47 protein-coding genes and 1 CRISPR repeat array (1 of these 48 running past the window's edge) are annotated in these 57,671 nt (G+C 40.5%); of the genes, 22 read left to right on the top strand and 25 right to left on the bottom strand.

Annotated elements, in window-relative coordinates; genetic code table 11:
* Positions 1 to 74: a CRISPR direct-repeat array (repeat unit 30 nt); it reaches 1,550 nt to the left of the window's first position.
* Between the two features lie 239 nt (positions 75 to 313).
* Complete coding sequence (locus M23134_RS29255; protein ID WP_157558706.1) at positions 314 to 760, bottom strand: hypothetical protein; 447 nt, start codon at positions 758 to 760, stop codon at positions 314 to 316.
* A 368-nt stretch (positions 761 to 1,128) separates the two neighbouring features.
* Here M23134_RS29255 and M23134_RS29245 point away from each other — a divergent pair, with 368 nt between their 5' ends.
* Complete coding sequence (locus M23134_RS29245) at positions 1,129 to 2,559, top strand: WS/DGAT/MGAT family O-acyltransferase (protein WP_002702600.1); 1,431 nt, start codon at positions 1,129 to 1,131, stop codon at positions 2,557 to 2,559.
* An 87-nt stretch (positions 2,560 to 2,646) separates the two neighbouring features.
* On the opposite strand, the gene M23134_RS29240 is transcribed toward M23134_RS29245, so the two are convergent.
* From M23134_RS29240 to M23134_RS29220, 5 genes are all read right to left on the bottom strand, one after another.
* Positions 2,647 to 4,347, bottom strand: coding sequence for a hypothetical protein (locus M23134_RS29240; protein ID WP_002702598.1), 1,701 nt, complete (start codon positions 4,345 to 4,347; stop codon positions 2,647 to 2,649).
* A gap of 715 nt (positions 4,348 to 5,062) precedes the next feature.
* Entirely contained in the window at positions 5,063 to 6,199 is a 1,137-nt protein-coding gene (locus M23134_RS29235; protein ID WP_002702596.1) for an efflux RND transporter periplasmic adaptor subunit, read from the bottom strand.
* 153 nt (positions 6,200 to 6,352) lie between these two features.
* Positions 6,353 to 7,591 (bottom strand): ABC transporter permease, encoded by a 1,239-nt coding sequence (locus tag M23134_RS29230; protein ID WP_002702595.1) that lies wholly within the window; start codon positions 7,589 to 7,591, stop codon positions 6,353 to 6,355.
* 625 nt (positions 7,592 to 8,216) lie between these two features.
* Positions 8,217 to 9,470, bottom strand: coding sequence for an ABC transporter permease (locus tag M23134_RS29225; RefSeq protein WP_002702594.1), 1,254 nt, complete (start codon positions 9,468 to 9,470; stop codon positions 8,217 to 8,219).
* A 100-nt stretch (positions 9,471 to 9,570) separates the two neighbouring features.
* Complete coding sequence (locus tag M23134_RS29220; protein ID WP_002702593.1) at positions 9,571 to 10,281, bottom strand: ABC transporter ATP-binding protein; 711 nt, start codon at positions 10,279 to 10,281, stop codon at positions 9,571 to 9,573.
* A gap of 352 nt (positions 10,282 to 10,633) precedes the next feature.
* On the opposite strand from M23134_RS29220, the gene M23134_RS29215 reads away from it, so the two are divergent.
* Entirely contained in the window at positions 10,634 to 10,957 is a 324-nt protein-coding gene (locus M23134_RS29215; protein WP_045114576.1) for a hypothetical protein, read from the top strand.
* Positions 10,958 to 11,162: 205 nt separating this feature from the next.
* Here the strand turns inward: M23134_RS29215 and lysA are convergent, their stop codons facing one another.
* Positions 11,163 to 12,419, bottom strand: a complete 1,257-nt coding sequence (lysA, locus tag M23134_RS29210; protein ID WP_002702591.1) for a diaminopimelate decarboxylase — start codon at positions 12,417 to 12,419, stop codon at positions 11,163 to 11,165.
* A 154-nt stretch (positions 12,420 to 12,573) separates the two neighbouring features.
* On the opposite strand from lysA, the gene M23134_RS29205 reads away from it, so the two are divergent.
* The 3 genes from M23134_RS29205 to M23134_RS29195 all read left to right on the top strand — a co-directional run bounded on the left by M23134_RS29205 (position 12,574) and on the right by M23134_RS29195 (position 17,087).
* Positions 12,574 to 13,314: a 1-(5-phosphoribosyl)-5-[(5-phosphoribosylamino)methylideneamino]imidazole-4-carboxamide isomerase gene (locus M23134_RS29205; protein ID WP_002702590.1), complete on the top strand. Its 741-nt coding sequence runs from the start codon at positions 12,574 to 12,576 to the stop codon at positions 13,312 to 13,314.
* A 501-nt stretch (positions 13,315 to 13,815) separates the two neighbouring features.
* Complete coding sequence (locus tag M23134_RS39095; protein ID WP_002702589.1) at positions 13,816 to 16,140, top strand: adenylate/guanylate cyclase domain-containing protein; 2,325 nt, start codon at positions 13,816 to 13,818, stop codon at positions 16,138 to 16,140.
* A gap of 620 nt (positions 16,141 to 16,760) precedes the next feature.
* A complete protein-coding gene (locus M23134_RS29195; protein ID WP_002702588.1) occupies positions 16,761 to 17,087 on the top strand; it encodes a hypothetical protein in 327 nt (108 codons plus the stop codon).
* 178 nt (positions 17,088 to 17,265) lie between these two features.
* Here the strand turns inward: M23134_RS29195 and mog are convergent, their stop codons facing one another.
* The 3 genes from mog to M23134_RS29180 form a co-directional block, all read right to left on the bottom strand.
* Positions 17,266 to 17,802, bottom strand: coding sequence for a molybdopterin adenylyltransferase (gene mog / locus M23134_RS29190; protein ID WP_002702587.1), 537 nt, complete (start codon positions 17,800 to 17,802; stop codon positions 17,266 to 17,268).
* A 22-nt stretch (positions 17,803 to 17,824) separates the two neighbouring features.
* Positions 17,825 to 18,361, bottom strand: a complete 537-nt coding sequence (gene dcd, locus M23134_RS29185; RefSeq protein ID WP_002702586.1) for a dCTP deaminase — start codon at positions 18,359 to 18,361, stop codon at positions 17,825 to 17,827.
* A gap of 292 nt (positions 18,362 to 18,653) precedes the next feature.
* Positions 18,654 to 19,412, bottom strand: coding sequence for a hypothetical protein (locus M23134_RS29180; RefSeq protein ID WP_002702585.1), 759 nt, complete (start codon positions 19,410 to 19,412; stop codon positions 18,654 to 18,656).
* A gap of 307 nt (positions 19,413 to 19,719) precedes the next feature.
* Here M23134_RS29180 and carB point away from each other — a divergent pair, with 307 nt between their 5' ends.
* The 5 genes from carB (at position 19,720) to M23134_RS29160 (ending at position 24,879) form a co-directional block, all read left to right on the top strand.
* Entirely contained in the window at positions 19,720 to 22,611 is a 2,892-nt protein-coding gene (gene carB, locus M23134_RS29175; protein WP_002702584.1) for a carbamoyl-phosphate synthase large subunit, read from the top strand.
* A gap of 169 nt (positions 22,612 to 22,780) precedes the next feature.
* Positions 22,781 to 23,425 carry a hypothetical protein gene (locus M23134_RS29170; RefSeq protein ID WP_002702583.1) on the top strand — a complete coding sequence of 215 codons (645 nt, stop codon included), beginning with the start codon at positions 22,781 to 22,783 and terminating at the stop codon, positions 23,423 to 23,425.
* 132 nt (positions 23,426 to 23,557) lie between these two features.
* Complete coding sequence (locus tag M23134_RS29165; RefSeq protein ID WP_002702582.1) at positions 23,558 to 24,304, top strand: DUF5995 family protein; 747 nt, start codon at positions 23,558 to 23,560, stop codon at positions 24,302 to 24,304.
* A 49-nt stretch (positions 24,305 to 24,353) separates the two neighbouring features.
* Complete coding sequence (locus M23134_RS41465; RefSeq protein WP_002702581.1) at positions 24,354 to 24,605, top strand: hypothetical protein; 252 nt, start codon at positions 24,354 to 24,356, stop codon at positions 24,603 to 24,605.
* The gene (locus M23134_RS29160; protein ID WP_198145108.1) at positions 24,550 to 24,879 is read left to right on the top strand and encodes a hypothetical protein; all 330 of its coding nucleotides are present in this window, start codon (positions 24,550 to 24,552) and stop codon (positions 24,877 to 24,879) included. Before M23134_RS41465 ends, M23134_RS29160 begins: the two co-directional genes overlap by 56 nt.
* Before the next feature lie 9 nt (positions 24,880 to 24,888).
* On the opposite strand, the gene M23134_RS29155 is transcribed toward M23134_RS29160, so the two are convergent.
* Complete coding sequence (locus tag M23134_RS29155) at positions 24,889 to 25,092, bottom strand: hypothetical protein (RefSeq protein ID WP_002702577.1); 204 nt, start codon at positions 25,090 to 25,092, stop codon at positions 24,889 to 24,891.
* A 196-nt stretch (positions 25,093 to 25,288) separates the two neighbouring features.
* Between M23134_RS29155 and M23134_RS29150 the strand changes: the two genes are divergently transcribed.
* On the top strand, positions 25,289 to 26,641 hold the full coding sequence (locus M23134_RS29150) for a hypothetical protein (RefSeq protein ID WP_002702575.1): 1,353 nt from the start codon (positions 25,289 to 25,291) through the stop codon (positions 26,639 to 26,641).
* Between the two features lie 64 nt (positions 26,642 to 26,705).
* Here M23134_RS29150 and M23134_RS29145 read toward each other — a convergent pair whose 3' ends face one another.
* The 4 genes from M23134_RS29145 to M23134_RS29130 form a co-directional block, all read right to left on the bottom strand.
* A complete protein-coding gene (locus tag M23134_RS29145; protein ID WP_045114574.1) occupies positions 26,706 to 28,004 on the bottom strand; it encodes a hypothetical protein in 1,299 nt (432 codons plus the stop codon).
* A 145-nt stretch (positions 28,005 to 28,149) separates the two neighbouring features.
* Positions 28,150 to 28,977: a helix-turn-helix transcriptional regulator gene (locus M23134_RS42640; RefSeq protein WP_316928813.1), complete on the bottom strand. Its 828-nt coding sequence runs from the start codon at positions 28,975 to 28,977 to the stop codon at positions 28,150 to 28,152.
* Between the two features lie 120 nt (positions 28,978 to 29,097).
* Positions 29,098 to 30,153, bottom strand: a complete 1,056-nt coding sequence (gene phaC / locus M23134_RS29135; RefSeq protein ID WP_002702565.1) for a class III poly(R)-hydroxyalkanoic acid synthase subunit PhaC — start codon at positions 30,151 to 30,153, stop codon at positions 29,098 to 29,100.
* Between the two features lie 302 nt (positions 30,154 to 30,455).
* On the bottom strand, positions 30,456 to 31,826 hold the full coding sequence (locus M23134_RS29130; RefSeq protein WP_002702563.1) for a poly(R)-hydroxyalkanoic acid synthase subunit PhaE: 1,371 nt from the start codon (positions 31,824 to 31,826) through the stop codon (positions 30,456 to 30,458).
* A 217-nt stretch (positions 31,827 to 32,043) separates the two neighbouring features.
* Here M23134_RS29130 and M23134_RS29125 point away from each other — a divergent pair, with 217 nt between their 5' ends.
* Positions 32,044 to 32,448: a MaoC family dehydratase gene (locus tag M23134_RS29125; protein WP_002702561.1), complete on the top strand. Its 405-nt coding sequence runs from the start codon at positions 32,044 to 32,046 to the stop codon at positions 32,446 to 32,448.
* Positions 32,449 to 32,506: 58 nt separating this feature from the next.
* Here the strand turns inward: M23134_RS29125 and M23134_RS29120 are convergent, their stop codons facing one another.
* From M23134_RS29120 to M23134_RS29110, 3 genes are read right to left on the bottom strand one after another with little or no spacing between them, the layout of a single operon-like run.
* Entirely contained in the window at positions 32,507 to 32,893 is a 387-nt protein-coding gene (locus M23134_RS29120) for a hypothetical protein (protein ID WP_002702559.1), read from the bottom strand.
* Positions 32,894 to 32,937: 44 nt separating this feature from the next.
* Positions 32,938 to 33,390, bottom strand: coding sequence for a hypothetical protein (locus M23134_RS29115; protein ID WP_002702557.1), 453 nt, complete (start codon positions 33,388 to 33,390; stop codon positions 32,938 to 32,940).
* Positions 33,391 to 33,425: 35 nt separating this feature from the next.
* Positions 33,426 to 34,610: a cytochrome-c peroxidase gene (locus tag M23134_RS29110; RefSeq protein ID WP_002702555.1), complete on the bottom strand. Its 1,185-nt coding sequence runs from the start codon at positions 34,608 to 34,610 to the stop codon at positions 33,426 to 33,428.
* 507 nt (positions 34,611 to 35,117) lie between these two features.
* Between M23134_RS29110 and M23134_RS29105 the strand changes: the two genes are divergently transcribed.
* The 4 genes from M23134_RS29105 (at position 35,118) to M23134_RS29090 (ending at position 38,151) form a co-directional block, all read left to right on the top strand.
* Positions 35,118 to 35,822, top strand: a complete 705-nt coding sequence (locus M23134_RS29105) for a 2-C-methyl-D-erythritol 4-phosphate cytidylyltransferase (protein WP_002702551.1) — start codon at positions 35,118 to 35,120, stop codon at positions 35,820 to 35,822.
* Complete coding sequence (locus tag M23134_RS29100) at positions 35,806 to 36,000, top strand: hypothetical protein (RefSeq protein ID WP_002702548.1); 195 nt, start codon at positions 35,806 to 35,808, stop codon at positions 35,998 to 36,000. The genes M23134_RS29105 and M23134_RS29100 overlap by 17 nt, the downstream gene beginning before the upstream one ends.
* A gap of 381 nt (positions 36,001 to 36,381) precedes the next feature.
* The gene (locus M23134_RS29095) at positions 36,382 to 37,581 is read left to right on the top strand and encodes a vWA domain-containing protein (RefSeq protein WP_002702546.1); all 1,200 of its coding nucleotides are present in this window, start codon (positions 36,382 to 36,384) and stop codon (positions 37,579 to 37,581) included.
* A gap of 144 nt (positions 37,582 to 37,725) precedes the next feature.
* The gene (locus M23134_RS29090) at positions 37,726 to 38,151 is read left to right on the top strand and encodes a hypothetical protein (protein ID WP_002702544.1); all 426 of its coding nucleotides are present in this window, start codon (positions 37,726 to 37,728) and stop codon (positions 38,149 to 38,151) included.
* A 249-nt stretch (positions 38,152 to 38,400) separates the two neighbouring features.
* Here the strand turns inward: M23134_RS29090 and M23134_RS29085 are convergent, their stop codons facing one another.
* Positions 38,401 to 38,925, bottom strand: coding sequence for a hypothetical protein (locus M23134_RS29085; protein WP_045114572.1), 525 nt, complete (start codon positions 38,923 to 38,925; stop codon positions 38,401 to 38,403).
* Positions 38,926 to 39,177: 252 nt separating this feature from the next.
* Between M23134_RS29085 and M23134_RS29080 the strand changes: the two genes are divergently transcribed.
* On the top strand, positions 39,178 to 41,931 hold the full coding sequence (locus M23134_RS29080; RefSeq protein WP_002702541.1) for an AAA domain-containing protein: 2,754 nt from the start codon (positions 39,178 to 39,180) through the stop codon (positions 41,929 to 41,931).
* A gap of 125 nt (positions 41,932 to 42,056) precedes the next feature.
* On the opposite strand, the gene M23134_RS29075 is transcribed toward M23134_RS29080, so the two are convergent.
* The 4 genes from M23134_RS29075 to porU all read right to left on the bottom strand — a co-directional run bounded on the left by M23134_RS29075 (position 42,057) and on the right by porU (position 49,059).
* Complete coding sequence (locus M23134_RS29075) at positions 42,057 to 42,275, bottom strand: hypothetical protein (protein WP_002702537.1); 219 nt, start codon at positions 42,273 to 42,275, stop codon at positions 42,057 to 42,059.
* A gap of 202 nt (positions 42,276 to 42,477) precedes the next feature.
* Positions 42,478 to 43,758 carry a M16 family metallopeptidase gene (locus M23134_RS29070; RefSeq protein ID WP_045114571.1) on the bottom strand — a complete coding sequence of 427 codons (1,281 nt, stop codon included), beginning with the start codon at positions 43,756 to 43,758 and terminating at the stop codon, positions 42,478 to 42,480.
* A gap of 486 nt (positions 43,759 to 44,244) precedes the next feature.
* Positions 44,245 to 45,429 (bottom strand): type IX secretion system outer membrane channel protein PorV, encoded by a 1,185-nt coding sequence (gene porV, locus M23134_RS29065; protein ID WP_045114578.1) that lies wholly within the window; start codon positions 45,427 to 45,429, stop codon positions 44,245 to 44,247.
* A gap of 216 nt (positions 45,430 to 45,645) precedes the next feature.
* Complete coding sequence (gene porU / locus M23134_RS29060; RefSeq protein ID WP_002702531.1) at positions 45,646 to 49,059, bottom strand: type IX secretion system sortase PorU; 3,414 nt, start codon at positions 49,057 to 49,059, stop codon at positions 45,646 to 45,648.
* A gap of 306 nt (positions 49,060 to 49,365) precedes the next feature.
* Here porU and M23134_RS29055 point away from each other — a divergent pair, with 306 nt between their 5' ends.
* The 5 genes from M23134_RS29055 (at position 49,366) to M23134_RS29035 (ending at position 54,148) form a co-directional block, all read left to right on the top strand.
* Positions 49,366 to 49,800, top strand: a complete 435-nt coding sequence (locus M23134_RS29055; protein ID WP_002702528.1) for a BlaI/MecI/CopY family transcriptional regulator — start codon at positions 49,366 to 49,368, stop codon at positions 49,798 to 49,800.
* Positions 49,778 to 50,368, top strand: a complete 591-nt coding sequence (locus M23134_RS29050) for a hypothetical protein (protein WP_157558705.1) — start codon at positions 49,778 to 49,780, stop codon at positions 50,366 to 50,368. The genes M23134_RS29055 and M23134_RS29050 overlap by 23 nt, the downstream gene beginning before the upstream one ends.
* 157 nt (positions 50,369 to 50,525) lie before the next feature.
* The gene (locus tag M23134_RS29045; RefSeq protein WP_045114570.1) at positions 50,526 to 52,253 is read left to right on the top strand and encodes a M56 family metallopeptidase; all 1,728 of its coding nucleotides are present in this window, start codon (positions 50,526 to 50,528) and stop codon (positions 52,251 to 52,253) included.
* Positions 52,254 to 52,439: 186 nt separating this feature from the next.
* On the top strand, positions 52,440 to 52,985 hold the full coding sequence (locus M23134_RS39090; protein ID WP_002702525.1) for a YceI family protein: 546 nt from the start codon (positions 52,440 to 52,442) through the stop codon (positions 52,983 to 52,985).
* 212 nt (positions 52,986 to 53,197) lie between these two features.
* Positions 53,198 to 54,148 carry a hypothetical protein gene (locus tag M23134_RS29035; protein WP_045114569.1) on the top strand — a complete coding sequence of 317 codons (951 nt, stop codon included), beginning with the start codon at positions 53,198 to 53,200 and terminating at the stop codon, positions 54,146 to 54,148.
* A gap of 33 nt (positions 54,149 to 54,181) precedes the next feature.
* Here the strand turns inward: M23134_RS29035 and M23134_RS29030 are convergent, their stop codons facing one another.
* On the bottom strand, positions 54,182 to 56,611 hold the full coding sequence (locus M23134_RS29030; protein WP_198145107.1) for a TonB-dependent receptor plug domain-containing protein: 2,430 nt from the start codon (positions 56,609 to 56,611) through the stop codon (positions 54,182 to 54,184).
* Positions 56,612 to 56,990: 379 nt separating this feature from the next.
* Entirely contained in the window at positions 56,991 to 57,371 is a 381-nt protein-coding gene (locus M23134_RS29025; RefSeq protein ID WP_002702511.1) for a DUF1987 domain-containing protein, read from the bottom strand.
* Between the last annotated feature and the right edge of the window lie 300 nt (positions 57,372 to 57,671).

The raw sequence follows: 57,671 nt of genomic DNA, 5'->3' as shown, positions 1-57,671 counted from the left end.
TTTGAAACAGGTCTACCAAATCCTCAAACAGAAGCACAACCTTTACCTTAATAGCACCATACAAGATGCGAAAACAGGTTCAATTTCTGTACATCCGTCAATAATCTGGCTCCACAAAAATGTGGGTGTTATTGACTGGGCGATTGTCAGGTAGTACAGACTAAACCACTGCTAAAGCACAAACCCCCTTGATGTTTATGTATCAAGAGGGTTTATTGTAAATATAAAATAAAGATTGAGTAAAATTTAAAAACAAAATAGCAAGTGATGATCGTTGTATTATTTAATATAAAAGTCAAATAATTACATTTAGTTATACAATACTCACATCTCCTACCGTCATTTGCTGAAGACAAAGCCACTCCCAGGCTTGAGGGTGATCATCGAAGTAAGCTACATTGAACGACTTTTTAATCTGTTTTTTTATTTCGTCCATCGTTTGTTGAGTAGACAATTGCGCCACATAAGAAGGGGGATTAGTCAGCGCAAAGTACGAAGTACCATACTCGAACTGATGAGGAGCTATTTCGGTACTTATCCAGCACTGTAGCTCTGGCCGGATAATGAAATCGCGTTGGGTATTGTCTTCTAAAAAACCTGTGGGTCTGTACTCTGCCGAAATCTCAGGTATTCGTAGCATTTCTTGTTTAAACGCTTGATCAGGCATTGTTGCTGATGCACTGAGCCATTGGTATGTCAAGATATTTTCTTCTGAAGCATAAAATATTTTGACGTAATCTGATTGATGTAATGTTCGCATATGAATTTTGGTGATTTAATAGTGAGTTGGCATAACCCACTTGTTTTTCAACTATGACCTATAATAAAATGAATGGATATTACTATAGGTATACTCAAGGCCTGATGAGTAAGTTTTTGCAAAAATCGCCAAAATGGTACACAAACAATTTAAATCATTAAATAACAAAGGTAAAATAGATGTTTTCGTAAAAACCATCGTTTCAGTTTTTTCCCCTTATTTTATACTTGTATGTAGCATTGCTTCAGACAAACCTCTACACTTACCCTCGCTTCTTTTGGCAAATCCACTTGAGTTTCAAATAAATTTTACATTTATTTGAAATAGCTTGACAAATATTTGTCTGGCAAGTAACCAAGCCGATTATTATGCAACAACTTTCGGGCTTAGATGCCACTTTTTTATATATAGAGTCAAACCGTGCCCCTATGCACGTAGGAGGGGTGTACATATTTGAACCTTCCAAAGACAATGAGCGCTTTAATTACTATCAATTCCGCGATTTCATCGAATCTCGTTTACACATTTCAAGGGTTTTCAGGCAACGCTTAGTAGAAGCACCTTTAGACATGAGTCACCCTTATTGGATAGAAGACCCAGATTTTGACCTGGAATACCACCTACACCATGTGGCCATTCCTCAACCAGGTGGCTCACAAGAATTGCTCGACCTTGCCGCCCGTATTTTTAGTCGTACAATGGATCGCAAACGCCCTTTGTGGGAAATTACCATAGCCGAAGGACTCAATATTGAAGGAATTCCACCCAACTCGTTTGCCCTTATTACCAAAGTACACCACGCGGCTATAGATGGAGGCTCCGGCGCCGAAATGATGGGAGCTTTGCTGAATCCGTCACCCGCAAAACGCCCCAAAGACAATGAAGAACACCATTATTGGGAGTCTGAGCGTATTCCTACTGGTATAGAGATCATTGCCCGTAACTATATCAAATCGGTGGGCACCCCGGTAAAGCTTGCCAAGTTTTTGTATGAGGCAGTAGGCAATACTATAGATGTGGCAAAAGAGGCCATTACCAAATGGATAGAGCCCCCCCCAATGCCATTTACTGCCCCCACTACTTTGTTTAATGCTCCGGTAACTGCGCATCGTATTTTTGGTGGAGCCAATATTCCGCTGGAACGCATCAAAAAAATGAAAAATATTGCCAAGACCACTGTCAACAATGTAGTATTGGCAGTATGTGCAGGTGCTTTGCGGCGTTACCTAAAAGACAAAAATAACTTGCCCAAAAAGCCTTTGGTGGCAATGGCTCCTATATCGGTACGCAGCGAAGAAGACAAGGGGACGATGGGCAATAAGGTATCGGCTATGTTGGTATCGCTTGCTACCAACGAAGAAGACCCTTTTAAGCGTTTGATGCTTATTCATGAAAGTGCTACCAGCTCTAAGGTATATAGCAAGGCTATAGGTGCCGACAAGATTATGGATTTGGTGCCTTCGGAACTGGCAGCCCTGGCGGCGCGCTTGTATACCAAGTCGAAAGTAGTAGAGTATATACGCCCTATATATAACCTGGTCATCACCAATGTACCTGGTCCTCCGATTCCCTTGTACATGGGAGGAGCTAAACTGTTGAACCACTATGGTACTGCGCCACTCATAGACGGGGCCGGGCTATTGATGGTAGTCTTTAGTTATGCTGGGGCTATTACTATTAGTGCTACTTCGTGCCGTGAACTAATGCCCGACCTGGACAAATTTATTGAAAATATTTATGAGTCACTAGATGAACTGGAGCAAGCAATACAAGTGATCGCTCCTGCCAGTCAAAAATAGCCAATGGTCACTTCACCATATGACCCAACAAGCCCACCAATGGCATTATTGGTGGGCTTGTTGATATACTATCGTACTTGTATTTACTTAGTCGTTTGTCAAGCCTTGTTTTTCTCTTTCCAGTCTGGCTTTTTCTCTTTCAGTTTTGCGTAGTTTACTTCCTATATTTCTATTCACAAAAAACAGTATCAGGTAAAGTACCAAACTAAATACGGCAATGCCTATGCCCCAGTTAATCAACTGTGGGTTGTATTGAAGCAATAATGCCCATTTGTACATGGCATACAAAAACAAGAGAAAACTTACTAAAATAAAGAATCCATCTTTGTAATAGGTAGGGTTGTTTTTGAATAATAAGGCAAACTGAAATTTTTTGATATAGCTCCAGTTCCCTCTGCCACTGGTAATCTCATCACCAAATATATTTGACCTTACCAGGTCTTCGCCTCCCAGATGTTCTTTAATGCATTTTTCTACTTCGGTAGTACGTATCTCCAGGCTACTTCGCTTGAGGTTAACCATTTGCAAAAACAGTAACAGCCCGGCATACATCAAGGGCAAAACCAGCAAAACCTGTTTGATGGGCAGTGGTATCTTGGTAGACGAAATTTCGGCAGTAGGCGCGGCCATTTTTTCTTGCTTACTTTTGGCGGTAATCATGTACTTTTTTACCTCCTGTTGGTTAAAAGTAAATAAGCTATCGGGCTTAATTATTTTTCGGGTAATTTTGTTACGGTCTTTTTCGGTCAACACCTTAAATATTGCCTGCCATTGAGAGATAATTTTGATGGTATCGGCCTTAAGTGCTCCTTTTGGCAACTGTGGTACTTCCTTCAGCTTTTTGGTATCCTTTACACTGGTTCTCATCAACGCTGGGTCAGGTGTTGGTTTTTCTTTCTTTTTGGCCACCCTTTTTTTGCTAAAAGTATTGAGTATTTTCCAGGTTTTATACTTCCACTTCCACGAAGGAGACTCTTTATCTATGGCTAACCAAGGCGTAATTTCATCGCTGTGTTTAAGCTTGGTAAATTTACTCTGAACGCTATCTATTTGCACACCTACTGGCATTTTTTCATCTACCCATATCTGAATAGCCCGATACTGTCTCTTGAGGCGGACAAGCCCTGCTTTGCTTGCCGAGTCTTTGACTCTCATGTTATAGTATAACCCTTCTGCCTGGGTATTTAGTAATTGTTTGATAGCTTTGGTTGCCTTCAATAACTGTTTAGCTTTGCTTTCGGGTACAGTATCATTTGCTGCTACTGTTTCCAGTTGTTTGATAGTACTGTCAAGTTTGGGCAACGAATCGGACAGGGCAAGTTTTGATAGTTCGGCCGAATCTTCATCTATTTGATTTTGATTGGCTACAAGGTCTTCCAGTTGTTTTTGAATAGAGGGCAGACTATCGAGGTGAAACCCTTTTTTGGTTTGATTATAATAGGTAAGCATGGGGGAGTCGTCAGACGCTGTACTATCTATTAGCTGCATGATGTTAAGGCGCTTTACTCTTGTAATAGAGTCCTGGCTGTTCAGAAACTCGCGATACGTTACCTTATCCAGGTACCCTTTGCCATACACGTGCTCCCACTGAGTAAGCATGTCGTTTGCTTTTTGCCAGGCAGAAGGTTTAAAATCCCGGTTAAAAATCAAGGCAAGAAACACCACTAAAAACAAAATAGCCCTTGTGTAAGTTTGCTTGATTTGCAGCGATTTTTTATCAATTCTGCCCATCAACACCTCGCGGCTGCGGTAGAGCCCATCCAGTAACTGTTCTTTATAGTCCGCCATAGTATCGTTTTGGTAGCAATGAAGAAATTAAAGTGTAATATTTTAAAAAAAACACATAAATAAAAACGATTGCCCTAAAATTTACCCCACGTTTGTTATATACAACAAAACCCTGTAAACAATTCTGTTTATCAGGGTTTTAACTCATACCTGGTGGTCTAAACCAGCATCTATTAATGCTTGAGCTGTTTACTCACCCACCCTCACAAATGCTCCCCAGTAGTAAGGTGCCACATAAATCTTTTTACCTGCTTTTTTGTAGTTCCGTAAATACTCCTGTGCCGCCCTAAAAGCGGCTCATCAACACTTGAGTAGCCGTTCCAAAGGGTCCTTAGATGCATATCGGTGCCATTAGCCTTTAGGCTGGTTTGCAAGCCTATTGCCTGGTTTATAATACCTTGACTTTTAAATACTTATAAAATCGGCAGATAGAAGACCGTAGTCGCTTCGCAGAGCTCCCTACAGTCGAATCGTAATTTACCTACTCATAATTAAAACAAAAAAAGCTGCTTAGTCACATCATCACAATGCGTCTAAACAGCCTACTTTAAAAATTAAAACCGTTTTTCTTTATTTTTTTTTCTCCTTACTCCCTCCAATACAACACCTTGACTTTCTAACTCAGTGGCTATTTACTTCCTTTATAAACCGCTAAAAATCAAGAAGCTATAAATCGGTGACATGCCTGCAAGCCAGCTTCAAGCCAGAGGCTATATTACTTCTTAGGTTTTTTCTGGGGTGGTACTTTTATCTTGTCGGTTTTCTTTACCCCTTTTACTACCTCTATGTTTATCCCATCCGAAATACCCGTTTTGAGGTCAACTCTTTTAAACTTTTGCTTGCTTACTTCTACCTCTACATAAGGTTTGTCTTTGCCTCCTTTAGTTTTTGACTTTTCAAACTGCAGCAGTTTTTCTTTAATCGCCAACACATTCACTTTTTTGGCAAGCACAATATCGGCATTGGCACTATAGCCCGCCCTTAATTTATCCTTTTCGTTGAGCAACAGCTTGGCGCGAATGTCAAATTTAATCGCTCCCTCTTCGGTTTTGCCTTTCGGCGAAATGTATTCCAGTTTTGCCTTGAACACCTTGTTTTCGATGGCGCCTATTGTCAGGCCAAGGTCCATTCCTTCTTTTATTTTGCCCACTTCCGACTCATCTATCTTTCCTTCAAACACCAAGTTGTTCATATCGGCCACCACCGCAATGGTAGTACCTTCGTTAAAATTGTTTCGCTCAATCACCGAGCTACCCACTCGCACTGGCACATCTAGCAAAATACCGTCTACCGTAGAGTACACACTGTTGGCAATGTTACCCGCCCGTTGCAAAGCTCCTTGTTGGGTGAGCTTTAGGTTATCTTTGGCAGCATCTACGGCTTGTTGGCGCACATTCAAATCCAGCTTAAAGCGGTTAAACTCTTGCTGTGAAATCACCTTTTGCTCGTATAAACGTTTGTTTCTGTCATACTCTATTTTGGCGTTGTTATAATTGATTTGGGAATTTTGCAAATTGCTTTGGGCACTATTTAACCCCAGCAAATCACGGTTTTTACCGTCCAGGTTTTGTACCACCCTTACCCTTGCAATCATTTGTCCTTTGGTCACCTTCTCCCCTGCTTCTACATATAGCTCTTCTATAATGCCCGATACCTGTGGTTTTACTTGTACCTCACGGCGTGGCACTATCGATCCGGTAGCTACCGATTTTTTGATAATGGTTTTGGTAAATGGTTTTTCTGTTTTGTAAACAATCGGGTCTTTCTTCGATTTCTTATAGAAATAACCGCCCAACCAGACAGATAAAGCTATAAAAATCGCTCCTGTGATTCCAAAAAATACTTTTTTCATGGCAATACTTGGTTTTAATTCTTTTTCTCTATTATAACAGATGTAAATTTATGGTCTTTAGAATATAGTAAGCAAGTGCTTATACTTTGCTCACAGTATTTGGTCAAATGCAATATGTTACCAAACAGTTGAACAATCTTTGATTATACACCACTATTCATCACTCAATGCTTCTACCGGGTTTACTTTTGCCGCCTTGCGTGCTGGTATAAATCCTGCAAAGGTTCCAGTCACTACCAGGGTTACCAGGGCACTAATGGCAATGGTCATATCTACTTCCGGATTTTTAAAAAATGCGCCCTCTGCCCCCATAGAGTTAATAAACTCCATCAATGCAGTGCCCGCCAACAGACCAAAGTACCCCGAAAGTGCCGTAATTACGATAGACTCTTGCAATATAAGACTAATGATAGACCAAGGGGTGGCACCCAGTGCTTTTCTTACCCCAATTTCTTTGGTGCGTTCCCGCACAATCACCAACATAATATTACTTACGCCTACTGCTCCGGCAATGATGGTTCCTATACTTACAAACCAGCTAAATGCCCCTATGATAAAAAACAACCCCTGCACCCGGCGATACTCTTTTTCTACATTTGCCGACCCTAATGCTTTTTTATCTTTGGGGGCTATAGAATGTCGCTCTGAAAGCAAAGCCTTGATCTTTTTTTCTATGACTACTGCGGGTACTCCGTTTTTGGGCGTAAAAGCAAAAAAGCCTACCTTATTTACCTGGTTAAAGGCTTGCTGCAAGGCAGTATTAGAAATAATTACCCGTTCAGCTGCTTCTTTAATATCGTTGGCATCTCCTTTTCCTTTGATGGTACCCACCACCTTAAACGGAATGCCCTTAATGTCTATATATTTACCCAAAGGGTTCACCCCCTCTTCGAAAAGCAACTCTTGCACTCTGGTGCCTATCACTGCCACTTTACGCTTTTTTTCAATGTCTCTTTCATTCACAAAACGTCCGGTGAGCATTTCGGCAGGGCGCACCTTCAAATAATCAGGGTATTCGCCCCTTACCTCAAACGAAGCATTTTTTGTTTTATAATTTACCGTAAAGTCACCTCTCAACTGGTTGCGGGGAGCAATTACATCTATCTCAGGTATGGTATGACGAATGGCCTCTGCGTCGTCGTTGGTAAACTGAATACGACGCCCTGCCTGAAACCCTTTGAATGGTTCGCTGGTACGACGCCCCCAAACAAATACGGCATTTTTTGCCACATCAAAGCTTCCTTCTACCCCGTTCTGAAAGCCTCGCCCTGCTCCCAAAAGTACAATGAGCATAAAAATACCCCAAAATACCCCAAAAGCAGTCAAAGCCGTGCGGAGCTTGTGCTTTTTGATGGTGGCATATATTTCATTCCATTTGTCTAAATCAAACATTTTCTTTTAGTTATATAGTCAATAGTTGAGAGTCTATAGTCCATAGTCGGGAGTTTTTACTTTAGTCGATAGCTTTTCTCATAATTGAGAAATCGCTTTGCGCAACCATAAAACCATTTTTAAATCGCTTCACCCCATTTACCATCACCAAAGTAGCGTAGCTTTGGGAGTCTATAGTCCGTAGTCGGGAGTTTTTACTTTAGTCGATAGCTTTTCTCATAATTAATAAATCGCTTTGCGCAACCATAAAACAATAGAACCATAAAACCATTTTTAAATCGCTTCACCCCATTTACCATCACCAAAGTAGCGTAGCTTTGGGAGTCTATAGTCCGTAGTCGGGAGTTTTTACTTTAGTCGATAGCTTTTCTCATAATTAATAAATCGCTTTGCGCAACAATAAAACCATAAAACCATTTTTAAATCGCTTCACCCCATTTACCATCACCAAAGTAGCGTAGCTTTGGGAGTTTATAGTCCGTAGTCGGGAGTTTTTACTTTAGTCGATAGCTTTTCTCATAATTAATAAATCGCTTTGCGCAACCATAAAACAATAAAACCATAAAACCATTTTTAAATCGCTTCACCCCATTTACCATCACCAAAGTAGCGTAGCTAAAGTTGTCTACTCTGCCCGCAACGCCTCAATTGGTTTTACCCTTGCCGCCTTCAGTGCAGGCATCAACCCGGCAAACGCGCCTGATATTACCAAAATGACAGTGGCTGCAATGGCTACCCTTAAGTCTACCTCTGGACGGGTAAAATAAGGAGCTTGCCCCCCTGATTTTTCTATTTGTTGAATTCCCAAATTCATGAGCTCTAGCAAGCCCGAACCTAACAAGAGCCCCAAATATCCAGAGAAAGCCGTAATTACTACCGATTCTTGTAGTATAAGGCTAATAATAGACCAGGGAGTTGCTCCAATGGCTTTTCTTACCCCAATCTCTTTGGTGCGTTCTTTTACAATAATCAACATAATATTGCTCACCCCCACAATGCCTGCAATGAGGGTTCCTATGCCCACAAACCAAACAAAAGCCTCGATGCCACCAAACAAACTGTTGAATCGCTGAAAACCTTCTTCATTATTATTAATACCTACTGCCTGTTTGTCTTCTTCAGAAAAACGGTGTCGTGCAGCCAATACCCTACGTATATCTGTTTCTATAGAAGCCGCTGACACGTGGTCTTCGGCAAGGGCACCAATCAAGTGAATACGCGGGCGGGTGTCAAAAATGCTTTGGTAAGTGCTAAAAGGGATATAAGACCTTTCTTCGCGTCGTCCTCCTCCTCCATCCAACGTATAAGTGCCAATCACTTTAAAGTGTACCCCTTTTACATTTACATATTTGCCAATGGCATTGGTAGAGTCACCAAAAAGCACTTTTTTGGCGCGTTCTCCCAAAATCATTACTTTTCTTTTTTCGTTGAGATCGTTAGGGTTAAAAAAGCGTCCTTTGACCAATTCTTCTCCGTTGATCTCAAAAAATACCCGGTTGGCTCCATACAAAGGGAACGAGGCATTGCGGGTTTTGTGGTTAAGCGTATAAGCCCCACTTAAGCGGTTGCGTCGGGCGAGTCGTTTAATGCCAGGCACTTCGCGTTCTATAGCTTCATAGTCGTCATTGGAAAAAATAATGCTTCTACCTGGCTTGAGGCCATCATGGGGCATAGTGGTTTTGCCGCGCCATACCCACAGGCTGTTTTTGGCTTCATTGCCAAACTCACGTTGTACTCCATTTTGCATGCCCTTGCCTGCACCCAACAAAAGTACTAACATAAAAATACCCCAAAAAACCCCGAAAGCAGTCAGAAAAGTACGCAACTTGTTTTTGCGCATCGTTCCTAATATTTCCTGCCATTTATCTAAATCAAACATTTCTTTATTTTTTGGTTATATGTGTTTCATCCACAGTTTTTATAGGGCTAAGCTCTTAGTTATCAATGCATTGAGTATCGACGCATCTAAAAACCAGTTGCTACCCTGCTGTTTCTACATCGTTTATAATAGAGTTATTCTCAGCTCCATCACTTTCAATCACCCCATCGCGCAATCGGATCACACGTTCGGTTTGTCCGGCTATTTCGTTTTCGTGGGTAACTATTACCACTGTAATGCCCTTGCCGTGCACTTCTTTAAATATGTCCATTACCTCTTGGGTAGTTTGGGTGTCCAATGCTCCTGTAGGTTCATCGGCAAGTATTACTTTAGGCTGAGAGATAAGCGCACGCGCCAAGGCAACCCTTTGCTTTTGCCCTCCCGACAACTCATTGGGCGAGTGATCGGCACGGTCTGCCAAACCTACCATTTCTAAATACTCCATCGCCAACTTGTTGCGCTTCTTACGCCCCACTTTTTGGTAATACAGCGGCAAAGCCACATTTTCCATGGCATTTTTAAAAGAAAGTAAATTAAAAGATTGGAATACAAAACCCAGGAATTGGTTGCGGTAGTAGGCGGCTTTTTTAGCCGATAGGTTCTGAATCAGTGTTTCGTTCAGGTAATATTCTCCTTCGTCATAATCATCCAAAATCCCCAAAATATTCAACATAGTAGACTTACCCGACCCCGAAGACCCCATAATAGACACCAACTCGCCTTGGTTGATGTGTACATCGATGCCCTTAAGTACATGCAATTTATTTTTACCCACCGAGTAGTATTTGTGGATTTGTTTCAGAGTAATCATAAAAGAATATGGGTTATATGAACAGGTGTTTTAACTAATAAAAAAGCTTTTCAATGTTTATCACCTAGTAATTTGTAATGCAAGGTAGCTTTTTTAATAAGTAAAGTCAAAAAAAAACACCAATTATTTGCTATTGATTTCAAAAAGTACATTAAGAAATAATGCTTTACAGGTAAGACACTGCCTTTGAAAGATTGGTTGCACTACTTCAAAAAAAAAATTGGCTTGTTCGACACACTTCAAATCAAACAATTGAACCTACTGTATTGTCAATAGAGCAAAGCAGTAATTGCAGTACTTTGTTTGCTTTCGCTAAACCCCTGAAGTAACTTTGTAAAAAAAGCCGCTCAATATGTCTACATATCTATTAACTTTAGTCATCATGCTGTTTATCAATACCTTGTGTATCATAGGTATTTATGAAGCTGCCGCCCAACCCAAACGTATTTTATACCCAATAAAAACCTACCTCGAAGAAAAACTCCCCTACAAAGTTTTTGCGCCTATATTGGGCTGTGTATACTGTATGGCGTCGGTATGGGGTACACTTTTCCTGGCAATGAGTATTTTTTTAGACATACTACCGCTCAAATGGGGCATAGTACTACCCTTCTACATTGCGGCACTCTCAGGGCTTATTCACGGCATAGAGTTTTTAAGGGAAAAGTTTTCTTAACTGATGGTGGGTTAATTATGGGGATTGTAAGGTAGGGCACCTCACTTGGGCTGAACCACAAACAACCAATAAATGCTATCGGCAGGCAAAAATACAACAAGTGGGAGAAATAAACCCTCCCACTTTGTCATTCAAGGTGTATAACGGTACAAAATTAATGTACCCAACGGCTTATTCAACCATTGCAGCAATAAGACCATTAGACTTAAGCCTCCGCTTTTTCTGCTTCAAAATCAAGCATGACTTGGTTTCTCAAAATATCATCCATTGTCTCGCGCTTACGTATCAGGTGGGCTTTGCCATTATGTACCAACACCTCAGCAGGGCGAAAACGTGAGTTGTAGTTAGATGCCATGCTAAAACCATACGCTCCTGCGTTTTTGAGAGCGATAATATCACCTTCGCGCACTTCATTGAGCTTACGATCCCAACCAAAAGTATCGGTTTCGCAAATATAACCCACTACTGTATACACACGGGTAGTTTCGCTGTTAGGGTTCGACACGTTGAATATCGTATGATGAGAGTCGTACATCATAGGGCGAATCAAATGGTTGAACCCAGAGTCTACCCCTACAAACACAGTAGCCGGAGTAGTTTTTATTACATTGGTCTTCATCAAAAAGTGCCCGGCTTCGCTTACTAAAAACTTGCCTGGCTCAAACCAAATCTCTAGCTCACGCCCATAGTCTTTGCAAAATTCTTTGAACCTCACGGTAAGCTTTTTGCCCAAGTCGACAATATCAGTAGTTACGTCGCCTTCTTTGTAAGCTACTCTGAATCCACTGCCAAAATCTACAAACTCAAGATCGGGTAAGTCTTGCGCCAGGTCAAACAAAATATCTGCTCCCCGCAAAAACACCTCTGCATCCAGTATGTCAGACCCAGTGTGCATGTGTAGCCCGGTTACTTTGATATTATTGGTTTTGATTACCCTGAGCAAATGACGGGCTTGTAATATAGATACACCAAACTTAGAGTCTATGTGCCCTACCGAAATATTGGCGTTACCACCTGCCATTAGGTGAGGGTTTATTCTAATACAGCAAGGCACAGAATCGCCGTAAGCATGGCCAAACTGCTCAAGTATAGAAATATTATCAATATTAATGACCAAGCCAAGCTCTACCGCCATCTTTATTTCTTCCAATGAAACACAGTTGGGAGTAAACAATATTTCTTCAGGCTTAAACCCTGTCTTGAGTCCAAGATGGGCTTCCTGAATAGATACTACATCTAAACCCACCCCCTGAGTACGCAAAAACTTAAGTACCGAGACATTCGTAAGTGCTTTGGCAGCGTATTTTATCTTCAGGTTTAATCCCTTAAAGGCATCTTTTAGCATATTGAGCTTGGTAGCCATCTTTTCTGCATCATACACATACAATGGGGTGTCAAACTTTTGACAAATGTCTAACACATCTACCCCTTGAATCTGGTAACGTCCATCAACTAATTCCATGGAAAAGGTAAATTTAAAATGAGATAAACTAAAAAACTTAGATAAGTACAATCTTAACCCTAAGCTTTGAAGGGCTCAAATTATGAATAAAAGCTAATTTTTATTATATTCGTAAGCTTTTTTTTCGATTCATCATAAAATTCAATCTCAAAACATGATAAAAATAGTTCCCTCTATAGCCATTCTCGGTGGTAAAGTTGTCCGCACAATTAAAGGCGATATCGACCAAGTGCAAGTATACGACACCAACCCACTGGATTTGGCTTTAGAATTTGAAAACAATGGCATCAAGCATCTGCATCTTGTAGACCTTGATGGAGCCAAGGCACGCCAAATTGTGAATTACAACATTTTGGAGATGCTGGCAAGTTATACGCAGTTAGAAATTGACTATACAGGTGGTATCACCCGTGACGATGACATAAGAACTGCGTTTGAGTGTGGCGCCAAGCACGTAACTGCTGCCACAGTAGCTGTACACGAGCGAGAGAAGTTTCTTTCTTGGGTAATCACTTATGGAGGCAACAAGGTAATATTGGCTGCCGATGCACTAGACGGTGTAGTACTCACCAAAGGGTGGAGAAAGAACACTGGGATAGATTTGGTAGAACATATCAAAAGCTACCACGAAAGAGGTGTAAGGTTTGTAAAAACGACTGAGATAGGTCGCAACGGAACGCTTGAAGGTCCTAACTTTGATACGTACAAAAAGCTACGCACTGAGTTTCCAGAACTACAGATACTTGCCAGTGGCGGTATTCGCTCGATAGAGGACATAGAGCAGCTTGACGCGCTGGGTGTAGCCGGAGTAATTATTGGTAAGTCTTACTATGATGGACAAATCAAGTTAAAAGATTTACAGAAGTTTATTGGGGTAGCAGAACAAGAAGCATAGTTTGCTGCTATTGACCTCTCATCCGGTTATTTGCTAACCAACCTTCCTTTTTATGCTATGAACGACACATACAGGCACCTGTTGCTTTGTTTTTTAGGTAATCAATCAATAACAAAGCAAGACAAACCATCATTCACCATTTTTGGTTAAGCACACCGTTCACAGCATATCATCCACATTTTATTTTTTGGTGCGATTTCTACATCGCACTACCCTATTTGGGGTAAGTTTTTCTGACATAGTTTTCTTTTTTCTCTTCAAACAACTTTTTTTATAGAAAAACAAACCCAAAGTTACATCAATTTTATTAAATCATATATTCATAAAATTGTACACTACAACTTTATTGTTTTTCAAAAACCAAGTGTAAGTAGTCTATAACAGACTTACTCCACCTATTGAACAGGTATTTTTTTAGCATAAAAACTTGATATATCACACAAGTAAGGTTAAATTTATATAAAAATCAATAAAAGGATTATCCCTTACACGCATTGTTCAATGATGTATAATAAAATCAGGTCAATATTTATACTTATCTTCTTATGCTCTACCTTGCTGACACAAGCACAACACACTGCCAAAGGGCTAGAGAAGCTACTCAAGGGGCTGAACCAGGCACCTGACCAATCAACAAGAGCAGTAGTGCTCCATCGGTTGGGCTTGTGGTACGAAAGAGATAAAAACTATGAGAAGGAGATTCAATACCTTGAGGATGCTTATAATATAGAGCGTAAACAAGGCAACACTTCCAGAGAAGTTACCAATCTGGAGCATTTGGCATATGCTTACCAACAATTGGGGCTATACAATGATGCCATTGACCGTTTGGAGCACTTGCTTACACTATATAAGCAACAAGACAAACAAGAAGCCATTGTTCAGACTCACTACGACTTGGTAAAACTGCACAAGCTCAACCATGCCTATAAAAAGGCCATTCAACATAATAAGGTATTGATAAAGCTATATACTCCAGCCCACCATCAAGAGGCCTTGGTAAAGGTATATGCCGATTTAGGCTTTTTGCATCAGCAAACCGGCAAGGCTGAACAAGCAGTGCAATACTATGTACAAGCCAGTAAGCTTAATCTCGGAATGGCAGGCAAAACCAACCGCCAGGCAGACTTACTCATGAACATAGGCTTCATACATCATAGAGCACTTAATGCCCCTACAAAGGCACAAGACTATTATACCAGGGCGTTGTATTTAAAACAAAAAACCAGTGATGTCATATCACAGGCAATGTTATATAATGAGCTTGCCCAGGTGGAGTATGACAAAAACAACAAAAAACCAGCTGAACGATACACAAAAAAAGCGCTTGCACTTACGCAACAAAGTAGTAAGGTTACCCGATACAGTGTGCAGGCCAAAAGCTATCAATTGCTGGCAAAACTACATGCCAAAGACAAAAACCATTCAACTTCTACGGTTTATTACGCCCAATATTTATTGGTGCAGCAGGTGTTAGACTCATTGGTAAGGGTAAAGCATAAAGCACAACAAAAACAGCTAAAAAAAATACAATACAATCAACGTAAAACAAAATCACGCTTGCTTACCAAAGAAAGACGAAGGAGCCGTTTGCAGGATTTGATTTTGAAGCAAGAAAATGAAATAAATGCGCTCAAAATCAAAGAAAAGGAGGTCTCATTGCTCAAAAAAGAACGTGCCCTAAACAACGAAAAAGTAAAAAATGCTACATTAGAAAAAGACAAAATACAGCAATTGCTGGTACTAGAAGCACAAAAAAGGTTGACTGCCCAACAAAAAGCAGTTGCCGAAAGGCAGAAAATGATCACCGAAAAACAAACGCTAGAAAATGAGAAAAAACAGCAAGCAATTGAGGCTATAGAAAGAGAAAAAAAGCTTCAGAAGCACAAACTTGAAGCTTCGCAAAAAACGCAGGCATTGCAGCAAAAAGAGTTGGAACATGAAAAAGCACAAGGCAGGCTCAAAGATTACTTATTTGTGCTTTTTGGGGCAGTGATTGTACTTGTATTGATGGGGCTGGTGTCTACGGTACGCTCCCGCAAAAAACTCCAGGTAAAAAATACCTTGCTGCATGATGCCAACAATGAAATAAAAGAACAACAAGAAGAGATATTGGTGCAAAATGAAGAGTTGCATCATCGCAATGAGGAAATAGAAGCCCAACGCGATGCCATTGAAGTAGAAAAAAACAAGTCTGACCGTTTGCTGCTCAATATTTTGCCCTATGCCACTGCCCAAGAACTCAAAGAGAAGGGCAATGCTACTCCTCAACACTACCCTAAAGTAAGTGTACTCTTTACCGACTTTAAAGGGTTTACCAAACTTGCCGAAAAACTTACCCCTACTGAAGTAATTGCCGAACTCAACTATTGCTTTAGTGCTTTTGATGATATTTGCCAAAAATATAACATCGAAAAAATAAAAACCATAGGCGATGCTTACATGGCCGCAGGAGGCATACCAGTGGCTAATGATACTAACCCAATAGATACTATAAAAGCCGGGCTGGAAATGCAAACGTTTATGGCACAATGGAAAACAAACAAAGAAGCACAAGGTTTGCCTGTATGGGAGCTACGTCTGGGCATTCACACTGGCGAGGTAGTGGCTGGGGTAGTAGGCAAGAATAAGTTTGCTTATGATGTATGGGGTGATACCGTAAACCTTGCTGCTCGTATGGAGAGTTCAGGAGCACCTGGTATGGTTAACATTTCTGGGCATACCTACCAATTAATCAAAGATCAATTTGAAACTACCTACCGGGGTAAAATCAAAGCCAAAAACAAAGGCGAAGTAGACATGTACTTTGTAAAGGCAACCCAATAGGAATGTTTGCACCAAGTAAAAAATAAAGCACTATGCCTTGCAGGGCAAGTAAGCTTTGTAGTTTTTACCAAGCGCCAATTCTTCTTTAGTATTCTACTAATTTCTTTGATTTTTTAAATTTTTTACCAAGTTTATATACAGCTGGAGGCTGTTTTTATGCATAGTTTAAAAAATATGCTTATTTTTACACCATCATTCAGTCATTCTCTTTGACCCGCACATCGCTTCCAACCCATTTTCAAAATCCAGAAATTTAATTTCAAAGATGCTTTACTAGTACTTGTTTAGTAAAGGTATGCGTCACGTTATCCTGTGTCCAACTTGCTTGAGTGTATCATTTATAGGTATTGAGGGAATACCTGCCCAAAGATCATATCACCTTTTGCCATACACTACCTCTTGGAAAACACTTATCGTATTACTGTTTATTTTCCTGAGGCTGCCAAATGAGTAAACGATGATAGGTTGGTGTCCCAAAATGGGAATATAGTGTTCCAAAATAAGACAAATAAGCATTACAAAACCCTGATTATCAATACATTAGCTAACCAGCGAACTTTTTGTTCTATACTGTCCAAGTTCAGCATATTGATGAATCCTAAATAAATAAAATTTTTGCTATGAAGAAAAAGACCCGAAAACCAAGAGTCGTTACAGTTTACCAAAAACTATGGGAAGCTGGAATAGCGTTTTCTATTACTGACCTTAAATACCTGAACGGGGGTACTTACTATCTTGACTGGCTCAGGGCTAACCCCCGCACAGAGCTAGAAGAAATGGAAATGGTATATGAAGGAAAAAGAATCAAACAATTTTTATTTCCAGCGTTTTTTGAGAAAAAGATAGAATCTAAAATATTCTTTCACTTCCAGCGCAAGTCCGATCACTTGAAAAAGTTTCCCTTGGAAGGTAAGAATAAAACAAACAAAGAAAATACAGAAGAGTAAACCACACGGCAACTCTCCTTTATTTCTTGTTTTACCAACCACCATCAGATTTATACTCAGCAAGTTATAAATTTATCAGTCAAAAGGTAAGGTACTGGTTTTAAAGTAACGATAAAGTTGATAGTGAAGAAATTGATCAATGGCTAAATGTTATTGCAGTGCATTTAGCCATTGATACTTAAGAAGACTTGGGTCTGAAAACCTTGACTACCTCTGGGTTGCACTCTAGATAAGGGCCTTCTATCAAATCTATACAATAAGGAATTGCCGGAAAAACGGCGTCTAAACACTCCCGAATAGCCTTGGGTTTGCCTGGTAGGTTTACAATCAATGTACGGTTGCGTATACCCGCAGTTTGGCGTGACAAAATAGCCGTAGGCACATACTTCAGACTTTCCTGTCGCATCAACTCTCCAAAACCTGGCATCATTTTCTGACACACGGCTTCGGTGGCTTCCGGAGTCACATCGCGTTTGGCGGGTCCAGTTCCCCCTGTAGTCACAATCAAACAACACCCCTCACTATCTGCCATCTTTTTGAAGGCGGCCTCTAGCTGATCCTGTTCATCAGGAATAACCTGGTACACAGGCGTCCACTCCGACACCAGGTACTCGTTGAGAGTACTTACTACTGCCTTGCCCGGAATGTCTTCATAAATTCCCTTGCTGGCTCTATCTGACACATTGATGACGCCTATTTTAATATTTGTTGCCATAGTATGTTTAAAGGAATATTTTTTATTTTAAACCCTTTTTCTCAAAATCTTTGTATAGCAAACTTGGTTGTATACCAGTGTTGTTTTGATACTTGCCACTCTTAAGATAAAGCTCATAGGCTCCTTCTACTGAGTGAAAATATATTTGGCAAATTTCTACTCCGGCATAAATACGTACTGGATGAATACAAAACATTTCTAAAGTCCAGTATCCACTAAAACCTACATCGCCAAAACCTGCCGTTACGTGCACAAATAACCCCAAACGTCCTACCGAAGAGCGCCCCTCTAACATAGGTACGAAATAATCGGTTTGAGTATGTTCAACAGTTTTGCCTAAGTATAGCTTGCCAGTTTCCATCAAAAAACCTTCTTCCGGAATCTTCAGATTTTTGGTTTTGTGAGGTTTTTTCATGTCCAATTCGCTGTCTTCGTATACCATTAGTTCGTCAGACAAGCGCAAGTTATAACTATTAGGATTTAAACGATTTTCATCGAAGGGATCAATATGTATTTTAGTGCCTAAATTTCGTTGAATTTCCTTTCCTGAAAGAATCATGGGCTTCTTTAAATTTATACTTTGGTTGTATTGATTGACAGTGCTGTAAGACTGGGTACACAAAGAATATTACCCTAAACTTACTACAGCGTCCTATTTGAGCTAAATTTGAATACGAAGGTATCAAATTTATTTTAGTCATCTCAAATGTTTCAAATAAAAAGATTGGGGCAAAAAGCGGACATAAAGGCTTAATAAACTGATTTATAAAGAGTTTTGCCTCTGTACAAGTATTATACAGAGGCAAACAAACCCCCAAGGCATGGGTACTGTCTATTTGCTATTCTCTTAATCAAAACTTCAGGGGTTGCTCCACTCTAAGAAAGGTAACTTTGCCTTCATATAATTTTATCATTTGATGCTTGGCATCTTTGCTTTTTTGGGCACGCCCAGGAGTAGTTTGGCCAGGAGTGACACGCAAAGTGTGGTGCATAAACAAATTGTTGGGGGCAGTGGCAAACCTGGCTCGAACGCCAGACATATAAGGTGGCAAGTGCGAAGCACCAGGCTTGGTATGGCACCCAATAGTAGCTCTGCCACGTTTTCGTTCACTTTGGGTAATTGCTATAGGCGAATAATACGTGAAGTGAATGTCTCCACCACTCCCCCCCAGTTTAATCAGCGCTTGCTCATCACTTGCTTTTGGGTAATACCGCGACTTGTTGTATCCTTTACCGCCACTGGTATTGATCAACAAGTCACCTAAGGTATAAATATTCATCTGAAGCAACAATTGGATCCCAACTTTCCCGTCCGGGCTTCTCGTGGTGCCATGGGCTCCTCTGGCATCCATCACACACCTGCGCCCTATTTTTACATAGCGGGCATACAAAGCAAATTTTTTACTTCCTACTATTTTAAGGGTCGATTTATCGTGCATAATGAGTGTATCGCACACCACTACGCTTTGACTTATCTGATAAGTTTTTTTCCTGTCAACTTCTATCTTGTGGCATTTAAGACTATCTGTTCTACTGCTCTTGGTCATACTTTGCGCCTGTAAAGTACCTACACCAATGGTGAGGCAATAAATTAAAAGTAACTGTTTCATTTGGTCTGTTTTGTGTTACTTTAGTTTTACTCCTATTGAAAGAGATAAAGGAAAAATAATCACCTACCTAATTCATTTCTTTGGGGCATACCACTCATTTTTACCAGAGATAGCCCATCCTCAAGTTAAAAACAGTTGAAAATCTACATAGTCTTCCCTCCATACCCTTAGTCATATAATGCTTATATTCAGGGTGTTAAAAAATAACATGAGAAAAATCAGACAAGCCTTGTTATAAAAAGTTTAGTTTCTATAATTTTGTGCAATTTTAAGCATCATCATTTTAGTACATCAATTAATATTAGTAATGCCCAAAAATACCAATATTAAATCTGTATTGATCATAGGTTCAGGACCTATTGTGATCGGTCAGGCTTGCGAATTTGACTACTCTGGCTCTCAGGCTGCCCGGTCTCTCAAAGAAGAAGGCATAGAGGTTACTCTTATCAACTCTAATCCGGCAACGATTATGACTGATCCGAGTATTGCGGATCATATATATCTTAAACCGCTTAATAAAAAGTCTATCATTGAGATTCTCGAAGCACACGACATAGATGCTGTATTGCCTACAATGGGTGGACAAACAGCCTTAAACCTGTGCATTGACTGCCAAAAAGCAGGCGTTTGGGAGAAGTTCAATGTAGAGATTATTGGGGTAGATATAAACGCAGTAGAAACTACCGAAGACCGAGAGCGGTTTCGTTTGCGTATGCACGAGCTTGGCGCCAATGTGTGTAAAGGTAAAACCGCAACTTCTTTTCTGAAAGGAAAAGAAATTGCCCAGGATGTAGGCTTTCCCTTGGTGATTCGTCCTTCATATACACTGGGTGGTTACGGGGGAGGTTTTGTCCACTCCGAAGAAGAGTTTAATAAGGCGCTTACCCGTGGTTTAACAGCATCGCCTATTCATGAGGTGTTGATTGAACAAAGTATTTTGGGTTGGAAAGAGTTTGAGTTGGAACTGCTCCGCGATAGTGCAGGTAACGTGATCATTATTTGCTCTATTGAGAATGTAGACCCTATGGGTATCCATACCGGGGACTCTATCACTGTAGCACCCGCTATGACGCTGTCTGACAAACACTATCAGGCAATGCGTAACCTGGCAATTAAAACAATGAATGGTATTGGGCAATTTGCCGGAGGCTGTAACATTCAGTTTGCTGTAAACCCCGAAAATGACGATATCATAGTGATTGAGATCAACCCAAGGGTTTCGCGTTCGTCGGCGTTGGCTTCTAAAGCCACTGGGTACCCTATTGCCAAGATCGCGGCTAAGCTTGCCATTGGCTACAACCTCGATGAGTTGAAAAACCAGGTAACCAAGACTACTTCGGCTTATTTTGAGCCTACCATTGATTATGTAATTGTAAAAATACCACGCTGGAACTTTGAGAAGTTTCAGGGAGCCGATACCAAACTTGGGCTGCAAATGAAGGCAGTAGGTGAGGCTATGGGCATTGGGCGTAACTTTCAGGAGGCATTGCAAAAGGCTTGTCAATCGTTGGAAAACCGACGCAATGGGCTGGGAGCTGACGGCAAGGAGCTGACCAACCAGCAAGAGGTGTTAGATAGCCTTGAAAACCCCAGCGGTGACCGCATCTTCCATATCAAAGACGCCTTTACTATGGGGATTAGCTTCCGTACTATTAAGAAGCTGACCAAAATGGATGATTGGTTTTTGTATCAGATAGAAGAGCTGGCAAAGCTGGATAAAGTCATCCAAAAATATACCTTGGACAATGTACCTGCCAAACTTATACAAGAAGCCAAGCAAAAAGGCTATGCCGATCGTCAGATTGCCCACTTGTTGGGTTGCCTGGAAAGCGAAGTATTCCATAAACGTGCAGAAATGGGGGTTCGCAGGGTATACAAACAAGTAGATACTTGTGCAGCTGAGTTTGAGGCAAAAACCCCTTATTACTACTCTACTTTTGGTACATCACTCGATGCCTCGTTTGAGGGCGGAGATGCTGACGATACTTTTGACAGTGTAAATGAGTCGGAGGTAACTCCAGCCAAAAAGAAAATCATTATTTTGGGCTCAGGCCCTAACCGCATTGGTCAAGGCATTGAGTTTGACTATTGCTGTGTGCACGGGGTACTTGCCGTAAAAGAGGCGGGTTATGAAGCCATCATGATCAACTGTAACCCCGAAACAGTGTCTACAGATTTTGACATTGCCGATAAGTTGTATTTTGAGCCGGTGTTCTGGGAACATATTTATGACATTATTCTGCACGAAAAACCAGAAGGAGTTATTGTTCAGCTAGGGGGGCAAACAGCACTTAAACTTGCCGAAAAACTAGACCGTTACAATATTCCTATCATTGGTACTTCTTATAAGGCACTCGACCTTGCCGAAGATCGTGGGAGTTTTTCTACCTTGCTCAAAGAAAACGATATTCCTTACCCTGAGTTTGGCTCGGTGAGTACTACTGAGGGAGCCCTTGAGCTTTCTAAAAAGCTGGATTTCCCATTGTTGGTTCGCCCATCTTATGTGTTGGGGGGCAACAAGATGAAAATCGTAATTAACGAGCAAGAACTGGAAGAGCACGTAGTAGATGTGTTGAACTATTTCCCAGACAATCAGATTTTGTTAGATCATTTTCTTGATCAAGCAATTGAGGCAGAAGCTGACGCTATTTGTGACGGCGAAAATGTGTATATCATTGGTATTATGGAGCACATAGAGCCGGCTGGTATCCACTCAGGAGATTCGCACGCGGTACTGCCCCCATTTTCATTGAGCCCATTATTGATGGAAAAGATTGCGCAGTATACCAAAAAGATTGCGCTGGCGCTGGATACAGTAGGGCTTATCAATATTCAGTTTGCTATCAAAGGCAATGATGTGTATGTGATTGAGGCTAACCCAAGGGCATCGCGTACTGTACCATTTATTTGTAAGGCGTACAAAACTCCTTACATCAATTATGCAACTAAGATTATGCTGGGTGATAAGAAGTTGGCAGACTTTGATCTTGACAAATCGGCTACGTCGTGGTTTGTGCCCGTAGGACAAGGTTATGCCATCAAAATTCCGGTATTCTCGTTCAATAAGTTCCCAAATGTAAACAAGGAACTAGGTCCAGAGATGAAGTCTACCGGAGAAGCTATTTATTTTATCAAAGACCTTCAGGACGAAGAATTTGAAAAGGTATACAGCGAACGTAATTTGTTCTTGAGCAGGTAATTTAAACATCACTTGCTTCTTGACCATTCTTTATTAAAGCCTTGCTTACTTTCTAGCCCGAAAGTTGGTAAGGCTTTTTACATAAATACTTGTTTAATATAATGCATTTTAAACCCCCAAAAACGCTTGAAACGTATCTAAACTTATCAACCATCTAAAAAAATAACCCATGGCTTTATTTAAAAACAAACTCAAAAGTTTTCAGGAACAAGCGACTCAGGAAAAACAAGCACTACAGCAACAAATAGAGCACCTGAAAACACAAAACCAGGCGCTGGCCAAACAAAACAACAATTGGCAACAGCAAAACCAAAGTTTACAAACAGAGGTACAGCAACTGCAGCAACAAGGCAAAAAACTAGAGGAACAAAATACCAGTCTGCAACAAATCCAGGAGGCATCGGAAGAAATAGCCAGAGAACTACGCAACAAAAATGATGAACTACAAAAACAGCTAGAACTGTTGCAGGTTCAAGTTGCTGATCACAAGGTGGCATTGGCGCAAAGCCAACAAAATACTGACGCTGCCAATAGTGAGCAAGCTTTGTTAAAGCAAAAAAATAAGCAATTACGTAAAATTTCCAGACAACACAAGCAAACTTTACGCCCACTTAAGGGTAAAAAAATGCCCATAAAACTTCGCCAAATCACGATAAAAACACTCCAACCCATCCACACCCCTTCCGAAGAAAGCTCTGAATCAAATGCTATGACCCACAATGCGCTGGGGCAGGTAAAAACCCAGGCAGAGTTTCAGAATGTGCCTGTAAACATGGGCAACCGTATGATTACGCCCAGGGTGCGTAGGCGTTAAGGCGATGTACCAACATAGTTTGACCAATACATAATAATGGACAATAGATCGCAAAATTTATATCTTTCAGAACAAAAAACTGGAAGTTGATATAGTAGAAGTGAAAACACAATCCGTCACCCAGCATTTTTTATGAAAGCAAGCACTATAGACGAAGTGATTACCCAATTAGACGACATTATCAATGTATCTAAACAAACCAAAAGCCCTTTGGGATACTTTGCAGCTTTGTACCAAAAAGTGACCATCAAAGTAAAGGAAGGCATTGCCCAAAACTTTTTTGAAGATGGGACAAGAATGGAAAAGCTGGACGTGATCTTTGCCAACCGTTACCTGACTGCTTACTACGACTACCAACAGGGCAAAGCGGTTACCCAATCGTGGCAAAAGGCTTTTGCTCTGGCATCGCGCTACTGGCCTATAGTGTTGCAACACTTACTTATGGGCATGAACGCCCACATTAACCTTGACTTGGGCATCGCAGCTGCCGAGGTATCTAAAGGGCATCATATATCGGATTTAAAAGACGATTTTAGTAAAATTAATCAAGTGCTTTCGTCGCTGGTACACGAAGTACAAAACGATTTGGCTACCATTTGGCCTACATTCAGGTGGTTGCTTAAAATAACAGGTAAAACTGATCAACTGGTGACCGATTTTAGCATGCAACTTGCTCGCGATGGTGCCTGGAAATTTGCCCAAAGCCTCGTGTTATTGCCTGATAGTGAGTGGAGAGATGCTATCAAAGTACGTGATAAAAACATTGCCGCTAAAGCCCACCTGGTGTCTAACCCAGGGCTGTTACCCAATATTTTTTTGGGTATGGTAAGGCTAAGCGAACGAGGGTCTGTCGGCCAAAAAATTGCCCAAATGCAGTAATAAAGAAAGTAGAGTTTCATCTGATGAGAAAACTAACTACCCCTACCAAATGACAAAAAAACGACTTTGGAACGCAGATAAAATAGTCAGCATTTCGGCCATTATGATCAGTGTTATGACACTGGCAGTATCTTGGTACCAAACAGCCATTATCAGGCAACAACAAAGGCTTTCGGTCTTGCCTTATTTGTCGTTTCAAAACTATGGAACAGGTGGGGCAAACTACAAGTATACACTTAGGAACAATGGGATCTGCTTTTATAGAGGCAGTGTATATCACGCACAAGGGGAAACGGTATGACCTGGATTTGCCTCGTTTTTTGAACAAACATGTGCCCGAATCCAGGCAAATCAAGAAAATGAAGCATTCAAACATCACCATAGGCAACCTGATACCTGCTGGGGTGCACGTCAATATACTGGAAATTGATCATTCACAAACCAGTGCTGATCAAATATTGGTTTTGCTGGAGAAACTAAAAAAAGAAAAATTGAGTCTGACAATTATTTATCAGTCGGTGTATAAAGAACGGTGGAAGCTCGTATCGGGCAATCATGCCCCCGAAAAATTGTAAAAGGTGGGGTTAGGCAACACGCCAAAAAGCTAAATATGTGGGCAAAAAAGAAGCCCAATCACGGCTATTTTTGTGCTTGGGCTTACGCTTATATACTTTTTTAGATACTACCTTTCGGGTAAACAATGTGGTGCGCGACTGATGTGCAATACTTTGCAAGTTTGGGTCGGCGGTGGCAGGGCTTGCCTGCGCTTTTTTCTTTTTCTTTGCCATTTTATTTTTAAAAATTTAGTTTTACAAACTGGATATTATACTCTAATAGTAGGCAAAAAGTTGCCATATCAACTACAAAAATATACCTCCCCTACCCTATCGAGAGTTTTATTGAAATAAGCCTTTACTATTAATAAGGATTTAGTATTTTAGTCACCCGACAAAACTCTACACGAACAAAAACTTATGATATAATATGAGAAAACAACTGTTGTTCACCGCTTTATTTTTGGTTGGTTGTGTATTCCAGGGAATTGCCCAGAAAAAACTCTGGCGAGTAATCAAACTCGGCAAATATCCCAATACGGCTTACACCCCTTGTTGCCAAGATTTTAGAACTGTATTGCTAGAAGGATTAAAAGAAAAGAAGTTGGCTGCCTATATGTATACAGGCAAGTTTGGTGATGTTACTCAGGTAATTTCGTTTGCCAATGTACAAAGCTTTAGTAAGAACTTTGACAAAGCCAAAATCAAGGGTAGCGACTTTAACACGCTGGAGTTACACGAGGACTATTACCCCGACAAAAATCAATTTGACATTAAAGCAATGTCTATCATTATCAAAGCCAAAGGCAAAATATTGGGTTTGCTTTTTAAATACGATGAAGCAAAAAAACACCTCGATGATGCCTACAACAACTCGCTCCCATTGCATCAATATGAAGCACTCAAGGCTTTTTGGCAATCGCCCGAAGATCCTACCGTACAATGGCCAGTCACCAAGGCGCTAAAAAAACGTAAATTTGCCTCTATTATCCCTCGTTCCATTGGCTTGCCTCTGCCTATGCTGGCAAGGCTCAGAGGAAAAGATTATCGTGCGGTTCAAACAGAGATATGGTTTCCTGGTTTTGTGAGGGTCGACCTTGAAAACTACCGTACTACTATCAGCTACAAGCTCCCCCTAAAAGCCCCGGAAAATAAAGCCCTTTATCAAAAAAAAGGCGCACTAGCGGCAGAACTGCTGGAGGGGATCAAAAATGGTAAACTTACCCCCTACAAAGCTACTTCTATTCGTGCCAATAAACCATTGGTAAAACAAGACGCTCAAAAACTGGCAAGTAAGTTATATTACCTTAATTCAAGCAAAGACTCTATTCCTTTGCAGGGAACAGATATCCAAAAACTCAGATTGGATGGGCATTGGACGATCAATAAAAAATCGAGCAAACGTAATTTTAAGATTGCAGGTATTACTCTGATCATTACCACCAACGATGCGCTCAAAAGTTTACCCAAACACCTGGCACAACTTGACTACAAAGAGGTGAAAAGTTACTTGGACAGCCGCTACGAAGAGAGTAAGAAAGAAAAAAAGGCAACCCCAAAGAAAAAAGAAAAAGGCATTGCAGTATGGATAAACCCTGAGAAGCCCGAAGAAAAAAAGAGTTTTACCGAAGCGCTGGAAAAAGAGCTTTACAAAGCACACATTCACTGGTTTGCCAATCGTACTGGAAAAAACTTGAAAGAATTGGCTAAAAGCAACAGTATGAAGCCAGCAGAGGCAAGAAAAAGAGTACAGATGTACTTAGATGGTTTTGGTAAAAAGTAGTACTCAGATAAAAACACCTTCTTGTATAGACTAGCAGGAAGGTGTTTTTAAAATAAGACGACTATCACTTAGTCTTGGTTCGCTTCCCCCTTAAATACCTCCCAGGATAAAACACTAGTTGGATGAGGTTATACTCTAGTTGACTAAAATCAAACTTCTTACCTTCTACCTCAAAGGAAGACAATGGATACCAACGTAAATTAGTTCTTAAAATCAAGCATTCATCTGTTTTGCCAGGCAAGATATCCCAGCCTATGGTGACCCCTGGTTCTATTTTACTAAACGTAAGCTCTTTGCTATTTTGGGCAGTTTCTTCGGTATAGCCCAGTTGATCATACGCTACATTGAGCCCTATATAAGGCACAAAACCAGAATAATCGGTCAGAAATTTATTTACCTCAAAAGCCAAAGATGTTTTTTTAATAGTTTGAGTAGTCCCATAACCATTGTTGGTAAATGTTGGATTTCGGAAAGACAAAGCACAAAACACTCCTGCCTTATTGAACTGATACCCCAAGGCTATATCAAAATATCCCTCAGATGCTATCTGGTCTTTGAGATAAGGAAGCATTTCTTGATTGTAGGTAGTCTTGGTCAAGGAAAAGGAACTAGAGGGGCCTATGCCTACAAAAAAATCTCCGGCATATTGCGCTCCTTCTCCTAGCTTAGATACAGTTTTGTAGCTATTCCATTTTTTATTCACCTCCTCCGATTTATGCCTACTAGCTTCAAAAGCATACGCCAAACCTGCTTGTATTCTAAATTTAGGGGTTGTAATTTTTTCAAAGCTAGTTTTACTTATTGGGTAAACCCACTTGTTGTCGTAAAAATAATGCAGGCCCAACCTTAACGAAAAATTTTTGTATCCATACAATACACCAGCTTCAGGTACCAACATAAAACTCTTAGATAAAGTAGGGTTATCTTCACCTTCAACACTTTGTTTCAGGTCTAACCCCGACCAGCTTATGCCTACATAGGGTCTTATTTTACCTGGTTGATACTTCCACGGCAAAAACCTCGCTCCAGTAGTCACCCAATGAGTAAGCGCTGCTTTGACTTGATCGTTAGACGAAAAATCTAGTTGACTTAACGGAAAATTAACATAAAACTCTGCATGTCCCCAGAAGTGAAAACCACCCCAACTAAGGTAAGGGTTGAATGATGATGAATGAGTCACTGAAGTTTTTTGATTGTTTACTATACGTGTACCTTTAAAGGCAGGAGAAAAGCCACCTCCCAACTCAAAGTAGGTCTTTGCAAAATCAAGCCTTTGATTTTTTTTAGGAATAAGCGTGTCTTGTTGAGTCAATGCTTTCAGTGAACAAAGCATTAGTAAAGTCATTAAAAATAATTGTTTCATTGTCTTTGTTACATTTTTTTGATAATGCAACAATAATCAGCAAGAAAAACCCTAAGCACAATCAGGCATTGGTATGGAAAAATAAGTGAACGGTTAAATCATACAAAAGTATGAGAAGTATCAACAATACATAAGCTACTAATAATCAGCATATTATTAACGAAAGTAATTCTATTTTACTTTTAACTCCACATTTCTTATAAATATTAGATGCATGGGTTTTTACAGTTGGCAACGAGATAAATAACTGTTCTGCTACTTGCTTGTAGGTGTGTCCTTTGATCAATAATAAGGCTACCTCTTGCTCGCGCTTTGTAAGAGCATAGTTTGACAAACTATGTTCTTTGCTTACTGCTGCTGTGTTGAACAAAGCCAGACGCTGTATATCATCCCAAAGCTTATTGCTTGCCATTATAATAAAAATTACTGGCAGAGTAAACCCTATTTTTGCCTCGATACGGTGAAGAGAAGTGATGTAGTCGGTGAGTAACAAAACCGGCACCACAACCAACAGAATACTGGCAAAATACTGTTCTATTTTTTCTTGATGCTTCGTTTTGAATTTTGAGGAAGTCTTTTTGATGAATAGCATAGAACCAGCCACTGATCCACCCATAAATATTACTATTACATACTGAATAATTCCCAGTAAATTAACGAAACTACCCACCAATACAAGTAATATTAAGCTGCCTGATACTATTAAAAGTATTTTTTTGTAGGCTTGAGAAACTTGATTTTTCCGTTCTACCCATACACTCAACGGTGTGGTAAGTCCTATGAGTGTCATGCATACTAAAGTAAAGGCATTTGTAGCAGATGTAGGCGGTAAAAAAGCACTTATGGTAAAACTCACAATCAATAACAGTAAGGCTACAGTAAAACAAATCGTTTCAACAAATTCAAGGTTTCTTTTATAACAAACCAACTGCATAAATAGAGTAAGGATAAGTACGCTGTAGGCAATAATCAATAATATAATCTCCAGTAATTTCATGAAAGGGTAATCAACTATTTATACAAAAAAGCCCCACAAAATAATCATTTACTTTGTGAGGCTCTCAATATATTCAGTAATAAACACCGTATCTATTTAATCTCTGTCTTTCAACCACTCGGCAATGGTTGGGCTAAGTTCCTTTTGCGAACGACGTCCGGTAAATACTCCAATATGTCCACCCGGAAATTCATACAACTTTTTGTCTTTTGATCCTACCAAGTCGTTCAACGGAATGGTAGAACTTGGAGGTACCAAGTGGTCAGCCGCAGCATAAATATTGAGCAATGGTGAAGTAACCTTTTTAAGGTCTATCTTATCCCCTCCTACAACCAACTCGCCTTTTACCAATTTGTTTTGTTGATATAAATCTTTGATAAACTGGCGGTAAGTTTCGCCTACCTGGTCGGGCTGGTCATTGATCCACTTTTCCATACGCATAAAGTTCATGATTTTTTGCTCATCGTCTAGCATATCCATCAAGTTCTTTTGTTTGCGCACTTTGAGCATAGGCTTAAGTTGCTGAAAGCCCATATCAAGGAAAGTGCCCGGCACCAAACCACCAAAACCCTCTACAATGGCGTCTACGTCCATATTACGCGACCACTTAAACAATAAACCGTCATCAGTAGAAAAGTCAATAGGAGTAACCATGGTAATCAAATTTTTGACCTTTTCGGGGTGCAACGCACTATAAATAGTAGAGAAGGTTCCTCCCTGGCATACACCCAATAAGTTAACCTTGTCTATGTTGTGGCTTTCGCAGATAAAATCTACCGCTCCATCAATGTACACATTAATGTAGTCATTCATCGTGATATAGCGGTCATTGCGGGTAGGATAACCAGTATCAATTACATAAATATCGATGCCCAATGAACCCAGCTTGCGAATAAGGCTTCGGTCTGGCTGGAGATCCATCATATAATAGCGGTTAATCAATGCATAAGAAATTACAAGAGGGGTTTTACAGGTGGGTTTGTCTTCTCTGGTATAATGGTAAAGCTTTATTTTGTCTTTAGACCATACCAACTCTTTAGCAGCTGTTCCGATTTGTACCTCATCCAGCGAATTAAAAACTTCATAACCTTTCACTAGTTTGCTGGTAGTATCATTAATTTTTTGGAATAGGTCACCAACTTGATTTTCCATTGTTGTATTGATAGTTTAAATATTGTTTATGACTAATACAAGTAATATTACGAATAAATTATGCACACTTACTCAAAGTATTAAAAAAAAGGGGAATCATTGATTAATTCCCCTTTGGTATTTTGTGGTGGCTAGTAAAGCGGAAAAAATAAGATGTGCCAATAAAACAAAATATTTGTTGAGTGGGCGAGTCAAAAAACCTTTGCATAGCCCAAGCTATGGAACTGTTTTTTGAGGAAGTCCACTCGGCAAAGATACCGTTTTATGGCTCAGATTATTTTTGTAGGTTTACTTAAGCGCACTTATTTAGTGGTTTTTGCCGCAGTCGTAGTTTTTTTGGTGGCTGCAGTAGCTTTTTGTGTTGCAGGTTTTTTCTTAACAGCTTCTTTCGGCGCTTTGGCTTTGGTTTCCAATGCTTTTTCCAAGCTTTGTACCCTGTCTTTCAACTCTTTGATAGTCGCATTCATTTCGTCTACTTCTGAACGAGGCACTACAGGCAATGGCGCCAGGTAGTGTTCCATTTGCTTGTCGAGGTCGGTTTTGATCTGTAAGCCTATTTGCAACAAATCTCCTTGAATTTTAGAGAAAGCATTGCCCGCAAACAGCTCAACCATGTCGTCTTCAAGGGTGTTTACCCATTGACTGTAAAACTCATCATAAGTTACGGGGTCAGTACTTTCTGACATACGATTTGCCAGGTCTTTTACTACCTTCTCAATAGACTTTTGTCCGGTTACATATACCAGATTTTGCATCTCTACCGACTTGATGTAGTATTTAACGTGCTTTTCGTGTATACGCATCATGATGGCTAAAATCTCTTTTTCACGACTTGGAGGAATCATCGTAAAATAAGGATTACTAAATTTATAGAATTGGTCAGTAAACTGATAGTTCAAATCAGCCAACACATTGAAATTCTTATCCATCAACCCATTAGGCATCATCTTGGCAATTTGCTGCATCGGATCATTGAATAATCCTTGAGTCATACCTTTGATCATTTCAGCAATTTTTTGCCCTTGCTCTACAATCATGTTGGCTTTGGTTGGATTCATAAAATGAAACACCGAATCAAACACTGATTGGTACTTGCTCATGTCTACCATTTTGTGGAGCGAATCAACTCCCATGGTATTACTTTGCATCATTTTATGGATGGGTTGCCATATTTCAAACATTTTGATATAGGCACGCGAACTGTCTACAAACCCACCAAAAGTGTCTTTTGTAAAATCTCCGGGAACATAACTTGATTGAGAAAAAGGTTTGCCAAACTGTGAGGTGAGTTGGCCATAGATGCTGTTCCATTGCTCATACACTTTCTTAATGTTTCCCAAGTGCTTGTCGCCAGCGTTTTCAGTGCTAAAATTTTCGGTGGCTTCTTTTACCACAGTCATCCAGTTCTCTGTAAACTTTTGCTGTGTCGAAACCCACTCTTGTAAAAACTCAGGAGTAACATCTCCTACTTTATTTTTTATCTCCGCAAGCATAGTATCCATAGCACCTTTTTGTTGGTTAAACCAATTAGAATACACATCACTAGCTTGTTGGCTACCGCCTTCTTTTTTGTTAAAAGATTCTTGAATTTTTTTAGAGGTGTCTACAATGCTGTCTACCAGCTGGGTTTGGGTATTTACCCAGGCATCAAAGAAATTTTTTGTACTATCCATAGTAATCGAGTTTATGTGAGTCTGCAAGACAAATGTAAGATTATGCTCAAAATATAAAAAAAATATCTTAAAAAAACTTCTACCAACTATTACTCTGAATAATTGATACTATTATTATAAGGGTGAATTGTATTTATCCCATGTAAGGTTGATTTTTAAATCAAATAGACATAGTATTGTACTTTACGAATATTATCTGATCTCAAACAAAAAACTTATGATCGAGCAAAACGAGGAGTACCGTCACTCATTTTCTTTTACTCAAGACGATGTCATCAAATTTTCTGAAGTTACTGGAGACAAAAATCCTATTCACTTAGATGCGGACTATGCGGCCAACACTCCCTTTTCTCAGCCTATTATGCACGGCTTTCTCGCTGGCAGCATTTTTTCCAAAGTTTTTGGCACCCTATTTCCGGGTGAAGGCACCATCTATATGAAGCAAACCATGGAGTTCCGCAGACCTATGTTCGTTAACAAAGAATATGAAGCAGTGTTTAAAGTAACCGACATAAACCGCGAAAAACACCGGGCAGTGATAAGTACGTCAATAGTAAATAAAGAAGATGGGAAAGAAGCCGTGAACGGTGAAGCAATGTTGATGAATAAAGGGAGAATTTAGGAATAATAAAAAAAACAGGGCGGGTAAATAAATACTTACCCACCCTGTTATATAAAAATTAGGTACTTTCGATAAAATCAATGCGCTCTTCTTTTGAGCATGACTTCCAGACTAAAAACCAGTCTAGCAGTTCATCATTGTTATTAAATTCGCCTATAGGATAGGCACGTTTTTCTTCTCCTTCTATATTGATGGCACAATAGGTAATAAGGGCATCTAAAAAGAACTGTTGCAGGTCTTCGTCTGACGCATTAATTTCGTTTTGTAATGCTTCAAAAAAAACACTGAATGTATGTTGATTGAGCAAGCATCTAAACATTACCTGGTCGCGCAAGAGATCTAGTTTAAAAATGGTATACTCAGTAATTACGGCGAGTATTTTACCATTCAAGTACTCTTCTGCCTGTTGTTTTGAGAGAAAAAAATTTTTATCTACGTGTAACATAAGTTTTTCACTTTTCTGGTGTTAATATTCAGGTGATTGTTTTACTACTCTGTATCGGTGCCTTCAGGCTTATTATTTGCCTCTTGAGTTTCTCTAATGCTTTCTTCACGTACCCAATCTTTGGCAGATTCTAAGTCTTTAAACTTTTGCACATCTACATATTTTCTGAGCTCTTGCTCGGCTCTGCCTATAGCCGACTGTACAAATACATCTTTGGGTACTACATAGGCTGACCTTTTGAGCCCAGCTCTGATAAATTTCGGAAACATTTCATTGATTTGGTACTCTTGCTGATCGCGCGAAAGCACCTTGGAAGTACGCACATCGGTAATAAAACTGGAGGCTCCAGTAGATTTCATCAGCTCTAGCACTTGTTCCATGGTTTCGCGGTATTCGCCCTGCAACATAAACCTGTCGTTCCACAAAGCCACCAATGCATTCAGAGATTCCTCATAGTAAATCATTCCTTTTTTTGTAACAATCTTGTGTGTTTCCATAATCTATAGTTTTCGGTACAATATTGTGTATATTTTTACTGCTCAAAAGGATTTTGAAAAGCTGGATTTTGAATAAAGGCAGAGTCGGTCAACATTTTCAGAAAAAAAACAATGTCTGCCTTTTCTTGGGTAGTCAAGGCCAGCGTTTTGCCTTGCACTTCGTTGCTGGCAGCCGTAATCAAAGGATCAAGATTTTGCGCAGCCTGGATGTGTTCATTGTAATGATCCAGCACTTCTTCCAAGGTTTTAAACCTGCCATCGTGCATATAAGGTGCCGTCAGGGCGATATTTCTGAGCGAAGGTGCCCGCATTTTGCCCTGATCGCTTGCCTGTCCTGTTACCATTGCCAAGCCCAAATCTTTGGGTACCACCTCTAGCCCATTGTTATGAAAAGTGTTCAAAGTAGTGAGGTTGCCCCCGTGGCAATCGCCACAATTGCCCCCTCGCAAAGGAATAGGAGCCGCAGGCTCTGGATGAGTAAAAAACAAGTCAATGGCGCGTTGCTCTCTGGTAGTGGGCTGTACCTCTCCTCTGGCTATTTTATCATACCTTGAGCCCGCAGAAATCAAAGTACGTTGAAATTGCGCCAGGGCTTTTGCCACCAGATCAGCCGAGATAGTTTCGGTGCCAAACGCTTGTTTAAACCTGGTCACATATTCGGGCAAAGCCTGTAGTTTTGCCGTAAGCTCTTCCAAAGTTAGCCCCATTTCACGCTCGTCTTGTATAGGCAACAGGGCTTGCTCTTCGAGGGTGTTTGACCGACCATCCCAAAACAAACGATCTACCCATAGCAAGTTAACCAACGACATGGCACTTCGGCTGGTAGTGCGTCCGTTTACCCCAGTGCTTACCGCCTTGCCATCGGTAAACGCTTTGGCAGGCTGATGACAAGAGGCACAAGACACTTGGTTGGTAGAAGAAAGGCGCTTGTCAAAAAACAAATGCCTCCCCAGGTCTACACCGGCTTGGGTGGTGGGGTTGTCGTTGGGTATTACAAAACTGTTCCCGAAGTGATCGGGGGTATTCAACGAAAAAGGCGGGTTGTCAGGCGTAGTATCTTCAGCCTTACGACAAGACATTTGACATAAAACCAGTAATAACAACCCGATATGTTTAAAACGAATTTTTATCATAAAAGCTTGCGCGTTTTCTTGTAAGAAACTGGTATCAACAGGCACTTTAAATACTATGTATGTATAATAACCTATTCGACGCATCATTGTGTTTTAAACCCTTACATCTGTTGAGTATTAGCAGAGAACAATATAAAAATATTTGGGCATATTTCAAATAAAGCCGTTGAGTCACCAGACCTCCAACTCACTAACAATCAATACATTACAACAAAACACAAGAAATACATTGAAAAAAAACAAAAAAATCTTTACTCCCCCTACTACTTTTTAGCCACAAGTGTGTCTTGTAAGTGAAAGTAATCAAACGATATGGGTTTAAGTTAAATGCTTTTACCTTGTTATGCACACTATGATCATTATGAAAAAACAGTTCTCATGAATAAAAGTGATTGGAGATTCCAATCACTTTTTTTTATAATAATGTTTACAAGTCATTGTATATTGAGCGTATTTTTTCAACCTTTATAGGTCAAGCAAAAGTAGCCAGGGTTACCTGTATTTGCTTTGAGGAGTGGTGGAAAAGTAAGCATTCATTTGTCCACCATTCCTTCGTTATCTTTTGAAAAATGTTTTGAACTATCTCTGGAAGTTATGGCAAAATATGCACTCATAGTAGCGGGTGGCAGCGGAACCCGTATGAACAATGATACTCCTAAACAATTCCTCGAAATTCTTGGAAAGCCAATCTTGATGCATACTATTTCAAGGTTTCACCTTTTTTCGCCCCTGATCAAAATTGTCTTGGTATTGCCCAAAGACGAAATAGATTACTGGAAGCACCTCGAGAGTCAACACAAATTTGATCATGATTACAAGATTGTGGCAGGTGGCAAAACACGTTTTCAATCGGTAAAGAAAGGATTGACTGCTATTGAGGCTGATGCTGACGATGTGGCGCCTGGTATGCAAAGCACAGTAGCTATTCATGATGGAGTTCGCCCGTTGGTAGCCGTCAAAACCATTGCACTCAGTCACGTAGAAGCATCTAACAATGGCTGTGCCATTGCCTCAGTAGCTCTTAAAGATTCCATTCGTGAGGTGAAACCAGACGGTGGCACCAAGGCAATCAACCGGGATAACTTCAGACTAATGCAAACTCCCCAGACTTTTAGGGTAAACGCCATTAAAGCAGCTTACGAAATAGAAGAAACACCCGACCTGACCGATGACGCCAGTGTATTTGAGAAAGCCGGACATGCAGTCCACCTTATCAATGGATCATACCAAAATATTAAAATTACTACCCCCGAAGATTTGGCAATAGCCAAAGCAATATTGGATGAGTCGCATAAATAACCTTGAAAGTGGTTGGGAACTGTGCTCGGTATGCCAACTGGCGGTTCCTGCCACTCATTTACAAAAATTTGCTACCAAAGATGCTCAAGGCAATATCGAGCATCAATACTATTGCTATGATAAAGAGCTGTGCCGTAAGTTTTTGGAACTCAAGGAGCCTCCTGCCCCCGCCTCGTAGTAGGTATCACCCTGACGCTTTTCATTTACAACAATTTTTCTTTTCATTAGGTTATGTATATTTTGCAGAAATGCGCCAAAAGCTTCGTTTATACAATAGTATTCAACGACTGTGTTTACTATCAATACTCCGCAGTGATTTTAGTCAAAGTTGTTTGCTGGTTCTCAGTTATTTACGAATTTAAAAACTATTTAATTGGGTGTTTGGGCGTAAAACCGACACACTTTTAAAAATAAATTGAGTAAGCAATCTTAATATAAAATACTGGTTTACAGCATTTAACAAGGTAAACATTTACTCGAATCAGCTACCGACTAAATACTATGGACTATTGTACTATACCACCGCATAGATAATATTTGATATTAAACCCACTAAAATATGCTCATCAACTTTTTTTATCTTCTGAGAAACAACGGTTTACCTGTAAGCCTGAGAGAACACCTGACCTTGATTGAAGCACTAAGTAAGGGAGTCATTGAATACAACGTAGATGATTTTTATGCCTTAAGTAGGTCTATATTGGTCAAACATGAGAAAAACCTCGATAAGTTTGATCAGCTGTTTGGTTTGTTTATGCAAGGGGTACACAACCAAAGTATCGAACAGTTGGTAGAAATTCCGAAAGAGTGGCTGGAGAACCTGGGGGCACGCGATTTTACCGAAGAAGAGAAAGCCCTAATTGAGGCAATGGGGGGACTAGAAGCGTTAATGGAACGTTTTAAAGAATTGATGGAGCAACAAAAAGAAAGACACCAAGGGGGCAACACCTGGATAGGTACTATGGGCACTTCGCCGTTTGGCGCCAATGGCTACAACCCTGAGGGGGTGCGTATAGGGCAAAAAGAGGGACGACACGGGAGGGCGACCAAGGTGTGGGACAAACGTACTTACAAAAACCTGGACGACAATGTAGAGCTTAACACCCGTAATATGAAGATGGCTTTGCGCCGATTGCGTATATTGACTCGTGAGGGGGTGCAGGATGAGCTGGACATTAATACTACCATTAAAAAAACTTCTAAAAATGGGGGCTGGCTAGACCTGGAAATGGTACCTATAAAAAAGAACAATGTGAAGGTGTTGATTTTGTTTGATATTGGGGGGTCTATGGATAGTTATATTCATTTGTGCGAGAAGTTTTTCTCTGCTGCCAAGTATGAGTTCAAACATCTTGAGTTTTATTATTTTCATAATTGCCTGTACGAATACGTCTGGAAAGACAACCGCCGTCGTCATGAAGAACGCATTCCCACTTATGAGATTTTCAATAAATACAATAAAGACTATAAGGTGATTTTGGTGGGTGACGCCACTATGGGACCTTATGAGGTAACCGCACAATATGGTAGTGTAGAGCATTATAATGAAGAATCGGGCAAGGTTTGGCTCGAACGCCTGAAAGAGAACTATCCAAATTATATCTGGCTCAACCCTACCGATCATAAGTACTGGGAGTATACCCCGTCTATTGAACAAATCAAGGAGATCATGAAAGACCGAATGTATCCGCTTACGCTGGATGGGCTTACGCAGGCAATGCGAGGGCTCAAGGATAAAAAGCTTAAGTTTGAGGGTTAGTCATTGGCTTTTTTAACTTCATTTATAGGTTGGAGGGTTGTAGTGCTATTGGCTCGTTGCCAATTTGCAAATACAAGAAAAACGAGTGAGGGTTACTCATTAAAGAACATCCAGTCGCTGGCACCTAAAAAATTTCTACTACTTATGACTGCTAAAGACGAAGATAAAACTGACCATGAGCAAATAAACAAGATACGGTCGTTGATTTATACCCAGCAACCTGCCAATATAGAGCTTGCCTTCCAACTGATGGTAAACGTAGTAGCAATGCCTCCAGATCAGGCGTTGCGGATATTGTTTGTGGAACTGTTGACGTTGCGTGAGCACACCGGATGCAGTGGTAAACTGGATGATCCTTTTGTTGACTTTATGATTTATGGGGTGCAAGTCCGCTATTTTTGGGACCGCAACGGCATTTATTATTATACTCAAGGCAAAAAACACTGTTTGCTCGAAATGGACAGATATCACCTGTTACACGTCAGTAACATCCGTGAACGTTGTGTACAACACTTTCACCAACACTTGTACCAATTTGGGTATTTGGTAGCACAGCAAATGAAGAAGTGATTTTTTTAATTACGAATAGACTAATTACGAATTTGAGAATTACGAATTACGAATTACGAATTAGCGCGAAGCGAGGCTAAAGCTCATCGTAGCTCAAGAAAAAGCTAAAGGATAAAAGCCAATCGTAGTTCAAGAAAAAGCTAAAGGATAAAAGCCAATCGTAGTTCAAGAAAAAGCTAAAGGATAAAAGTCAATTGTAGTTCAAGAAAAAGCTAAAGGCTCAGAAAAAACTTGAAGCTATAACTATCCTCAACGCTCAAACCAACCCACTACTTCGTTGTTTTCAAAAGGGTTAGAATTGATATATGTCAGGTGAGTTTCGTAAAAGATGTCTTGCTTATTTGCCACAAATACTGGTGGGGGTTTTACCATATTTACGTCCCAATGAATGCCCACATACCGCTGAAAATCTTCGTGTACCTGCCACTCCCTCTCTAGTTGCTCGGTTGAAAGCTCTACAATAGCGTATCGCCTGAACCAATCGTCCTGAGTCCAGTTTTCTTTGATGAGTTCAAACCAAAAAAACTGCGTGGCTATTTGTAGTATTCCTGTCATGGGAGCATCCCAATAATCCCCAATCCATATTACCTGATATTCGTCTTGACTGTATTTTTTCAATGCTTTGGGGGGGCGAGTATTTCTTAACTCTTTTAACTTCATAGACTTAGTAAACTCCCTCACAAGCATTTTTGTTCGGCACGCCAGTAATTGGCTTACCCAATAGCTATGGGTAGAGAAACGGATAAATGGGGCAAATGGGATGCCTTGAAACATACATACAATGCCTGTTTTTGACAAGAAGGTTCTATTTCTATTAAACTTTAGGGCTTTGTTTTTTCGTTTTTACTAACAGGTCAATTATGGATTTTTTTTCGTTTATTGGATTAGGATTTTTAACCGCTATGATGGCATTGCTTTATATGACCAGGCGCGTCAAGAAAAAGTAAATAACCTCAGTGGTCTTAAGGCTTTGATGGTAATTTAGAATGAAAATAGTATATTTGATAGTGAGGTAAAAATCAAACTATGAGAATACAACAACTGGTTCATTATTTTAAAGATTGTTATCAGGCAGACCAGCGCGAGGCTACTGTTTGGAATCTTTTTGATAAAAAAATAGAGCATAAAAACGTTACTGACAAACAAGAGCAATTGCTCAATCAAAATCTTCCTCAGGAATATATCCCGCTTGACAAAGCACAGCACATCGAAAAAGAACTACAACTTTATCAGCGGGAAAAATCGCTGTATTACTTTGCTTTTTTTGTAACGGGTCATAACCCCAACGAACACATTGGACCCCGAAAACTTTGCGCTCCCTTGCTTTATTACCCCGCCGAATTAGTCAAAAAAAAAGAAGATTATTATGTAAAAATAGACTTTAGCAAACAGCAAGTAAACTATCCCTTGTTGGCAATGCTCAACCAACCAGATCATAATGTGGAAGAGATTTTTAAGCAAATTCCACAAGAAGCCATCACTTTTACCGAAGCCAAAGAATTGACAGATGTGCTCAAAAAATATTGGACTGAGGTAAATTTTGAGGAAATGTATCGCTATCCAGAAGATTTACTGACCGAAGAAGCGCTCAAAAAATTGATAAAATCGAAAATACTGCGCTTGGTGCCAGCCAGTGCCGCAGGTGTTATGATGAGCTCAAACACGACCCGTGGAGTAATCAATGAACTAGGGCTCATTGGCAATAGTGATCAGTTTTCGAGTGCGCTCAAGGCATTGTTTGGTGAAGCTCCTCCCGCCCACTACCCTCCTCCTAAGCCATCGCTGGTGCCCTCGGTGCTCAGCAAAGCCCAGAAAAAAGTATTGGCTATGGCACAATGTCACCCGCTAAGCATTGTAGTAGGACCACCAGGCACGGGCAAGACTTATACTATAGCTGCCCTTGCTACTGACCACCTCACCAGGGGCGAGTCGGTGTTGATTGCCTCGCAAATGAATCATGCTGTAGATGTAGTAGGTGATAAAATAGAACAACAACTGGGGTTTAAAAATGGGGTAATTCGCGGCGGTAAAAGCCAGTACATGAAAGACCTTAAACTGTATATTAAGAATATTCTGAGTGGCATTGGTATTCCTGACCCTGGTCAGGTGCCCGAAGCAAAAAAGAAGTACCAACAAATGGGTAACCGTTTGCAAACCATTGAGCAAGAAATACAAGCCCTTGAGGTATTGTTTGACCAAAGAGTAAATGAGGAGATAAAATGGGGAAACTTTATTGCTGCCAACAACCAGGCAAAAAACCTAATCAAGCGCTGGATTGTCAACTTTAAAACCAACCGAATACGCAATAAAAGCACTGAACGTCCTATTCACTGGGAACTGGTGTCGAAGCTTGAGGGATTGCTGGCACAGCGTACTAAACTACTGAAAGAGTATATTCACTTGGGCTACCAACTTAAATTAGTAGATGTAATCAGGTTTAAACGCAAAGACCTGAGTAATTTCCTGAAGGCTATCAAGGCACGCAAAGGGCACAAACAAGCACAGCTTTTTGACAGCATCGATTTTGACACTATACTAAGTACTTTTCCTATTTGGTTGGTTAACCTTTCAGACGTGAGCAATGTGTTGCCGCTTCGCCAAGATATGTTTGATGTGGCCATTATTGACGAAGCTTCGCAGTGTGACATTGCCAGTTGTTTGGCGATTTTGCAGCGTGCCAAAAGGGTGGTCATTGTGGGTGACCCTTCGCAATTGCGCCATGTATCGTTTTTGTCAGAGGCCAGGCAAAATTTTTTACGTAAGCAACATCATTTAGACAATGAAACCGTTTTTGATCTTGACTACCGAAATCAAAGTGTTCTGGATGCAGTAAATGGCTCTATAGAAACCCAGGATGCCATCACGTTTTTGGATGAACACTACCGTAGCTTGCCTGAAATCATCAATTTTAGTAACAAGTTTTTTTATCAAAACAGGCTCAACCTTATGACCCAAACCCCTCATAATGAAAGGGTGAAAAGTTTGCAACTATTGACCAATGAAGGAGAACGCAGCCCCAAAGGTTACAATGAAGGAGAGTCGGAGATGATTATTGCCCGCATAAAAAAGACTGTTGAAAACGAGCAAATTTTATCAAAAGACATTTGTCACAGTATAGGGGTGCTGTCACCATTTAGGGCACAGGTTGACTATTTGACCAAGCGTATTTCAGAGGAAATTTCACTGGCCTCGCTCAAAAAACATAACCTGATGGTGGGCACTGCGCACTCGTTTCAAGGAGAAGAGCGCGACATGATGTTTATCTCATTTGTAGTAGATCAACACTCGGCAAGTGGCTCGTTTGTACACATCAACAAAGAGGACTTATTTAATGTAGCAATTACCCGCGCCCGTGCCAAGCAGTTTGTAGTTACTTCGGCCGCCCCTCAAGAGTTAAAAAACCAAACTTTGCTTAAGCAGTACTTAAGCTATGTGGTAGATGAGGAAAAAAACTTCAGCCGTAACTATGATCCGTCAGGAGCTCATTGTACTTTTGCCGATGAGGTAGAAACGGCACTACAGTCACTAAAGTATCATTGCTTTCGTTCTTACCCTATTGCCGGGCTCGACATTGACATTGTGGTACAAGACAAACATAAAACAATGGGTATCAACCTGATAGGGTTTCCAGGTATTTACGAAAATGCATTTACACTAGAACGTTATAAGATATTAAGCAGGGCTGGTGTGCCCATTGTTCCTCTCCCTTACCTTACCTGGAAATACGACCAGGCAAAATGTATAGAGGTGATTGAAGCTACACTTAGAAAGTTAAAATAACTGCCTTATGAAGCTGTTTTAAGGGTCTAATTAGAGGTTTTAAGGAAAAAATCATTTTTGGAGGCACCTAAACAATGGGCAAAGAAAGGAAAAGCACAAGACTGGTTGGAGGAGCTTATATCAAACTACGGCTTTCTGACAGCCGCCACTCTATACATGGTTTTTGTATAGGTTTCATATTTTTCCATTTCATAATTTCCTCTCAATTCTTCTTCTACAATCTTGCGCAAAGTTGGTTTAAGTTCCTGAGGACTTACGGCCTTTTGCATACGAATGGTTAAAACACGGTAATGAGCATCAAATGATTGATCTTTGAGTATAGTATGATTATTATTAGTCAACATAGCGAAGTAAACTTAAATTTAACAAAGATGAATAGGTTATGATATATGCAAATCACAAACCAAAAACCCTAATATACGCAATATAATTCGGTAATTCACTAAAAAATCCAAATACTAACACTCATCTATACCTTATACAACATAACTGCTATAATCAAATAACCAACTAAGGTATTTTATAAATCACTCATTATCAAGTACCTTACTTCCCTCCTACTACTATCTCATACATTTCTTCGGTACGCAAATATTTATTGGCTAGTTCCATCAAGTCTTCTGGGGTAATGTTTTTAAGTACTTCAAAGTAATTGTCGTAAAAACTATAGTCCAACCCGTGAAAGTGCAACCCTTTGAACACATCAGCAAGGGCAAAAGGGGAATTAATGGTGCTGGTAAGTGTGCCTGACATATAGTTTTTTACAAGGCTCAGCTCTTCTTCGGGCACCAGTTCAGTGCGCATGCGCTTCGATTCTTTATGAATTTCGTCTATAGTATGTTGGGTAAACTCTTTGCGTACATCGGTCATAATACCGTAATAAGCTGCTTGTTCCAGCAATGCTACCCTGGCATAAATACCATAAGTATAGCCTTTATCTTCGCGGATGTTGCTCATTAGTCGTGAGCCAAAATAGCCGCCAAAAATTTCATTGAGAATGATGAACCTGGAGTATTCGGGGTGGCTTTTGGTAAATATGAGCCCTCCCATACGTATAGACGACTGGGTAGCATTTTCGCGGACGTCTAAATGCAACTGTTGCTCTGAAGGCATTGGGGTAGGCACTACCTTGGGCGGGTGCAGTAAAAACTCTGACAAGTTGATCCCACCAAAATATTTGTTCAGCACCTTGAGCACCTCCTCGTTGGCATCACCCGACACAATAATATCACAAGGGTTGTTTTTAATGTATTTATGGTAAAACCCCTGCAAATCTTCGCGGCTTACTTCATCTATAGCGGCTTCGGTTAGGTCTAACCCATAGGGGTGTCTGCCAAACAATACTCGACTCATTTTGCGTGACGCCCTAAAACCATTACGCTTAAGGTTAAGCAGCAGGTTTTGGCGAGTAATGTTCTTAAAACTATCCAGTTCTTTTTCAGGAAAAGTAGCTTCGTTGAGCAATTCTGTAATTAAAACCAACAACTTATCGAGGTACTTCGACAAGGTGTATACAATAACTCCTATACGATCAGGCCCTGGTTTAAATTCGATAAACGCTCCGTATTGATCAATATATTCGCTTATTTGGTGCGTATTGCGGGTACTTGTACCCTCACGCAACATCTTGATTACAAAAAATGAGGTCGCAAGTTTAGGGTCAATCAAAGCCCCTGCTTTAAAAAATAGCTCCACCCTAAGCACTGGCTGCCCTCCGGCGTTGATCAAGTGTACAGGTATGCCATTGTCGAGGTATTGGGTCTTGGCTTGCAATATAGGCACCTTGTCAGCAACGTGAAAGGCGGGGGGTTGTGATCTGTCTAACATAGTTCGTCGTTTTTGTACTCGTCTGATGATTCTAACACACGGCTTATCTTCAGGTGCTTAATTTCAATAGTCCGTAGCACCCACAGGGGCAAGCTTTAAGCGACAAGTCGCAAGCTACACCCTGCTCTATAAACAACTAACAAATTCATAGTATGCTTATTTTCAGTGGCTTATGGATTTATTAGTTAAAAATCCATAGCGGATTCGAGTAAATATTTACTCAATTAATATCTGTAAACCGAACTTGTGAGCTCAACGAAGTTAATCAGCGGTGTATGTAAAAATTGTGTACTCGCTTTATTTTTAAAAGGGCGTTGGGGCGTATGCCTAAACACGCAGTTAAATGGTTTTTAAATTTATAATAGACTGATAATCAACTTTGACTAAAATCACTGCGGAGTATTGTAATTCTAAATTAAGCAAATAAAAAACCCTTCTCCAAACGGAGAAGGGTTCAGGTAAGTTTTTCCTGTACTTTGTAATAAACTATTTCTTGTCTTTGCCACCCAGGTTAAACAAAATTGAGAAGCGAAGTGTTTCTGCCAATGGGTTGGTTTCTCTTTGTGGTAGCAAATAAGCTGCATCAAAACCAAGTTTTTTATAACGCAGACCTACCCCTACAGTAAAGTACTTACGATCACCTTTTTGAGCGTGTTCGTTGTAATACCCTACACGAGCCGCAAATAAATCGTTGTACCAATACTCTATTCCGGTAGCAATGATAAATTCTTTCAGTTCTTCGCTAAAACCTCCTGGGGCATCAGCAAATGATCCAAACATACCACTCAACAAAGTTTTATCGCGAGGGCTGGTACCAGAGATAATGTTTCCTTGGCTGTCTACCTGAGGTGGAGTGGGTACCATTAACTTGTTAAAGTCTAAAGCAACGGTAAATTTATTAAATTCGTCGATGTTCAGAGTAAAAGCAGAACCTAAACGAAGGTTGGTAGGAATAAAATCTCTTTCGTTTTTGTTGGTATAAGAGATTTTGGCACCAATGTTAGAAATGTTTGCCCCAAAAGCCAGGTTTGACTCCATTCCACTTACCGTCAAATCGGTTTTGTAAAATACAGCTATATCGGCAGCGACTGTGTTTCCAGCTTTGGTTTCTTGTTGGTTCGCCAAAATCAAATCGGCCGAAAGGTTGGAGTGAATATAGCGTCCACTTACTGCTACCCCTAGCTTTTCAGAAAGTTTACGTGAGTAGGTCAGGGTAGCTGCTAGTTCGTTGGGCACAAAATCACGGATTATCCCCCCTTGATTATCGGTAAACTGAATACTACCTAAATTGAAATATCTTAGTGAAAAACCAAATGCCTGACGGTTATCCAGTTTGTAATAGGCAGACAAATAAGACAACGACATGTCGTTTACGAGCTTACGCAACCAAGGAGTGAAAGAAAGGGAAGCACCTATTTTGCCTTCGGCAAAAACCAGCTTTGCCGGGTTCCAATAAATACTGTTTACATCAGCAGTAGTAGCTACTCCTACATCTCCCATACCAGCAGCGCGGGCATCAGGTGAAATAGATAAAAAAGGTACAGCAGTGGTGATGGGTCTTGACACTGTATCTTGCCCTATAAATGCGGCTGTCTGACTAAATGATTGGGAAGAACCCAAAGCTACCATAAAGGCAGCCACTAATAAAACTACACGTCTATGAAATTTCATTGTGATTTGGTTTTTATAATACTTTTGCAAATATACTTTTTTTGTTGGGAATTTTAGGCAAAAAGATGACATGTATACTTTTTGTATACTTTTCTCAGGGGGTTTTATGCCTTTATTCCCCCCTAAAGTTAATTAGTCGCTAATATTTGTTATAAAATTATCAGGGATAAAGCCGTGTACTTTGCTGTTTGTGAACTTGTTATTGGTAAGTTGGTGCTAATCTAACACTACTAACCTTCGCACAACAAACTCTTCGGCACCATCGGTAACAGAACGTGCCGTGATCTTGTATACATACACTCCTTGAGGTATTTTTTTGCCTTGTTTGTCCAAGCCATCCCACACTCCCTCAAAACGAGTCAGCGCCTTGCTGGTAGTGTATTGCAGTTTTTTTACGTGTTGTCCATTGCGGTTATAAATCTGAATGGTTACTTCGAGGGCTTCACCCGCCCGGTTGTGGTCAAAACGAAAAGTAGTCGCCTGATTAAATGGGTTGGGATAATTCATTACCTCGTTTATTGCCATTACAGCATTGTCGGTTACAACAAAATCGATGCTTGCTTCGCTTGAGTTGTTGTGGGTGTCCCACACTTTTACTACTACCGTATGCTTCCCTTTGGCAAGGTCACGTACAGGGTATTGCACTACCCCCTCTTGATAAGTGTCCAGGTTACCTTCGTAAAAATCGTTCAGAATCCAAGGGTTTTCCAGGTCACCATCCAACACCGCCGTCATTTCGTGTCCTACTCCGGTTTGGGCAATGTTCAGCCCATTTTCGTCGCTCAATTTGGCAATCAAAGTAGCCGATGGCTGTACCACACCCCCATTCACAAAAGTTTCATCGTTCATAAACAGAGTAATAGCCGGGGGGGTATCGTCGGGGGTAATAGAAGCACTGGTGCCACCAATGATTACATCGGTTTTGGCTCCCTGGGCATCATTGACTCCATCGTTTGCCTGGGCATAAAAGCTCCACTTCCCTTCTCCAAACTTATAATCAATGTCTTTGGGTACAATGAAGGTAAAAGTAAACTTACCTGCCTTCACACTGGCCTTACCCACAAATATTTTGTTGTTCTGTGCCTTAAACTGAATACGGCTACTCTCGGTTCCCAGGGTGGTTAGCTCTTGCGCTTTGTCAAATATGGTAATGTCTAGTACTCCCTCAAATCCATCGAGCAAAATATCTTGCGCATTTGTCACCTCCCCTTCTACAGTCACTTTGTCCAGCGCACTTATGGTATTCACTACTTGCCCCGTATTGGCATTGGTTATTTTAGTCACGGCCACTTTATGTTTAGGATAAGCCAATCGTAATGATGGATCGCCCAGTAAGGCAAAGTTACGATTAATGGCTCCATTCAAGCTGTTGTTTTTGGTCTTGATCATTAGGTCACCCAAACGAGGCATTGCTCCGTCAATGGGTTTAAACACTTCAGCATAAAAAGCTTTGCTCAATAAAAAATTAGTGCTCGAATACACCGGCCGGGTGGTAGTAATGAGCCCAATGCCTCCGCCTTTGGGGTTGAGCAAAATATATTCGGCACCTGCCACCCTCAAGGGGTCGTCATAACGCCCAAACTCACAAGTAGCCGTTACAAACAAAGGGAGGTTATGGTAGTTTTCCCAATCATTGATTTGCGGCACATTCAGCAGCTTTTCTTCTGCCCAGCCAATTTCCCCGCCGTGTCCGGTATAGTTTACAATGAGGGCTCCCTTTTCTACATTTTGGGTAAGGGCTTCTTTCAACGTGGGAGCAAGCTCGCCGTTGGGGGTAGATACTTGCTCGAACGCGTCTAAAAACAACTTGCTCACATTGAAGTTCTTATGGTTGTTTCTAATGTCTTCGGCAAGCACATCTGCATCTAATTGGTGAATATTTACATCGCCATCGTCTGCCACAAACACCACCCGGTTACGCCAACTCCCCAAATTAGATTGGTTATTGGCGTACCCAATGAGTTTAGTTACTACATTAGCTGCCTCTTCGAGTGTTTTTACGGGCAAGCGCCCAATGCCAATTTCCAGCGTGTGGTCGCCCAAAGAGGTTTCTGTCCATTCGCCTTCACTTGCTTCAAGAAACCCAAAATAATCGTCGGAAGAATGACTCAATATAGGATGCAACGATTCGCGCGATTCATAGATAGGGACAAAATTGGTATTGTTTGCTACTCGATCTTTATAGTCGAAAGAGGCATCGCCAAACAGCAACAGGTACTTAAATACTTGAGAATCGCGCAGGTAAAGCATTCGGGCAAAATCGCGCAAAGCAGTTACATCTTGTTTGCCCGACGAGAACTCATTGTAAACCTGGGAAAGTTTGACTACAGTCACGCTCAAACCATCATTGGTGCGCCTAAAGGCGGCCAGGCGTTCGGCTTCGCTCAAAAACACTTCTGGGACAATAATCACCAAATTGGTAGGGAGCAAAGCATGTAGGTTTTGGTTGGGCAGTGTTTGTACCGACTCAGGGGTGGGAAAATCACTGCCCTGAAAAACCACAAATTGTTTCAACGCAGTGGCAGTACTTGCTCCAAACACCGCATTGCTCCCACTTAAGGTATAAGGTTGGTTTACAGGGTGTAATGGGTTGCTAATATCCCAAACAATGGCACCATTGCCCACGTTGGCTACCGAAAAAGCAGTCAAAGGTTGCTCCAGGCTGGCTATAGCCCTAAAGGTAGTTTGGTTATTATATAGCTGTAATTGCCGTTGATAATTTACCCGCAGGTAATTTAAATAACCTGAGGAGCTTCCTCCGTTTTTATCGTACAACAGGTCAATGGTTAATTGACTCAATCCGGATAGTTGGCTGGTGTTCAGGGTGAAGTCCCTTACATTGTTGATCCCTTTTACATCATAAGTGCCCGTGGGTTGGGCAGCTATTGACTGAGTACCCAAAGTAACACCATTGAGCGATACAGAAAACTTGGTGTCCAATGCTGAACGCCCCATCACAAAAGAAGTAAGTGTAAGCGGGGCATTGGCTAACAAACCAGGAGTGTCAAAAGTAAAGCTCTGATTCGTTTCAAAATCAAAAACTTCGCCGTACCATTCTCTGCCTGAACCTTGTTCCAAAATAGTTCGTTCGTCTTTTTCATATACTTGATAGTCGTCGTAAGTAGTCAGGGTTTGGGTAGTACCACTTAGGTTTTCCTGTGACTGTACCCTTTTGCCCTCATTGCTGCCTATAGTCAAAAAACAAAACACTGAATCAGAATAAATATTTTGGGTATGTTCAAATAGTTTGTTGGTGGCGTTATAGGTCCACTCTACGGCTCCCTGGGCATAAAACAAAATATAATCATTGGCGTCAAAGTTCCCGTCGTCTTGCCCCGCTACCCATATTGAGTTTTCCTGCAGATCGTCTACACGGGAAGCACTATTGGATTGAGGCAACATGCCCCCTACATTGCCATACAGTTGTATGTTTCGGGGGTTAATGTTATCTACATCTACTCCAGCATCTTTCAAAAAATTATAGTCTATTTTATAAATACCTTGTTGGGTAGTACCTATTTTATACCAAGTACCTGTACCCAACACCGACGAGGAGGCAAAATTTTGTGCCTGGGTAGGGTGTTGAAAAAGCAGCAGGCAGGCAAAAATAAGTGAAGTGATATATTTCATAGGTGTTTGCTAAATTATTATTTTTTTTATTGTGCTGGCTTTCAGCAATTTAAGCGATGATCCAGTCAAAACTATTTTTTACGGCATTCATTTATGCAACCCTTGCCATGGGGCAAGTGTCATTGATGATGTAAACCTAAGCGCCCTTTCATCAATACGTTTGTTTTTACAAAAATACTTGTTGTCAAACATTTTAGTTCCTGTATCAGGAATATTTTTTTGAGCAGAAGTTTTAAAAACTTAGTTGGAGATTTTAGTTTTATAAAACAAGTTTTAAAAATATAGTCACGTCTACTAAAAATATCAATGAAAAAAAACGCGAAAAATAAAGGACAAAAAAGCAAGCAACTCACCAAGGCAGAGGAACAGGTAATGAAAGTTTTGTGGAAACTGGAAAAAGCTTTTATCAAAGAAATCATTGCCGATATACCCGTGGCGCCTGGCAAAAACAAACCCGCCTACAGTACAGTGTCTACTATAGTAAGGTTGCTTGAAGAAAAGGGTTTTGTCACACACCAGACTTTTGGCAACACTTATCGTTATGAGCCATTGGTAAAAAAAGAAGAGTATACCAGCTTTTGGTTAGACCGCTTCATGACTGATTATTTCGGAGGATCTTTTGCTCGTTTGGCGTCATTTTTTGCCAAAGACAAAAACGTGGACATATCAGACATTGAAGATATTTTGGAAGATATAGACAAGAACCTTAAACAAAAAAATGATGATGAAAGAAAGAAATAACCACGCTGAGCCAAAGCGTGACATTGCCCGATATTTTTTAGTAATTCCCTTGGTTATTCTGGCGGGTTGGCTTTTGCAGCGAAGCCCCCTGTTTGGTTCGCACAATGACAACGAATCAGCGATTGCTCAAGTAAGTCAACAAGAACGACTGGAAGCCCTTCAACAACAGCAAGAAGAAGAAGTTGAACGTCAACGCGAGCAAAACTTCAGATTGGATGTTGACCTCAATGGCGAAAAGATTACGATTGAAAATACAGCCGATTTAGAAAGGTTAGGAAAGGAGTTTGAGCAAATGGGCAAAGAGTTTGAAAAAATGGGGGAGCACTTTGAGAAAGATTTCAAGGAAACCTTGGTAAAAGAACTCAATAAGGGAATTCAGGAATGGAAAAAGGAGGATTTACCAGCGCTCAAAAGAAAACTAAAAAAGCTTAAGAAAGAGCTGGGCAAAGAGCTTAGGAAAAACCTGAACCACGAACTCAAAAATATAGATACCAGAGACTTAGACAAGCACGAAAAGGAATTGCTTAAAAATATTAGTGAGCTGGTAAAAAGCCTCAATGACGATTAGAATATTTCGCCAAGTATTGAGCGCCGAAGCAGAATTAAACACATTTAATAAATAGGTGTAACTATCACACTATAAAATAGTTAGCCTTACTTGTAGCTGACTACCTGCCGTGGCTTATGCCACCCACTACTATTTTATTAAAAAACCATTGAATACCATGAACGATTGGATAATATACCTTATAAAAGTAAACCTAAGCTTGTTGTTTTTATATGCTTTTTATCTCATCTTCTTAAAAAAAGAGACGAGTTTTCACTTAAACCGTGCCTATTTGCTGATAGGCTTGGGAGTGGCACTTGCGGTACCATTGTTACACATCAAGTTGCCAAAAAAATCGGTGCCAATTCATATAAGACAGTGGCAACCGCTTGCAGTAAGCTCTCCAGTGGTTGCCTCCAAAAAAACAACTACCTCTGTTGTTCATAATAAAAAATTACTTCTAACAACTCAGCATCAAGCTTCTGGTAAAACAACCCACCAGACAACAACCAAGGCTACTACTCCTTCAATCAATTGGTGGAACACATGGCTAGGGCTGTACATTGCAGGAGTAGTGGTGTGTCTAACACTTTTTACCTATCGGTTGGTGCGCATCATACGGGTCGTTGCAGGTGCCCAAGTAATGCCACAAAACCATTACAAAGTAGTGTTTACTTATGGTAAGTTGCCCATGCTGTCGTTTTTCAACTATTTGTTTTGGGACAATACCCTAAAACTTACTCCCGAACAAAGAGCACAAGTTATTGCCCACGAAGCAGCGCACATTCAACAAAAACATACTATAGATGTCCTGTTGATGGAGTTGTTTTGTGCGGTGTTTTGGTACAACCCAGTAGTGTACTGGTGGCGGAATGCCTTGCGTGAAAATCACGAGTTTGTAGCCGATCGGGCGGTGATCAAACAGCAAGACGCCCACAGTTATGCCATGTTGTTACTTAGCCAAAGTTTGGGCAGTGTGCCTCAGTTTACTTTGGGAAACCGTTTAGTTCAATCGCAAATTAAAAAAAGAGTAAATATGATGACCAAGAAAACCATGTATCGAAAAATCTATTGGAAATACGCCCTCATATTGCCTATGTTGGCTTGCCTGGGCATTGGGTTCGGCCAGGTATCGTTTGGGCAAAGTGTTGCCTTGAGCAGTAGTGCTTTGGTAGCGCATCAGTTGGCCTCAGGCAAGGCAGTAAAACCAGCCTCTACTAGTAGTCAGCAGGTAACAAACCTATCCACTCCGCCCAAAGTCCTTATCAAGGAAATGGTAAAACAAAGAATAAAGGAAGAGTTAGCCTTGCTTGCCGCAGTAGTGGATACCCCGGGTAAAAAAACCAGCAAAATGCGCCGTTTAAATAAATATTCTCACCACAAAGATCGTCATTACCGAAAAATAGACAGTGAGGATGATTATGTAGAAATGGAGGCTAACATCAAAGGGACCGACTATGAGGTACGTTTTGACAAAGCCGGAAAAGTAAAACGCTTGTATGTAGATGGCAAAAAAATAAAGTCAGGGAAATTTAAAAAGTACAAAACAACTACTGACAGTATGTGGCAAGACTGGATAGCCCTAAAGGATGGGCTGAAAGAGCTGAGTGTATCGCTCAAAAACATGGGCAAAGATCTTAAACGTAGCTTACGAAAAACGAGCAAAGACCTAAGCAATATTGACCTTGAAAACGAACTTGACCTGGGCGATTTGCTCAAGCCTGTGATTGGTCTAAGCCTCGATGTAACCAGTGATGTATTGAAAAACCTCAAGGTGGATCTAAAAGACCTAAAAAAGGATTTGAAAATAGACCTGAAAGACTTTAAAAAAGACCTCAAAGAAGCATTAAAAGAACTGAAGAACTTCAAGTTTGAGTTGGAAGATGAGGACGATAATGATGATTAATCGTATATAATTCATACTATTAGTTCAAGCATACCCGTTAAAAGAACTTAACGGGTATTCTACTATCTGACTGGAAAAGAGCCTTCTATTTTTTTATAAAGTTGTAGAATCTCTGAACAAATCTTACCTTGACACGGTAAAACAAACTATGATAATGTTTCCATACTTTTAAAACTACACTCCATCATGAAAAGGCATATTTTCCTGCTTGGTTTTTTTTTGCTCACTCTTGTCCATGACACCAAAGCACAAAAAAAAATATATAGCACTCACACAGGTCAGGTCACCCTATTTTTAAATTCTAACCTTGCCCTCATTCAGGCGGTCAATAAATCTGTGACTTCTGCCTTTAATCGCAAAAACAACGAAGTGTCTTTCATTATTCCCACCAATAAGTTTCGCTTTAGCAACCCTGTGATGCAGCAACCTTTTAACGAAACCTACCTCGAAGCCAGCAAATACCCCCACTCTACTTTTAAAGGTAAAGTAAAAGAAAAGATCAATTTTGAAATTAGTTCTCCTCAGAAAGTAACCGTGGTGGGCTACCTTAAAATGCACGGCGTAAAGAGAAAGCGTTCTATTCCGGCGACTATCGTAGTAAAAAACAACAAAATCAGTTGCTTTAGTCGTTTTCAGGTCAATACCAAAGATCATCAGATCAAAATACCTCAGGCCTTGTTTAAGGATGGAAAAAATGTAGTGGAGATTAATTTAATTGCCAAATATGATTAGGAGGCAAAGACCTGATTGAAAATATACTGCCTGACAACATGCGCACAAACCCTCTCAAATCAAGTAATTTGGGAGGGTTTGTGTGGTTTTGGCAAAATCTTCTTTCCAACACAGGCAACGTTTCCTTCACTTGAGTTGTAACAACATAAAACAAGTTGGTTTTTGACTATATTTCTTTACTTTGCACAAAACTCAATATACTTGCCCCCATTATGTCAAACAGGATTCAATACATACGGTTTTACGGATTGCTACTCATTTTTTTATGGGCTACCTCAGCACAACTACAGGCACAGGGCTGTAGCGATGCCGGGTTTTGCACGATGGGTGCCATGAAGCCCGATCAACATTTTAACCAAAAAATAAGGCTGCGTTTACGCTCGGTAGAACTGAGTCACTATCTGGGCGTTACCAAATTTGATAACCTTATTTTGGCGTATACTGTAGATTTTAACATAGGTTTTAATGACAAAACCAATTTACAGGTAAAGTTGCCTTATCAATACGCCCAGGGGCGCTTAGGCAGCAACCACGGAATAGGTGATGTGTCGTTGAGTTTTAGTTACAATCTCGTTAACAAAGAAAAATTTCAGATAAACGCTACACTGGGTACCAAAATACCTACAGGCACTCCCAATGCACAGTCTGAGTCAGGCAGGGCACTGCCTATGTATTACCAAAACACCCTAGGCACGTATGACTTGATTGCCGGAATTTCGCTGATTAGCCGAAATTGGTTGATTGCTACGGGGTATCAACGCGCGTTGAATAATGTAAATAATCAGTTTTTATGGGGCAAATGGGCAGGAAGCGAAAATTTTATCTGGGCTGAGCACTACCCTCGGTCACGCAAACTGTTTAGAGGTGATGATTTTATGTTAAGAGTAGAGTATAACTTGCGCTTTTCACGCATCAACTTTAACACAGGTTTGTTGGCTATTTACCGTCCCAATCAAGATAAAATCACTTTGGGAGAACGCACCATCAATGTAGATGGCAGCGATGGGCTGGCGCTTACTTATTTGGCAGGTATGGGATTTAGGTTTAATACTCGCTCAGCCATTAAAGTAGGGGTAGGCTTCAGATTGATCCGTCGCGCTCAAAACCCCGATGGACTTTCACGCGAATTTGTAAACACAGTAGGGTATGTGTTCAATTTTTAATAAAATTGTCCCCAAACCAACCAAGGCTTGTTTTTATAACCTAAAAGAAGCACCAAACTGTACATTTCGTTTCATTTGAGGGTTGTATACCAAGTCCACGTCTAGTCCATCAGAACCAATGCCTGCGTACTCAGCATCAAATACATTTCTTATTTTCAGAAATACGCCCAGGTTTTTGCTTAGCTGATAACGCCCAATAAAGTCCAGGTTATAATAGCCCGCAATTTTGAAATCTGAGGCTTGCGCTCTGGGGACAAAACGCCTTACCCAATCGGTCATAAAGACATTCTCAAAACGAAAGTAAGTATGCTTAAACGGTTCTATTGAAAAGTTCAACTGTCCCATAAACTTAGGCACCATTCTGGGCACACTGATTTCTTCGTTTTCTTCGTTGGGCAATACCTCTGAACCTTCAGCATAATTTAGGTACACATCGGCATTGAACTTGAGCAATGGCCACAGGTTGGACAAGCGTACAGCCAATTGCAGCCCATACAAATCGCTTCGGCTGTTTACATCATTTACGGCTGAACGGGTTCGGAAACTATTCTGTGCTTGAAACTGTGACACCGCATTGGCACCGTATATGGCAGTATCTAATGGAATCAGGCTTTGGGTAATTAACTGATCTATTCGGCTATAGTATCCTGTCAGGTCAAAATCTATATTGCTATTGAGTGTATAGCGTACTCCTACCTCATAACTCGTAACAAACTCTGGCGATAGATCTTCGTTGGGCACTCGTTCGTATTGTACCAGGTTGGGTACTCTGGTGCCATTGAATATTACAGGTAAGGCTAACGAAGAGTAGGTATTGCGGGCACTGGGAGCTTTGAAAGCCCTGCCATAAGACGCCCTTACCGAAAGGTTATCGCTGAACTTATACAACACTGCCACCCTGGGATAAAAAGTACCCACTACATTGGCTGAGTCTACATTGGTAGTAAATTCAGACGATGCATCTTCGCGTACTCCTGCAATTAGTGTAAGGTTATCGCGTTGATAGAGCAATTGGGCAAAATACCCGGTAATAGTGTGCAAAATGGGATTGTCGCCAAAATGCCCAAAAACGGCATGAGGGGGGCGTTGGGTAGTACTAAATGCCCGGTAGTCGTTAGGATTAAAAGGTGTATCGGATTCATTGACTGGAGGCAAATTGCCTGAAAGAGTGGCAGAAAAACCTGCGGTAACTTCCATGTATTTATTGATGGAATAAGTGCCTAGCGCTTCAAAAAATAAATCATCGGAAGCCTCGTAAGTATATGCCCTTGAGCTGGCAAAACTGGCATAGTTTACTCCATAAGTAGAGCCTACGTCCATCCTGTACTTAAGATAAGACGCATTGACAGTAAGCGCAAACCGTTGCCAGGCTTTGTTATAGCTTAAAGTAGTGCGCTCTATACGGTCGGCTATGTAATTGTCAGGGTGGGCATAAGAAAATATGTCGGGGCTTCTGCCCAAAGAACTGTGGTTGCTACGAAAGAGGTTATTGTAACTAAAAGTAAAATCCCGATATTCCAGTTGTATGCCAAACAGCGAGCTTTCCTGGGGCAATGCGTTCACCAAACCTTTGTTTGCATCGCCTTGGTAGTAAGGGTAAGTCGCCTGAATACTATCCAACACTTGGTCAGGGTTGGTGTTGAGCAACCTTAAATAGTTGACCTGATCACTCGACATACGTTTAGAAGCAAAAAAGTGGGGAAGAGGGCTAAATACATTGCCTTTGTATGAAAACTCACTACTCAACTGCCCTACCAATTCTACCTCTTTGTTATGGCGAATGTTTAGATCATCGCGTTTGCCACGATTGCCATAAAAAGTGTATTTGAGTATGTTTTTGTTTTTACCTACCTTGCCTCCTGCCATAAAATTCACGTGTTGGTAGCCATATTCACCTAAAGTAACATTGGCTTGCGCAAATGAGCAACTAGAGGGAGAGTCGGTAATAATATTAATGACTCCAGTCATGGCGTCAGCCCCATACACTGCAGAAGCTGGTCCATAAATAATTTCTATTTGCCGCGCCTGAGCAATGGGTAGTTGCGCTCCAATGGCGATTCCTCCTGCCACACTAGGTTGGATAGGAATGTTATTGATGAGTATTTTGGTATAATAATTACCTATTTGCCCCCTAAAAAGAAATGTTTCTCCGTCGAGTCCCGACCCTGGTTGCGATACTCGTACCCCTGGTACCGCTTTCATAACGTCAACCAAGGTTATATAACCATTTTTCCGGATTTCTTCTTGAGTTACTACGTGGATAGTCACCGGCAGGTCTTTTATTCTTTTGCTCGACCTACTCGCAGAAACAACCTCTACATTGGTAGAAGCACGCCCTGCAATAATATCTTGAGCCTTCAATACATCTAATGGAATAGTATTCAGGCGATTGGTATCAGACTGAGCATAAATTGCCAGGTTCAACAGCAATGATGCGAAGCTACATATAATGATTTTTTTCATTACCTCTCTCTTATGCAGACACATTTAATATTTACTCTCTATTAACAAAAACTATATAGATCAATAGTTCACAGCCCTGACAGGGTTTTAGGGGCCAGGCAATAGGTTTTTGCCCTAGAACTCATCATAGCAAGCTGCCCCAATGAATTGGGATTTAAAAATAAGTTCAGTTCATAGGCAACTAACAATTAATTTTATCACGAGGCATTTATTTTCAGCCCATGATAGATCGATTTGGTAGTAGACACCCATAGCGTACTCGAAAACTGTTCACTTTATTTATAGGTGTAAAACAGCATCAAAAATATAGTGACGATTGATGAAAGTAAATGAAAAAAAGAACCCATGTGTGTCTCTTCTCAGAAGCAGTATGCTGATATCAATAGCCAATAAGGTGCATGTTCAACTTGGTTTCTTGTATAAAATCCTCGGCTTCTTCCAAAATATCGTCGTCTTCGGTAGGGTAATACCAATTGGCCTCTACCTGCCCACCTTCATCGGCGTATTTTTTCAAAACTTTGAGAATATTTAGAAAGGCTTTAGATGAATTGGTGTTGAAGTAGGTAAGTTTGAAGTCAAACCGAATGGGACGTTTAGACTGAATGTACTCTTCTACCCATTGAATCAAAGGGCGATAAAATTTTTTAGCATCTTGATGATATGACTCTCCTATAATTTCACATACGCCAGTATCTGAGTTAAAATTGACTGTAGGTATAAAATACACTCCCTTATTACCTTTTATAGCTATATCTTTCATGTTTAATTTGGCGCTTTTAGTCTATGAAACATCTAAAAGTTTCATTCACCTAATCAGTTAAGTTATTTAAAAACAGGCAAATGACACAGGAAACAACTTTTCTGCCAGTACCCAGTCTTCAGGTTTTAGAATCAAATTACTGGTTTAATGAGTAATGCCTTGCTGTTTAATTATGTGGTTTTTTTACAGGACACTCTTAGGAATGGACAAAAAACAGTTTTTCCCCAATCAATCGAGACTATGAACTTTTCGTAGCTGTAGCGTTTGCTCCGATACATACCGGAATTCAAAAAGCAAACT

It is taken from the genome of Microscilla marina ATCC 23134, assembly GCF_000169175.1.
Taxonomy (GTDB): Bacteria; Bacteroidota; Bacteroidia; order Cytophagales; family Microscillaceae; genus Microscilla; species Microscilla marina.
Note: the sequence above shows the minus strand (reverse complement) of the source record. Positions and strands in the feature narration are given on the sequence as shown.

Bases quoted from the DNA above. Each gene is read 5' to 3' on its own strand.
- M23134_RS29255 (WP_157558706.1), bottom strand. From the start codon at position 760: ATGCGAACATTACATCAATCAGATTACGTCAAAATATTTTATGCTTCA.
- M23134_RS29245 (WP_002702600.1), top strand. From the start codon at position 1,129: ATGCAACAACTTTCGGGCTTAGATGCCACTTTTTTATATATAGAGTCA.
- M23134_RS29240 (WP_002702598.1), bottom strand. From the start codon at position 4,347: ATGGCGGACTATAAAGAACAGTTACTGGATGGGCTCTACCGCAGCCGC.
- M23134_RS29235 (WP_002702596.1), bottom strand. From the start codon at position 6,199: ATGAAAAAAGTATTTTTTGGAATCACAGGAGCGATTTTTATAGCTTTA.
- M23134_RS29230 (WP_002702595.1), bottom strand. From the start codon at position 7,591: ATGTTTGATTTAGACAAATGGAATGAAATATATGCCACCATCAAAAAG.
- M23134_RS29225 (WP_002702594.1), bottom strand. From the start codon at position 9,470: ATGTTTGATTTAGATAAATGGCAGGAAATATTAGGAACGATGCGCAAA.
- M23134_RS29220 (WP_002702593.1), bottom strand. From the start codon at position 10,281: ATGATTACTCTGAAACAAATCCACAAATACTACTCGGTGGGTAAAAAT.
- M23134_RS29215 (WP_045114576.1), top strand. From the start codon at position 10,634: ATGTCTACATATCTATTAACTTTAGTCATCATGCTGTTTATCAATACC.
- lysA (WP_002702591.1), bottom strand. From the start codon at position 12,419: ATGGAATTAGTTGATGGACGTTACCAGATTCAAGGGGTAGATGTGTTA.
- M23134_RS29205 (WP_002702590.1), top strand. From the start codon at position 12,574: ATGATAAAAATAGTTCCCTCTATAGCCATTCTCGGTGGTAAAGTTGTC.
- M23134_RS39095 (WP_002702589.1), top strand. From the start codon at position 13,816: ATGATGTATAATAAAATCAGGTCAATATTTATACTTATCTTCTTATGC.
- M23134_RS29195 (WP_002702588.1), top strand. From the start codon at position 16,761: ATGAAGAAAAAGACCCGAAAACCAAGAGTCGTTACAGTTTACCAAAAA.
- mog (WP_002702587.1), bottom strand. From the start codon at position 17,802: ATGGCAACAAATATTAAAATAGGCGTCATCAATGTGTCAGATAGAGCC.
- dcd (WP_002702586.1), bottom strand. From the start codon at position 18,361: ATGATTCTTTCAGGAAAGGAAATTCAACGAAATTTAGGCACTAAAATA.
- M23134_RS29180 (WP_002702585.1), bottom strand. From the start codon at position 19,412: ATGAAACAGTTACTTTTAATTTATTGCCTCACCATTGGTGTAGGTACT.
- carB (WP_002702584.1), top strand. From the start codon at position 19,720: ATGCCCAAAAATACCAATATTAAATCTGTATTGATCATAGGTTCAGGA.
- M23134_RS29170 (WP_002702583.1), top strand. From the start codon at position 22,781: ATGGCTTTATTTAAAAACAAACTCAAAAGTTTTCAGGAACAAGCGACT.
- M23134_RS29165 (WP_002702582.1), top strand. From the start codon at position 23,558: ATGAAAGCAAGCACTATAGACGAAGTGATTACCCAATTAGACGACATT.
- M23134_RS41465 (WP_002702581.1), top strand. From the start codon at position 24,354: ATGACAAAAAAACGACTTTGGAACGCAGATAAAATAGTCAGCATTTCG.
- M23134_RS29160 (WP_198145108.1), top strand. From the start codon at position 24,550: ATGGGATCTGCTTTTATAGAGGCAGTGTATATCACGCACAAGGGGAAA.
- M23134_RS29155 (WP_002702577.1), bottom strand. From the start codon at position 25,092: ATGGCAAAGAAAAAGAAAAAAGCGCAGGCAAGCCCTGCCACCGCCGAC.
- M23134_RS29150 (WP_002702575.1), top strand. From the start codon at position 25,289: ATGAGAAAACAACTGTTGTTCACCGCTTTATTTTTGGTTGGTTGTGTA.
- M23134_RS29145 (WP_045114574.1), bottom strand. From the start codon at position 28,004: ATGAAACAATTATTTTTAATGACTTTACTAATGCTTTGTTCACTGAAA.
- phaC (WP_002702565.1), bottom strand. From the start codon at position 30,153: ATGGAAAATCAAGTTGGTGACCTATTCCAAAAAATTAATGATACTACC.
- M23134_RS29130 (WP_002702563.1), bottom strand. From the start codon at position 31,826: ATGGATAGTACAAAAAATTTCTTTGATGCCTGGGTAAATACCCAAACC.
- M23134_RS29125 (WP_002702561.1), top strand. From the start codon at position 32,044: ATGATCGAGCAAAACGAGGAGTACCGTCACTCATTTTCTTTTACTCAA.
- M23134_RS29120 (WP_002702559.1), bottom strand. From the start codon at position 32,893: ATGTTACACGTAGATAAAAATTTTTTTCTCTCAAAACAACAGGCAGAA.
- M23134_RS29115 (WP_002702557.1), bottom strand. From the start codon at position 33,390: ATGGAAACACACAAGATTGTTACAAAAAAAGGAATGATTTACTATGAG.
- M23134_RS29110 (WP_002702555.1), bottom strand. From the start codon at position 34,610: ATGATGCGTCGAATAGGTTATTATACATACATAGTATTTAAAGTGCCT.
- M23134_RS29105 (WP_002702551.1), top strand. From the start codon at position 35,118: ATGGCAAAATATGCACTCATAGTAGCGGGTGGCAGCGGAACCCGTATG.
- M23134_RS29100 (WP_002702548.1), top strand. From the start codon at position 35,806: ATGAGTCGCATAAATAACCTTGAAAGTGGTTGGGAACTGTGCTCGGTA.
- M23134_RS29095 (WP_002702546.1), top strand. From the start codon at position 36,382: ATGCTCATCAACTTTTTTTATCTTCTGAGAAACAACGGTTTACCTGTA.
- M23134_RS29090 (WP_002702544.1), top strand. From the start codon at position 37,726: ATGACTGCTAAAGACGAAGATAAAACTGACCATGAGCAAATAAACAAG.
- M23134_RS29085 (WP_045114572.1), bottom strand. From the start codon at position 38,925: ATGTTTCAAGGCATCCCATTTGCCCCATTTATCCGTTTCTCTACCCAT.
- M23134_RS29080 (WP_002702541.1), top strand. From the start codon at position 39,178: ATGAGAATACAACAACTGGTTCATTATTTTAAAGATTGTTATCAGGCA.
- M23134_RS29075 (WP_002702537.1), bottom strand. From the start codon at position 42,275: ATGTTGACTAATAATAATCATACTATACTCAAAGATCAATCATTTGAT.
- M23134_RS29070 (WP_045114571.1), bottom strand. From the start codon at position 43,758: ATGTTAGACAGATCACAACCCCCCGCCTTTCACGTTGCTGACAAGGTG.
- porV (WP_045114578.1), bottom strand. From the start codon at position 45,429: ATGAAATTTCATAGACGTGTAGTTTTATTAGTGGCTGCCTTTATGGTA.
- porU (WP_002702531.1), bottom strand. From the start codon at position 49,059: ATGAAATATATCACTTCACTTATTTTTGCCTGCCTGCTGCTTTTTCAA.
- M23134_RS29055 (WP_002702528.1), top strand. From the start codon at position 49,366: ATGAAAAAAAACGCGAAAAATAAAGGACAAAAAAGCAAGCAACTCACC.
- M23134_RS29050 (WP_157558705.1), top strand. From the start codon at position 49,778: ATGATGATGAAAGAAAGAAATAACCACGCTGAGCCAAAGCGTGACATT.
- M23134_RS29045 (WP_045114570.1), top strand. From the start codon at position 50,526: ATGAACGATTGGATAATATACCTTATAAAAGTAAACCTAAGCTTGTTG.
- M23134_RS39090 (WP_002702525.1), top strand. From the start codon at position 52,440: ATGAAAAGGCATATTTTCCTGCTTGGTTTTTTTTTGCTCACTCTTGTC.
- M23134_RS29035 (WP_045114569.1), top strand. From the start codon at position 53,198: ATGTCAAACAGGATTCAATACATACGGTTTTACGGATTGCTACTCATT.
- M23134_RS29030 (WP_198145107.1), bottom strand. From the start codon at position 56,611: ATGAAAAAAATCATTATATGTAGCTTCGCATCATTGCTGTTGAACCTG.
- M23134_RS29025 (WP_002702511.1), bottom strand. From the start codon at position 57,371: ATGAAAGATATAGCTATAAAAGGTAATAAGGGAGTGTATTTTATACCT.